Source organism: Halomonas sp. HG01, assembly GCF_000968715.2.
Classification (GTDB): Bacteria; Pseudomonadota; Gammaproteobacteria; order Pseudomonadales; family Halomonadaceae; genus Halomonas; species Halomonas halophila.
Map to the genome: position 1 here is coordinate 1,011,306 of NZ_CP022134.1, position 54,884 is coordinate 1,066,189.

At 70.4% G+C, this 54,884-nt stretch carries 55 protein-coding genes, 1 tRNA gene and 2 riboswitches (2 of these 58 cut by a window edge); of the genes, 37 read left to right on the forward strand and 19 right to left on the reverse strand.

Features of this window, described 5'->3' with window-relative positions; all coding sequences use genetic code 11:
* The 4 genes from UN84_RS04670 to UN84_RS04685 all read left to right on the forward strand — a co-directional run.
* Window positions 1-166: the end of an amino acid ABC transporter permease gene (locus tag UN84_RS04670; RefSeq protein ID WP_016853886.1), read on the forward strand. 509 nt of this gene lie to the left of the window's left edge; 166 of the gene's 675 nt are visible here — the last part of the coding sequence; the start codon falls outside the window, past its left edge; the stop codon is at window positions 164-166.
* Window positions 163-909, forward strand: a complete 747-nt coding sequence (locus UN84_RS04675; protein WP_046079881.1) for an amino acid ABC transporter ATP-binding protein — start codon at window positions 163-165, stop codon at window positions 907-909. The genes UN84_RS04670 and UN84_RS04675 overlap by 4 nt, the downstream gene beginning before the upstream one ends.
* Window positions 910-976: 67 nt before the next feature.
* On the forward strand, window positions 977-1,309 hold the full coding sequence (locus tag UN84_RS04680; protein WP_046079880.1) for a YqcC family protein: 333 nt from the start codon (window positions 977-979) through the stop codon (window positions 1,307-1,309).
* 7 nt (window positions 1,310-1,316) lie between these two features.
* Window positions 1,317-1,817 (forward strand): gamma-glutamylcyclotransferase family protein, encoded by a 501-nt coding sequence (locus tag UN84_RS04685; RefSeq protein ID WP_046079879.1) that lies wholly within the window; start codon window positions 1,317-1,319, stop codon window positions 1,815-1,817.
* Between the two features lie 81 nt (window positions 1,818-1,898).
* Here the strand turns inward: UN84_RS04685 and UN84_RS04690 are convergent, their stop codons facing one another.
* Together UN84_RS04690 and UN84_RS04695 are read right to left on the reverse strand one after the other, a co-directional pair.
* On the reverse strand, window positions 1,899-2,513 hold the full coding sequence (locus tag UN84_RS04690; RefSeq protein WP_046079878.1) for an OmpW/AlkL family protein: 615 nt from the start codon (window positions 2,511-2,513) through the stop codon (window positions 1,899-1,901).
* Between the two features lie 164 nt (window positions 2,514-2,677).
* Window positions 2,678-3,286 carry an OmpW/AlkL family protein gene (locus UN84_RS04695; protein ID WP_052719383.1) on the reverse strand — a complete coding sequence of 203 codons (609 nt, stop codon included), beginning with the start codon at window positions 3,284-3,286 and terminating at the stop codon, window positions 2,678-2,680.
* 273 nt (window positions 3,287-3,559) lie between these two features.
* On the opposite strand from UN84_RS04695, the gene UN84_RS04700 reads away from it, so the two are divergent.
* Window positions 3,560-3,865, forward strand: a complete 306-nt coding sequence (locus UN84_RS04700) for a hypothetical protein (protein ID WP_152662875.1) — start codon at window positions 3,560-3,562, stop codon at window positions 3,863-3,865.
* Between the two features lie 94 nt (window positions 3,866-3,959).
* Here UN84_RS04700 and putP read toward each other — a convergent pair whose 3' ends face one another.
* The 6 genes from putP to UN84_RS04730 all read right to left on the reverse strand — a co-directional run bounded on the left by putP (window position 3,960) and on the right by UN84_RS04730 (window position 10,917).
* Window positions 3,960-5,441, reverse strand: coding sequence for a sodium/proline symporter PutP (putP, locus tag UN84_RS04705; RefSeq protein ID WP_046079876.1), 1,482 nt, complete (start codon window positions 5,439-5,441; stop codon window positions 3,960-3,962).
* Window positions 5,442-5,484: 43 nt separating this feature from the next.
* Window positions 5,485-8,676, reverse strand: a complete 3,192-nt coding sequence (gene putA / locus UN84_RS04710) for a bifunctional proline dehydrogenase/L-glutamate gamma-semialdehyde dehydrogenase PutA (RefSeq protein WP_046079875.1) — start codon at window positions 8,674-8,676, stop codon at window positions 5,485-5,487.
* 189 nt (window positions 8,677-8,865) lie between these two features.
* On the reverse strand, window positions 8,866-9,666 hold the full coding sequence (locus UN84_RS04715) for a helix-turn-helix domain-containing protein (RefSeq protein ID WP_035595414.1): 801 nt from the start codon (window positions 9,664-9,666) through the stop codon (window positions 8,866-8,868).
* Between the two features lie 62 nt (window positions 9,667-9,728).
* Complete coding sequence (locus UN84_RS04720; RefSeq protein WP_046079874.1) at window positions 9,729-10,100, reverse strand: hypothetical protein; 372 nt, start codon at window positions 10,098-10,100, stop codon at window positions 9,729-9,731.
* 53 nt (window positions 10,101-10,153) lie between these two features.
* Window positions 10,154-10,227 (reverse strand) — tRNA-Gly (locus UN84_RS04725).
* Between the two features lie 282 nt (window positions 10,228-10,509).
* Complete coding sequence (locus UN84_RS04730; RefSeq protein WP_035595521.1) at window positions 10,510-10,917, reverse strand: CBS domain-containing protein; 408 nt, start codon at window positions 10,915-10,917, stop codon at window positions 10,510-10,512.
* 251 nt (window positions 10,918-11,168) lie between these two features.
* On the opposite strand from UN84_RS04730, the gene UN84_RS04735 reads away from it, so the two are divergent.
* From UN84_RS04735 to UN84_RS04770, 8 genes are all read left to right on the forward strand, one after another.
* The gene (locus UN84_RS04735; protein ID WP_046079873.1) at window positions 11,169-11,723 is read left to right on the forward strand and encodes a YqaE/Pmp3 family membrane protein; all 555 of its coding nucleotides are present in this window, start codon (window positions 11,169-11,171) and stop codon (window positions 11,721-11,723) included.
* Window positions 11,724-11,791: 68 nt separating this feature from the next.
* Window positions 11,792-12,661, forward strand: a complete 870-nt coding sequence (locus UN84_RS04740; protein ID WP_046079872.1) for a carboxylate/amino acid/amine transporter — start codon at window positions 11,792-11,794, stop codon at window positions 12,659-12,661.
* Window positions 12,662-12,726: 65 nt separating this feature from the next.
* On the forward strand, window positions 12,727-13,638 hold the full coding sequence (locus UN84_RS04745; protein WP_046079871.1) for an NAD(+) kinase: 912 nt from the start codon (window positions 12,727-12,729) through the stop codon (window positions 13,636-13,638).
* 16 nt (window positions 13,639-13,654) lie between these two features.
* Window positions 13,655-14,641, forward strand: coding sequence for a metallophosphoesterase (locus UN84_RS04750; RefSeq protein WP_046080478.1), 987 nt, complete (start codon window positions 13,655-13,657; stop codon window positions 14,639-14,641).
* Between the two features lie 174 nt (window positions 14,642-14,815).
* Window positions 14,816-15,676: a rhomboid family intramembrane serine protease gene (locus tag UN84_RS04755; RefSeq protein ID WP_046079870.1), complete on the forward strand. Its 861-nt coding sequence runs from the start codon at window positions 14,816-14,818 to the stop codon at window positions 15,674-15,676.
* A 63-nt stretch (window positions 15,677-15,739) separates the two neighbouring features.
* Complete coding sequence (locus tag UN84_RS04760) at window positions 15,740-16,024, forward strand: YeaC family protein (protein ID WP_046079869.1); 285 nt, start codon at window positions 15,740-15,742, stop codon at window positions 16,022-16,024.
* Window positions 16,025-16,055: 31 nt separating this feature from the next.
* A complete protein-coding gene (locus UN84_RS04765) occupies window positions 16,056-16,847 on the forward strand; it encodes a DUF2797 domain-containing protein (protein ID WP_046080477.1) in 792 nt (263 codons plus the stop codon).
* A gap of 50 nt (window positions 16,848-16,897) precedes the next feature.
* Window positions 16,898-17,917 (forward strand): zinc-dependent alcohol dehydrogenase family protein, encoded by a 1,020-nt coding sequence (locus UN84_RS04770; RefSeq protein WP_173834958.1) that lies wholly within the window; start codon window positions 16,898-16,900, stop codon window positions 17,915-17,917.
* Between the two features lie 58 nt (window positions 17,918-17,975).
* On the opposite strand, the gene UN84_RS04775 is transcribed toward UN84_RS04770, so the two are convergent.
* Both UN84_RS04775 and UN84_RS04780 read right to left on the reverse strand, forming a co-directional pair.
* A complete protein-coding gene (locus tag UN84_RS04775) occupies window positions 17,976-19,466 on the reverse strand; it encodes a CoA-acylating methylmalonate-semialdehyde dehydrogenase (RefSeq protein WP_046079868.1) in 1,491 nt (496 codons plus the stop codon).
* A 48-nt stretch (window positions 19,467-19,514) separates the two neighbouring features.
* Window positions 19,515-20,858: an aspartate aminotransferase family protein gene (locus UN84_RS04780; protein WP_046079867.1), complete on the reverse strand. Its 1,344-nt coding sequence runs from the start codon at window positions 20,856-20,858 to the stop codon at window positions 19,515-19,517.
* A 201-nt stretch (window positions 20,859-21,059) separates the two neighbouring features.
* Between UN84_RS04780 and UN84_RS04785 the strand changes: the two genes are divergently transcribed.
* Window positions 21,060-22,016 (forward strand): LysR family transcriptional regulator, encoded by a 957-nt coding sequence (locus UN84_RS04785; RefSeq protein WP_046079866.1) that lies wholly within the window; start codon window positions 21,060-21,062, stop codon window positions 22,014-22,016.
* Here UN84_RS04785 and UN84_RS04790 read toward each other — a convergent pair.
* The 3 genes from UN84_RS04790 to UN84_RS04800 form a co-directional block, all read right to left on the reverse strand.
* Window positions 22,013-23,083: a PA0069 family radical SAM protein gene (locus tag UN84_RS04790; protein WP_046079865.1), complete on the reverse strand. Its 1,071-nt coding sequence runs from the start codon at window positions 23,081-23,083 to the stop codon at window positions 22,013-22,015. The two genes, UN84_RS04785 and UN84_RS04790, sit on opposite strands and share 4 nt — an antisense overlap.
* A gap of 67 nt (window positions 23,084-23,150) precedes the next feature.
* Window positions 23,151-23,582, reverse strand: coding sequence for a hypothetical protein (locus UN84_RS04795; RefSeq protein ID WP_052719382.1), 432 nt, complete (start codon window positions 23,580-23,582; stop codon window positions 23,151-23,153).
* 9 nt (window positions 23,583-23,591) lie between these two features.
* Window positions 23,592-24,917, reverse strand: coding sequence for a sulfite oxidase (locus UN84_RS04800; protein ID WP_046079864.1), 1,326 nt, complete (start codon window positions 24,915-24,917; stop codon window positions 23,592-23,594).
* Window positions 24,918-25,132: 215 nt separating this feature from the next.
* On the opposite strand from UN84_RS04800, the gene cobT reads away from it, so the two are divergent.
* From cobT to UN84_RS04855, 11 genes are all read left to right on the forward strand, one after another.
* A complete protein-coding gene (gene cobT, locus UN84_RS04805; RefSeq protein ID WP_046080474.1) occupies window positions 25,133-26,185 on the forward strand; it encodes a nicotinate-nucleotide--dimethylbenzimidazole phosphoribosyltransferase in 1,053 nt (350 codons plus the stop codon).
* Window positions 26,182-27,162, forward strand: coding sequence for an adenosylcobinamide-phosphate synthase CbiB (gene cbiB, locus UN84_RS04810; RefSeq protein ID WP_046079863.1), 981 nt, complete (start codon window positions 26,182-26,184; stop codon window positions 27,160-27,162). Before cobT ends, cbiB begins: the two co-directional genes overlap by 4 nt.
* Window positions 27,159-28,289: a threonine-phosphate decarboxylase CobD gene (cobD, locus tag UN84_RS04815; protein ID WP_046079862.1), complete on the forward strand. Its 1,131-nt coding sequence runs from the start codon at window positions 27,159-27,161 to the stop codon at window positions 28,287-28,289. Before cbiB ends, cobD begins: the two co-directional genes overlap by 4 nt.
* Window positions 28,286-28,828 carry a bifunctional adenosylcobinamide kinase/adenosylcobinamide-phosphate guanylyltransferase gene (locus tag UN84_RS04820; RefSeq protein ID WP_035592557.1) on the forward strand — a complete coding sequence of 181 codons (543 nt, stop codon included), beginning with the start codon at window positions 28,286-28,288 and terminating at the stop codon, window positions 28,826-28,828. Before cobD ends, UN84_RS04820 begins: the two co-directional genes overlap by 4 nt.
* Window positions 28,825-29,583 (forward strand): adenosylcobinamide-GDP ribazoletransferase, encoded by a 759-nt coding sequence (gene cobS, locus UN84_RS04825; protein WP_046079861.1) that lies wholly within the window; start codon window positions 28,825-28,827, stop codon window positions 29,581-29,583. Before UN84_RS04820 ends, cobS begins: the two co-directional genes overlap by 4 nt.
* A complete protein-coding gene (locus UN84_RS04830; RefSeq protein WP_046079860.1) occupies window positions 29,535-30,173 on the forward strand; it encodes a histidine phosphatase family protein in 639 nt (212 codons plus the stop codon). Before cobS ends, UN84_RS04830 begins: the two co-directional genes overlap by 49 nt.
* Window positions 30,125-30,547 carry a bifunctional adenosylcobinamide kinase/adenosylcobinamide-phosphate guanylyltransferase gene (locus UN84_RS04835; protein WP_046079859.1) on the forward strand — a complete coding sequence of 141 codons (423 nt, stop codon included), beginning with the start codon at window positions 30,125-30,127 and terminating at the stop codon, window positions 30,545-30,547. The genes UN84_RS04830 and UN84_RS04835 overlap by 49 nt, the downstream gene beginning before the upstream one ends.
* A 248-nt stretch (window positions 30,548-30,795) precedes the next feature.
* Window positions 30,796-30,962, forward strand: a riboswitch (cobalamin riboswitch).
* 89 nt (window positions 30,963-31,051) lie between these two features.
* Window positions 31,052-32,890, forward strand: a complete 1,839-nt coding sequence (locus UN84_RS04840) for a TonB-dependent receptor domain-containing protein (RefSeq protein WP_107181206.1) — start codon at window positions 31,052-31,054, stop codon at window positions 32,888-32,890.
* A 41-nt stretch (window positions 32,891-32,931) separates the two neighbouring features.
* Window positions 32,932-33,801 (forward strand): cobalamin-binding protein, encoded by an 870-nt coding sequence (locus UN84_RS04845; RefSeq protein ID WP_046080472.1) that lies wholly within the window; start codon window positions 32,932-32,934, stop codon window positions 33,799-33,801.
* Window positions 33,788-34,786 carry a FecCD family ABC transporter permease gene (locus tag UN84_RS04850; protein ID WP_173834959.1) on the forward strand — a complete coding sequence of 333 codons (999 nt, stop codon included), beginning with the start codon at window positions 33,788-33,790 and terminating at the stop codon, window positions 34,784-34,786. Before UN84_RS04845 ends, UN84_RS04850 begins: the two co-directional genes overlap by 14 nt.
* A 23-nt stretch (window positions 34,787-34,809) precedes the next feature.
* Entirely contained in the window at window positions 34,810-35,580 is a 771-nt protein-coding gene (locus UN84_RS04855; protein ID WP_046079856.1) for an ABC transporter ATP-binding protein, read from the forward strand.
* Between the two features lies 1 nt (window position 35,581).
* Here UN84_RS04855 and UN84_RS04860 read toward each other — a convergent pair whose 3' ends face one another.
* Genes UN84_RS04860 through UN84_RS04880 form a run of 5 tightly spaced genes read right to left on the reverse strand, consistent with a single transcriptional unit; the run spans window position 35,582 to window position 39,029 of the window.
* On the reverse strand, window positions 35,582-35,758 hold the full coding sequence (locus tag UN84_RS04860; RefSeq protein WP_082090930.1) for a DUF1289 domain-containing protein: 177 nt from the start codon (window positions 35,756-35,758) through the stop codon (window positions 35,582-35,584).
* Window positions 35,758-36,120, reverse strand: coding sequence for a hypothetical protein (locus UN84_RS04865; protein ID WP_046079855.1), 363 nt, complete (start codon window positions 36,118-36,120; stop codon window positions 35,758-35,760). The genes UN84_RS04860 and UN84_RS04865 overlap by 1 nt, the downstream gene beginning before the upstream one ends.
* Window positions 36,121-36,166: 46 nt before the next feature.
* On the reverse strand, window positions 36,167-36,931 hold the full coding sequence (locus UN84_RS04870) for an ABC transporter ATP-binding protein (protein WP_046079854.1): 765 nt from the start codon (window positions 36,929-36,931) through the stop codon (window positions 36,167-36,169).
* Window positions 36,928-37,983, reverse strand: a complete 1,056-nt coding sequence (locus UN84_RS04875; protein WP_046079853.1) for a FecCD family ABC transporter permease — start codon at window positions 37,981-37,983, stop codon at window positions 36,928-36,930. Before UN84_RS04875 ends, UN84_RS04870 begins: the two co-directional genes overlap by 4 nt.
* A 29-nt stretch (window positions 37,984-38,012) precedes the next feature.
* Window positions 38,013-39,029 carry an ABC transporter substrate-binding protein gene (locus UN84_RS04880; protein WP_046079852.1) on the reverse strand — a complete coding sequence of 339 codons (1,017 nt, stop codon included), beginning with the start codon at window positions 39,027-39,029 and terminating at the stop codon, window positions 38,013-38,015.
* 256 nt (window positions 39,030-39,285) lie between these two features.
* Window positions 39,286-39,510, forward strand: a riboswitch (cobalamin riboswitch).
* Window positions 39,511-39,633: 123 nt separating this feature from the next.
* Between UN84_RS04880 and UN84_RS04885 the strand changes: the two genes are divergently transcribed.
* From UN84_RS04885 to cobJ, 8 genes are read left to right on the forward strand one after another with little or no spacing between them, the layout of a single operon-like run.
* Complete coding sequence (locus UN84_RS04885; protein ID WP_173834960.1) at window positions 39,634-41,463, forward strand: AAA family ATPase; 1,830 nt, start codon at window positions 39,634-39,636, stop codon at window positions 41,461-41,463.
* The gene (locus tag UN84_RS04890; protein WP_237022361.1) at window positions 41,448-42,842 is read left to right on the forward strand and encodes a cobyrinate a,c-diamide synthase; all 1,395 of its coding nucleotides are present in this window, start codon (window positions 41,448-41,450) and stop codon (window positions 42,840-42,842) included. Before UN84_RS04885 ends, UN84_RS04890 begins: the two co-directional genes overlap by 16 nt.
* Complete coding sequence (cobW, locus tag UN84_RS04895; protein WP_046079849.1) at window positions 42,839-43,939, forward strand: cobalamin biosynthesis protein CobW; 1,101 nt, start codon at window positions 42,839-42,841, stop codon at window positions 43,937-43,939. Before UN84_RS04890 ends, cobW begins: the two co-directional genes overlap by 4 nt.
* The gene (gene cobN / locus UN84_RS04900; protein WP_173834961.1) at window positions 43,939-47,877 is read left to right on the forward strand and encodes a cobaltochelatase subunit CobN; all 3,939 of its coding nucleotides are present in this window, start codon (window positions 43,939-43,941) and stop codon (window positions 47,875-47,877) included. The genes cobW and cobN overlap by 1 nt, the downstream gene beginning before the upstream one ends.
* Window positions 47,874-49,100, forward strand: coding sequence for a cobalamin biosynthesis protein CobG (locus UN84_RS04905; RefSeq protein WP_336885259.1), 1,227 nt, complete (start codon window positions 47,874-47,876; stop codon window positions 49,098-49,100). Before cobN ends, UN84_RS04905 begins: the two co-directional genes overlap by 4 nt.
* Window positions 49,084-49,713, forward strand: a complete 630-nt coding sequence (locus tag UN84_RS04910; protein WP_046079848.1) for a precorrin-8X methylmutase — start codon at window positions 49,084-49,086, stop codon at window positions 49,711-49,713. Before UN84_RS04905 ends, UN84_RS04910 begins: the two co-directional genes overlap by 17 nt.
* Window positions 49,710-50,462 (forward strand): precorrin-2 C(20)-methyltransferase, encoded by a 753-nt coding sequence (locus UN84_RS04915; RefSeq protein WP_173834962.1) that lies wholly within the window; start codon window positions 49,710-49,712, stop codon window positions 50,460-50,462. The genes UN84_RS04910 and UN84_RS04915 overlap by 4 nt, the downstream gene beginning before the upstream one ends.
* Window positions 50,459-51,241, forward strand: coding sequence for a precorrin-3B C(17)-methyltransferase (gene cobJ / locus UN84_RS04920; RefSeq protein WP_046079846.1), 783 nt, complete (start codon window positions 50,459-50,461; stop codon window positions 51,239-51,241). The genes UN84_RS04915 and cobJ overlap by 4 nt, the downstream gene beginning before the upstream one ends.
* On the opposite strand, the gene UN84_RS04925 is transcribed toward cobJ, so the two are convergent.
* Entirely contained in the window at window positions 51,199-51,963 is a 765-nt protein-coding gene (locus UN84_RS04925) for a cobalt-precorrin-6A reductase (protein ID WP_173834963.1), read from the reverse strand. The genes cobJ and UN84_RS04925 overlap by 43 nt on opposite strands.
* On the opposite strand from UN84_RS04925, the gene cbiE reads away from it, so the two are divergent.
* The 4 genes in view from cbiE to cobF are tightly spaced (at most 8 nt apart) and all read left to right on the forward strand, a layout consistent with a single transcriptional unit that may run on beyond the window.
* Window positions 51,962-53,185, forward strand: coding sequence for a precorrin-6y C5,15-methyltransferase (decarboxylating) subunit CbiE (cbiE, locus tag UN84_RS04930; RefSeq protein WP_082090929.1), 1,224 nt, complete (start codon window positions 51,962-51,964; stop codon window positions 53,183-53,185). The two genes, UN84_RS04925 and cbiE, sit on opposite strands and share 2 nt — an antisense overlap.
* An 8-nt stretch (window positions 53,186-53,193) precedes the next feature.
* Complete coding sequence (locus UN84_RS04935) at window positions 53,194-53,598, forward strand: cobalamin biosynthesis protein (RefSeq protein ID WP_046079845.1); 405 nt, start codon at window positions 53,194-53,196, stop codon at window positions 53,596-53,598.
* Complete coding sequence (gene cobM / locus UN84_RS04940) at window positions 53,595-54,416, forward strand: precorrin-4 C(11)-methyltransferase (RefSeq protein ID WP_146907196.1); 822 nt, start codon at window positions 53,595-53,597, stop codon at window positions 54,414-54,416. Before UN84_RS04935 ends, cobM begins: the two co-directional genes overlap by 4 nt.
* Window positions 54,413-54,884: the 5' portion of a precorrin-6A synthase (deacetylating) gene (cobF, locus tag UN84_RS04945; RefSeq protein ID WP_046079843.1), read on the forward strand. It continues 314 nt past the right edge of the window; 472 of the gene's 786 nt are visible here — the first part of the coding sequence; it begins with the start codon at window positions 54,413-54,415; its stop codon lies off the right edge, out of view. Before cobM ends, cobF begins: the two co-directional genes overlap by 4 nt.

The following is a 54,884-nucleotide window of genomic DNA, read 5'->3' on the forward strand; positions in this document are numbered from 1 at the left end:
CGGCGTCACCGAGCTGATGGGGGCCACTCAGAAGGAGGCGGCGGGCAGCTTCCTCTATTTCGAGGCCTTCATCACCGTGGCGGTGATCTACTGGGCCATCGTCGAGCTGCTGGCCTGGTGCCAGCGGCGCCTGGAACGCCGACTCAACGAGGCCTATCGCCGATGATCAAGGTCAACCAACTCGTCAAGCGCTTCGGCAACAGCATAGTGCTGGACGGCATCGATCTGGAGATCGAGCGGGGCGAGATCATCGTGGTGATCGGCCCGTCGGGCACCGGCAAGTCGACCCTGCTGCGCTGCCTCAACTTCCTGGAGCGGCCCGACGCCGGCCGGCTGACCCTGGGCGACCTGGAGGTCGACGTGACCCGGGCCAGCCGCGCCGACATCCTGGCCGCGCGTCGGCACACCGCCTTCGTGTTCCAGAACTACGCGCTGTTCGCCAACAAGACGGCGCTGGAGAACATCGCCGAGGGCCTGATCGTGGTCAATCGCTGGCCCAAGGCGAAGGCCCATGCCCGGGCTCGGGAGATCCTCGAGCGCATCGGCCTGGCCGACAAGGCGGACGCCTATCCGGCCTCGCTGTCCGGCGGCCAGCAGCAGCGGGTCGGCATCGGCCGCGCCATGGCCGCCCAGGCCGAGGTGATCCTGTTCGACGAGCCGACCTCGTCGCTGGACCCGGAGTGGGTCGACGAGGTGCTGGCGCTGATGAAGCAGCTGGCCGCCGAGCGTCAGACCATGCTGGTGGTGACCCACGAGATGGCCTTCGCCCGGGACGTCGCCGATCGGGTGGTGTTCATGGAGGGCGGGCGCATCGTCGAGCAGGGCCCGCCCTCGCGGCTGTTCCAGGCGCCCGAGGACCCGCGAACCCGGGACTTCCTGCGCAAGGTGCTGCCCGCCGCGCAGGCGTGACGGGGGGTGGCCCGCATCGTGCAGGCGCGGGATAATGGTCCCCTAGTCAGATCAGAGGTATTTCCCCATGACCGTTCATCAGGAACTCGAGCAGGCATTGCGCGAACTCGAGTCCACCATGAAGGCGTCCGACCTGTGGCGCATGGAGCAGCCCGCGCCGGAGGCCTTCAACAGCTCCCAGCCGTTCTGCATCGACACCATGTCGCTGCCCCAGTGGCTGCGTTTCGTGTTCATCGCCCGGCTCGAGGCGCTGGTCGAGGCGCGCGCACCGATGCCGGCGAGCTGCGACGTGGCCCCCGCCGTGGACGCCTACCTGATCCAGGAAGGGGCGAAGGCCAGCCAGCGGGTGCTGATGGGCAAGGTGGTGGAGCGGATCGACCAGCTGGTCACCGAGAACTGAGTCGCCCATGCCCTATTATTTCGCCTACGGCAGCAACATGAACGCCGCCCGGATCGAGGCGCGGATCGGCACGACCCGGCGTGCCCTGCCCGGGGTGCTGCGCGACCATGCCCTGCGTTTCGACAAGGCCTCGCGAGTGGCCGGCATCAGCCACGCCAACGTGGTGCCCGCCGACGGTGAGCGGGTCGAGGGAGCGCTGTTCGAGCTGCTCGCCCCGGAGCAGATCGAGTGCATGGACCCCTTCGAGGGCTACCCCCACGACTACGATCGGCTGCGCCTGCCCATCCACACGGGGCAAGGCCCCATCGAGGCCTGGGTCTATGTGGCCGCGCCGGGTACCACCGGCGAGGCGCTGCGGCCGGCGCGGGAGTATCTCGACCACCTCCTGGCCGGGAAGCCCTTCCTGAGTGCCTACTATCACGCCCGCCTGGCCGATGTGGAAGCCATCCACGGCCTCGACGACGAGACGCTCAAGGCGCTGGGGCTGTCGCGCCATACCGCCCGCTAGCGGCGCCGACACTCGTCACGCTGCTCGCACGCCAAAAGGCCCGCCGTTCGGCGGGCCTTTTGCATGGCATGTCGACGCGGCTCAGAAGCGGAAGCTGATGCCGCCCATCACCACCAGCGGGTCGATCTCGACGTTGCCGATGTCGGTGCCGCCGAGCTCGGCATCGGTGTCGATGTCGAGATACCAGGCGGCGGCGTTGAGGGCCCAGTGTTCGTCGATCAGGAGGTCGACGCCGAGCTGGGCGGCCGCGCCCCAGGAGTCTTCCAGCTCCAGATCGCCGCCGTCGATGTGCTCGTCGGAGAAATGCGTGTAGTTGACGCCGACGCCGGCATAGGGCTGCACGCGCGCCTGGGTGCCACCCAGCGGATAGTACTGCAGGGTCAGCGTCGGCGGCAGGTGCTTGGTGGAGGCGAGGTTGGCGCCGTTGAGCTGAATGTCGTGCTCGAAGGGCTCGGCGGCCAGCAGCTCCATGCCCAGTTTGTCGGTGAAGCGATAGCCCAGGGTGAAGGCGAAGCCGTTGTCGTCCTGAACGTCGACCTCATAGGTGCCGCTGGCGAGATCGCCGTTATCGCTCTTGGGCGCGACCTTGGCCACGCCGACGCGGGTGTAGATATCGCCGGCGCCGTAGGCGAGCACCTGGCTGCTGGCGGCGAGGCCGGTGGCGACGATCAGGGTGGAAATCAGGGTGCGGCGCATGAGGCTGGCTCCTCGGTGAAGGTAAGCGAGGGCTCCAGTCTACGGGGTGCGCCGCGGCGCCGATTTGACTCAAGGCAAAATGGTTCGCGGCTTGAATTGATGCACGTCAAAACAGGACGCCGGGCACGGGGCCCGGCGTCTTGGTGGTCATGGCGTGGCGCGGATCAGAAGCGGTAGGTGAAGCCGCCGCCGACGGTGACCGGGTCGACGTCGATGTCGCCGGCATCCTGGCCGTTGATCTCGATGTCGGGGCTGACATCGGCGTAGTTGGCGAAGGCGCCGACCAGCAGGTGGTCGGTCAGGGCGAAGTCCACGCCAAGCTGGGCGGCGGCGCCGTAGGAGTCATCGACATCCAGGCCGGCAACCGTCACGTCGTTGAAGTCGGTGTAGTTGAGGCCCGCACCAGCGTAGGGCTGGATGCGCGATCCGGTGCCGCCCAGCGGGTAGTAGTTGAGCATCAGGTTGATCGGGCGGCGGTCCACGGAGCCGACGTTGGTGCCGCCGATGGCCACATCGTGCTCGATGTCCTGAGTGCCGTTGAGCTCGACGCCGAACTTGTCGTGGAACTGATAGCCCAGGCCGTAGGAGAAGCCGCGCTCGTCGGAGACGTCGATATCGTCGCCGTTGAGGGAGCCGATGTCGTCGTTGACTTCGGACTTGGCGATGCCGCCGCGCACGTAGATGTCGCCGGCCTGGTAGGCCATGGCGGACTGGGCGCCGACGAGGCCGGCGGCGGCAATGGCGGTGGCGGTGATCAGACGGGTCATCTTCATGGGGAAACCTCCCTGGTTCGTCCTGGATGCCGACGCCGACCGATTCGGCGTCATCGCATGGAATGTGGTCAGTATAAAAACACTGTTTCTAAATGTCTTGTAGGATTTTTCTATCAAACCCCTGGCGGTTTTCTCCTGCTTTAACGAAAGCGCCTGCCGACAGGGACTTATGATGTACAGGAGGCGTATAGCTTTCACATTTCCTGCACGGATTCGCCGATCTCGAGGTTTTCGGCTTCACTGGATCGGTGAGACAGGCGACGGCGAGAGGGAATGGCCATGCGCTTCGAGACGCGGTTTCCCGCCAGGCTGGGGGCGGGCGACAGGCCGCTGGTCGCGCTGCTGACGGCGGCGGGGCTGTCGGTATGGTTGCTGTATCAACCCGCGCTGGTGCAGGGGCTCGACTGGCCCTGGCGGGCAGTGCTGGTGCTGCTGGGCATCTGGGCGCTGGGTGGCGCCTTTGCGCGGCCGGTGGCCATGTCGGTCGGTGGGCTGTGGCGATTCTCCGGCACGACCTGGAGCCGGGCGGCCCTGCCGCTGTTCGCCCTGGCGCTGTTGGGCAGGGGGCTGATGGGGTGATCTCGCCGCCCCGGGGACGTGACGACGGGATGACGAAACGAAAGAAGCCGCCCGCAGGCGGCTTCTTGCTTGCTCTCTCGTCCGGATGCCGCGATCAGGCGGCTTCCTCGAGGCTGTCGAACTCGGCGGTGATGTCGTCGGTCGGCGCCTCAGTCACCAGGCTCACCACCACGATGGCGATGTAGGCGAAGATCACGCCGGGCACGATCTCGTAGAGATCGAAGATGCCGCCGGAGATCTGGGCCCAGGCTACCACGGTGACGCCGCCGACGACGATGCCGGCCAGCGCGCCCCAGGTGTTCATGCGGCGCCAGAACAGCGACATGATCAGCGCTGGGCCGAAGGCCGCACCGAAGCCTGCCCAGGCGTAGGACACCAGTCCCAGCACCGTGGAGTCGGGGTTCAGCGCCAGCAGGTAGGCGATGACGGCGATACCGATGACCGCGAAGCGGCCCACCCACACCAGTTCGCCCTGGGTGGCATCCTTGCGGAAGATGGCCTTGTAGAAGTCATCGGTCAGCGCCGAGGACGACACCAGCAGCTGGGAGTCGGCGGTGGACATCACCGCGGCCAGGATGGCGGCCAGCAGCACGCCGGCGATCACCGGGTGGAAGATGGCGTTGACCATGACCATGAAGATGGTCTCGCCGTCGCCCAGGTCACGCGCCATGTAGACGGTCCCGAGCAGGCCCACGGCCATGGCACCGAGCAGGCCCAGGGCGCTCCAGCTCACCGCGATGCGGCGTGCGGTGGGGATGTCCTTCTCGCTGCGGATGGCGGCGAAGCGGGCCAGGATGTGCGGCTGGCCGAAATAGCCGAGGCCCCAGGCCAGCGAGCTGACGATGCCCATCACCGACAGCGCCTCGCCGGTGGACGCGTCGGTGAACCACTTCAGCATGTCCGGGTTGGCCGCCAGGATTTCCTGGGCGCTGCCGCCCAGGCCCCCCATCTCGGTCAGCGCCACGACCGGCACGATCAGCAGCGCCGCGGCCATCATCAGGCCCTGGATCAGGTCGGTCCAGGACACCGCCAGGAAGCCCCCGAAGAAGGTGTAGGAGATGATCGCCAGGGTGCCGATGGTCAACGCCAGGGTGTAGTCGAAGCCGAACACCGTGTCGAACAGCTTGGCCCCTGCCACCAGGCCGGAGCTGGTGTAGAACATGAAGAACAGCAGGATGAACACCGCCGAGATCACCCGCAGCAGCTGGCTGTTATCCCGGAAGCGCTTGGCCAGGAAGTCCGGGATCGTCAGGGCGTCATCGGCCCGGAAGCTGTAGACGCGCAGCCGACGTGCCACCAGCAGCCAGTTGAGCCAGGTGCCGGCCAGCAGGCCGACGGCGATCCAGCCCGCGGACAGGCCGCTGGCGTAGGCCGCGCCGGGCAGGCCCAGCAGCAGCCAGCCGGACATGTCCGAGGCCCCGGCGGAGATCGCCGAGGTCCAGGGGCCCAGCGAGCGCCCGCCGAGGATGTAATCGGAGAGGTTGCTGGTGCGCTTGTAGGCGATGATCCCGATGCCGAGCATCACGATCAGGTACAGCGCGAATGTAAAGCCTATGGTGGCGTTGTTTTCGACCATGAGGGACTTCCTTCAGTTTGTTGTCGTTACCGACGAGCGGGGATCACTCGTCTCCCAGCGCAAGCAGTGACGCATTGCCGCCGAGTGCGGCGGTATTGATCGTCACCGTCTTTTCCGTGGCGAACCGCAGAAGATAGTGGGGCCCACCCGCCTTGGGGCCCGTTCCGGAGAAGCCCTGGCCGCCGAACGGCTGGACCCCGACGACGGCCCCGATGATATTGCGGTTGACGTATACGTTGCCAACGCGAATTTTCTGCGCGATCTCCTCGGCGAAGGATTCGTTGCGGCTGTGCACGCCGAACGTCAGGCCATAGCCGCGCCCGTTGATCGATTCGATCACCCGGTCGAGGTCCTGGGCCTTGTAGCGCACGATGTGCAGTACCGGGCCGAACTGCTCGCGCTCCAGGGCGTCGATGCCGTCGATCTGGAAGGCGCTGGGGGCAATGAAGGTGCCCTCGGCGGTATGCGCCGGGTCGAGCCGGGTCTCGGCCAGCAGCCGACCCTCGCCCTTGAGCCGGTCGATGTGCGCCTGCAGGCCCCGGCGGGCGTCCTCGTCGATCACCGGGCCCACGTCGGTGCCCAGGTCGCGCGGGTCGCCCACGTGAAGCTCGGCCATGGCGCCTTCGAGGATTTGGATCACGCGGTCGGCCACGTCGTCCTGGAGGTAGAGCACGCGCAGCGCCGAGCAGCGCTGGCCGGCGCTCTGGAAGGCCGAATGGATGACGTCGGCCACGACCTGCTCGGGCAGGGCGGTGGAATCGACGATCATGGCGTTCATGCCGCCGGTTTCGGCCACCAGGGTCGGCAGCGCGGCGTTCTCGCGGTTGGCCAGGGCGCGGTTGATGACCTGGGCGGTGTCGGTGCCGCCGGTGAACACCACGCCGGTGACGCGCGGGTCGCTGGTCAGCACGCTGCCGACGGTGGGACCGTCGCCGGGCAGCAGCTGCACCACGTCGCGGGGCATGCCGGCCTCGCGCAGCAGCTCGACGACGCGATGGGCGACGATCGAGGTCTGCTCGGCGGGCTTGGCCAGCACGGTGTTGCCGGCCACGGCGGTGGCGACCATCTGGCCGCAGAAGATCGCCACCGGGAAGTTCCAGGGGCTGATCGCCGCGAACACGCCCTTGCCGCCCATCATCAGCTCGTTGGACTCGCCGGTCGGCCCCGGCAGGCGGGTCGGTTCGGCGAACAGCTCCTCGGCGCGCACGGCGTAGTAGCGGCAGAAGTCCACCGCCTCGCGGATCTCGTCGACGCCGTCGGTGAGCAGCTTGCCGCCCTCGCGGGAACACAGCGCCATCAGCTCCGCCATGTTCGCCTCCATCAGGTCGGCGAAGCGACGCAGGATGTCGGCGCGCTCGCCCACCGGCGTCGCCTCCCAGCGCGGGAAGGCCGCCCAGGCGGCGTCCAGGGCCTGCTCGGCCTGTGTCTTGGTGGTCCACAGCACCGTGCCGACGCGCTGGCGGCGGTCGTAGGGCGCGGTCACCTCGTGGGTCTGCGCCGGGTCGCTGGCCACGTCGAAGGCCAGCAGCGGGCGCGCCTCGTACACGGTGTCCATGTGCGTCGCCATGGCATCCATCAGCGGCTGGTACTGGCTGCGGATGTTGAGGTTTGCCCCCTTCGAGTTGGGGCGACCGGGCCCGTAGAGATCGCGGGGCAGCGGAATCTGCGGGTTGGCCAGGCTATCGTACTGGCGCAGGGTCTCCGCCGGGTGCACGCACAGCGATTCCACCGGCACCTTGGGATCGACCAGCTGGTGGACGAACGACGAGTTGGCGCCGTTCTCGAGCAGCCGGCGCACCAGGTAGGGCAGCAGGTCCTTGTGGGCGCCCGTGGGGGCGTAGATGCGGCAGTAGGTGCCCTGGGGCGCGCGCTTGAGGGCCGCATCGTAGAGCGCCTCGCCCATGCCGTGCAGACGCTGGAACTCGAAGGCGCGGTCGGCGGCGTTGGCCTGCTCGAGGATGCTGGTGATGGTATGAGCGTTGTGGGTGGCGAACTGCGGGAAGATCCGGCCGCGGGTGGCGTCGGAAAGCAGGAAGCGCGAGCACACCAGATAGGCCACGTCGGTGGCGGACTTGCGGGTGTAGACCGGGTAGCCGTTCACGCCCAGCTGCTGGGATTCCTTGATCTCGCTGTCCCAGTAGGCGCCCTTGACCAGGCGCAACGGGATCTCGTCGCCCTGGTGCTCGGCCATGCGATTGAGGTAGTGCAGCACCGGCAGGGCGCGCTTGGAGTAGGCCTGGACCACCAGCCCGAACTTGCCCCAGCCACGGCAGGTCTCGCTTTCGTAGACGGCGCGGAACACCTCCAGCGACAGCTCCAGGCGGTCGACCTCCTCGGCGTCGATGGTCACGGCCACGTCGCGCTCGCGGGCCATCTGGGCCAGTTCGCGCACGCTGCCGACCAGCTCGCGCAGCACCTGCTCGCGGCGGCCGAACTCGTAGCGCGGATGCAGCGCCGAGAGCTTGATCGAGATCGACGGCGTGGGCGTCTTGGCGGACAGCGTACGGCTGGTCTTGCCGACCCGCTCGATGGCGCGGGCGTAGTCGTCGAAGTAGCGCTTGGCGTCACGGCGGGTGCGGGCGGCCTCGCCGAGCATGTCGTAGGAGTAGGTGTAACCCTTGTCGAACAGCGGCTTGGAGCGCTTGAGCGCCTCGTCGATATCGCGGCCGAGGACGAACTGCTTGCCCATGACCTTCATGGCCTCGACCATGGCGCGCCGGATCACCGGCTCGCTCATGCGGTTGACCATCTTGTTGATGAAGCCGGACGGACGGCCTTCCTGGGGCTTGTCCAGGGTCACCACGCGGCCGGTCATCAGCAGGCCCCAGGTGGAGGCGTTGACCATCCAGGATTCGCTCTTGCCCAGGTGCGCCTTCCAGTCGGCGGGGCCGAGCTTGTCCTCGATCAGGGCGTCGGCGGTGGCCTTGTCGGGGATGCGCAGCATGGCCTCGGCCAGGCACATCAGCATCAGGCCCTCGTGGGTATCCAGGCTGTACTGCTGGAGCAGCTCGTCGATGGTATCGACGGCGGTATCCATCTCGCGGATCTCGCGTACCAGCTCGGCGGTCTTCTCGGCGGTGCGGGCGAAGTCCTGGTGGCCCGCGCCGAGGGCCTGGATCAGCTCCTCGACGAAGTCGTTCTCGTCGACCACGTAGTGTTCGCTGATGCGGGCGAAGAGGGTGTCGAGATCCTGACGCCAGGTGGCGTCTTCCAGCATGTTGTTGGCGTTGAGCATGTCGTTCCCCGATGGAAGCCGATCGTCACAGGGTCGTGTGTCCGCCGCCGCGTCAGGGGGAGCGCCGACGGATGCACGGTATCCTGCAAGCGTAGGGCGCCAGAGAGGGCTCTGCTTGTCGATTCCGTTGGGGGATTTGACGAATTCGCGGATGTTGCCGTCGGGTGACAGCTTTTTTACGACCTTGGTCTAAGGCATCGGTGCGTTGCTGGCGAGTCGCCTGGCGCCCGGGCGTCGCAGCTGGCTGGGGGGGTGGCCGTAGTCGCGGCGAAAGGCGCGGGAGAGGGCGCTCTGGTTGGTGAATCCGGTGAGCGCGGCGATCTCGGAGAGCGGCAGATGGCTCTCGTGGATCAGGCGTCGGGCCGTCTCCAGGCGCCGACGCATCACGTAGCGCCACGGCGAGAGGCCGGTCTGGGCGCGGAAGCGTGCCGTGAAGTGGGCTTCGCTGAGGCAGGCCTGGGCCGCCAGGTCGGCGACCCGGAGCTGGCCGCTCAGGTGCTGGTCGATGTAGCGGTCCAGGGCCGAGAGATCCAGGGGGCGCCCCGTCGACGAGGCGTCGCCGGACAGCCGGGCATGCAGCGAGCCGAGCAGGGTGGCAGCCAGGCGGTCCTGCTGCAGGTCGCTCAGGGCGCCTTGACTGGCCAGCAGGCGCAGCTCCTGGAGCACGAACTCGAGATAGCGGGCCAGCGATGCATCCAGGTCGAAGAAGCGCGGGGCGTCGAACAGCCGGGCCAGTTCATGGTGATGGCCGGTCAGCGACAGCGCGTCCTGCGGCAAGTCGAGGACCAGCTGATGGTTGTCGCCGGTACCGGCGTAGTAATGCATGTGATTGGCCGGGACGATGCAGCCCGAGAGCGCCGAGATCGAGCCGCCGAGGCCCTCGATCTCGAACTCCGCCTGACCATTGAGCCCGATCACGATCTGGTGGAAGTCGTGGGCATGATGGTGGATGGCGGTATCGAGAGGAAACTGGCGGATCGCGCTGGTCATCGTCGCCCTCCGGCGCGGCGGTCACGGGATGAGGCCCAGTGTACCGAATTCGTCGCCAGGCCTCATTCCCGCTCTTCGCCGTGGCGCAGGGCCGTGCGCGCGGCGAGGTGATCGCGCAGGGCGCTGAGGTCGGCGTGTCCTTCGTCGTCCAGCAGCGGCTTGCCGCGGGCCACCCGGCCATGGCGGCCGTGCTCGTCCATCAGCCGCTGGGCGCGGCGCCGCACGCCCTCCAGATAATCGTCGTGGCGAATCGGATAGCCGACCACCGCGTTCCATTCGGTCTCGCTGACCCGGCTTTCGAGGGCCTGATCGAACAGCTCGAGCAGGTGTTCGGGCTCGGTGCGATAGCGGGGCGTGCGCGCGGTCATCAGAATGGCGATCATGCCGCCGATGATCAGCAGGCAGACGGCCAGAACGGTCAGGAAGAGGGCCATGGCGGGACCTGGCGGTTCGGCTCGCGGGCGCGAGTCAGGATGTGAGAGGCCTGTGGAGCGGGTGAAGGGAATCGAACCCTCGTCTTAAGCTTGGGAAGCTTCTGCTCTACCATTGAGCTACACCCGCGAGGCGATTTCCATACTATCGCCAATGGCTTAACGCTGACAACCCCGGTCGTCAGCGGGCACCGGATAGGGAGCGTGGAATTTTTTCGTCGCCGTCTGAACTTTTCCTGCCAAGACTGTCAGAACAGGTGCAGACAACAGTAGCGATGGCAGTCGCTAGCACTGTTGATCTAGCTTGCGATTCGATCCTTGACCGCCTCATCACCGATGAGGCGGTTTTTTTATGTCCGCAAACGACGACACCCGGCGGCGCCGGGTGTCGGAAGCGAGGAGCGGTGAAGGGTCAGGAGTGGCGCATGCGCAGGATGGCGCTGAGCACGTCGCGCCGGGTCACGATGCCGACCAGGCGCCCCTGTTCGGTGACCGGGTAGATCTTGGGCTTGGCGCCCAGCATCTCCTGGGCCAGGTCGGTGATGCTCTTGGACGGGGCCACGGACAGCACCTCGTTGCGCATCAGTTCGCTGACCAGCGGCGGCTCGTCGTCGAGGTAGGCGCTCTCCAGCAGCTTGCCGAGCACGTCCTGCTCGGAGATGAAGCCGATCAGCTGGTCGCGCTCGTCGACCACCGGCGCCCCGGGCAGCCGGTGCAGGGCCAAGCCCTGGGCCAGGGTGGTGGCCGACGTCTTGCCGGTGACCCGATAGCAGTCGCGCGACATGATCTCGCGTACGATGGTGGGAGCCTTGCTGGGCATGGCGGTTCTCCTCGTCCCGGTGGAACCTCGTGCCTGGTGGCCCGGCCCGGGCGCACGTCCCTTGTGATGGTTGCGTGCTGCGCCCGTCGGTCGGCCGGAGACCGCGGCGTGTCTCGCGTTCATCATAGTCGACTCACGGCGCGCCGCCTGCCGACCGCCACCAACGGTTGCTGCCCCGCCGGGAACTGGCCCCTTGAGACACCGTTCCAATGAGGCACAATGCCGCCACCGACGAGTGATGGAGTTTCACCATGGATGCCCGTGAATACCTGGCCCGCAAGGGGCTGGACGGAGAGCGTGACCGCGAGCGCCCCAATACCCTGGAAGAGAAGGCCTGGGAACGCGCCCGTGAATCCGGAGACCATCGTCCCCGGGCGGGCACCCCTCACGACTGGGAGGACTGGGAGCGCTATCACGACGAACTCGCCGAGGGCGCCGACGAGCTGACGCAGAAGATCGATCACGAGGCCCATCGTCAGGCCCTGGAGCATGAGTCGGCGCCCGCGCGGCCGGCGGCCGCCGAGGTCGGACAGTGGACGCCGGAGGCGCCATCCACGGCCTCGAGCGAGCCCGCCCGGCCGGACGCGGAACCGGCCACGCCGCCGGCCGTCGAGTCAGCCCCGGCCGGCCGCGCCGAGCCCTTCGCCGCCCTGGTGACGCTGGCGGTGCTGCTGCCGCCGCTGGCGATGGGGCTGGCCGGCGGCGGCTCGCGCCGCGTGTGGATCGCCCTGGGGCTGACGCTGCTGGGCTGGCTACCCGGGGTGGCCTACGTGCTGCATGCCCTGCGGCAACGCCGCCGGGGCTGAGCCGCTTGGCAGGCGGGATGCCGCCGGTATAATCCTCGACGCCTTGCTTTTCCAAACGGAGTGGAACCTTGGGCTATCTCGTCGGCATCACCGTCCTCTGGGCGTTCTCGTTCTCGCTGATCGGCGTCTACCTGGCCGGTCAGGTAGACAGCTACTTCTCGGTGATGACCCGCATCGTGCTGGCGGCCCTGCTGTTCCTGCCGCTGCTGCGGCCGCGCCTGCTGCGCGGTGGCCAGCGCCTGGCGCTGATGGGGCTCGGCGCCGTGCAGCTCGGCGTGATGTACATCTTCTTCTACCAGTCCTTCCTGCTGCTCTCGGTGCCCGAGGTGCTGCTGTTCACGGTGCTCACGCCGCTCTACATCACCCTGCTCGACGACCTGATGTTCAAGCGCTTCTCGCCGTTCCACCTGCTGACCGCCGGGCTGGCGGTGCTGGGGGCGGCGGTGATCCGCTATCGCGGCCTGGATGGTGACTACTGGCTCGGTTTCCTGGTGGTCCAGGGCGCCAACTTCTGCTTCGCCCTGGGCCAGGTCGGCTATCGTCGTCTCTCGGCCGGGTTGCCCGCCGATCTGCCCCGCCTGTCCGTGTTCGGCTGGTTCTACCTCGGCGCCGTGGCCGTGGCCGTGCCGGCCTTCCTGTGGTGGGGCGATGCCTCGGCGTTGCCCGCCACGCCGCTGCAGTGGGGCGTGCTGGCCTGGCTCGGGCTGGTGGCCTCGGGCGTGGGCTACTTCCTGTGGAACCTCGGCGCGACCAAGGTCGATGCGGGCGCGCTGGCGGTCATGAACAACGCCCTGGTGCCGGCGGGCCTGCTGGTCAACCTGTTGATCTGGAACCGTGACGCCGACCTGCCTCGCCTGGCGCTGGGCGGGGCCATCATCCTGGCCTCGCTGCTGGTCAACGACTGGTGGCAGCGCCGCCGCGCGCCGCGTGCCGCCTGAGCGGCGGTTTGCCCGGCCGGGAGCCAATCGCCATAATGAGCCGTCGCGAAGCGAAGGACCCGCTCATGCCCGCTGCCAACAACAATGTCGTCAAGCATCAGGCCTTCAGGAATATCGGCCTGATCGGCCGCCTGGGTAGCGCCAAGGTGGTCGAGACCCTCAAGCGGCTCAGCCGTTTCCTCGACGATGCCGGCTACCACGTCATCCTCGAGGATCGCACCGCCACGGTGCTGCTCGGCCACGGCCATCCCGAGGCCAGCCGCCGCCGGCTGGGCGAGCTGTGCGATCTGGTGATCGTGGTCGGCGGCGACGGCAGCCTGCTCGGCGCCGCCCGCACCCTGTGTCACAGCGGCACCCTGGTGCTGGGCGTCAACCGCGGCCGGCTGGGCTTTCTCACCGATATATCGCCCGACGAGCTCGAGGAGCGCGTCGGCGAGGTGCTGGCCGGCCAGTACGAGCTCGAGGAACGCTTCCTGCTCGATGCCGAGCTCTACCGCGATGGCGAGCGGGTCGGCGACGGCGATGCCCTGAACGAGGTGGTGCTGCATCCCGGCAAGGCGGTGCGCATGATCGAGTTCGAGCTGTTCATCGACGACCAGTTCGTGCACAGCCAGCGCAGCGATGGCCTTATCGTCGCCACGCCGACCGGTTCCACGGCCTATGCGCTGTCCGGCGGCGGGCCGATCATGCATCCGCGGCTAGACGTCATCACCTTGGTGCCGATGTTCCCGCATACACTGTCGAGTCGTCCGATCGCCATCGACGCCGCCAGCGAGATCCGCATTCACATCGGCGAGACCAATCAGACCTATCCGCACATCAGCTGCGATGGCCAGACGCGTGCGGTGGCCAAACCCGACGACGTGCTGGTGATCCGTCGCAAGCCGGAGCGCGTGCAGCTCGTCCACCCCGTGGGGCACAATTTCTACGAGGTCCTGCGCAGCAAGCTGGGCTGGAGCAACCGCCTGGGAGACTGAGGTGAGCAGAGCGCCCCTGGAAGGCTACGACCTGATCGGCGACGTGCACGGCTGCGGCGCGACGCTGGCGGCCCTGCTCGAACGCCTCGGCTATCATCAGCGTGGCGGCGTCTATCGTCATCCGCGCCGCAAGGTGATCTTCCTCGGCGACCTGATCGACCGCGGCCCGCGTATCCGCCTCGCCGTGACCATCGCCCGGCGCATGGTGGAGGAGGGCGAGGCGCTGATCGTGATGGGCAATCACGAGATCAACGCCCTGGCCTATCACCATCGTGCCCCCGCCGAGCTGGGCCGCGAATGGCTGCGCGAGCACACCCCGCGTCATAACCGCATCGTCCGCGAGACCCTCGAGCAGTACCGCGATCATCCCCAGGAGTGGGACGAGACGCTGGCCTGGTTCCTCGACATCCCGCTGTTCCTGGAGCTCGACGGCCTGCGAGTGGTGCATGCCTGCTGGGATCAGCCGCGGATCGACGAGCTTTGCGTCTCGCGCCCGGACGGCCGCATCGACCTCGATTTCCTGACCGCCGCCGTGCGTCACGGCACCCGCGAGTTCGAGATTCTCGACCGGCTGACCCGCGGCAGCCACATCACGCTGCCCGAGGGCGTGCAGATCCAGTCCGGCGACGGTTTCACCCGACGCAGCTTCCGCGCCCACTTCTGGGCGCATCGGCCCCGGACCTGGGGCGACGTGGTGTTCCAGCCCGACAATCTGCCGGGCGACCTGGAGCTGCGACCGCTCAGTGCGGCCGAGGCGAAACGGCTGACGTACTACGGCCCCGACGAGCCGCCGCTGTTCATCGGCCACTACTGGTGCGAGGGCATTCCGGCCCTGCCGGCCCCCAACATTGCCTGCCTGGACTACAGCGCGGTGAAGTTCGGCCGATTGGTGGCCTATCGCTGGAACGGCGAGGCGCGCCTCGATGCCGACCGCTTCGTGTGGGTCCGCGTGCCCCGGGAAGAGCAGGCCCGGCCGCAGCCCTGGGAAATCGATTTCGACTGATACAAAACGTTACCTAACTACCGCTCAATGTTGCGAACTTGCCGCTTGCGGGGCCGTCAGAGTAAGTGTTCCCTTGAACGATCCCTTGCTCTTGTCCGGCGGCCCCTTCCGCCGGACTTTTTCTTTGCGTGTCCGGCCGGCGCGGTTCGCCCCCGATTCCCCCGAGGAGACGCCATGCATCGGGTGATGCTGCTGCCCCGTGACACCGATACCCGCGAGCTGCGAAAGGCCCTCTGGGCCGAGCGCATCGGTCACTTCTTCACCGACGAGGAGGAGGGCCAGGTGCTGTGGCTGGTCGATCCTCAGCAGCGCGATGCCATGCAGCGTCTGGTGATGCGCTGGCAGCGGGGGGAGCCGCTGAGGCCCGAGGGCGGCAGGGCGCGTCGCCTGCATGGCGCCGCTGGCAGGGTGGCCTGGTTGGCGCCGTTCCGCCAGGCGCCGGTGACCGCGGCTGCCATGGCGCTGTGCCTGGCGGTGTTCGCGGTGATGAGCGTGCTCGGCGACCTGGTGACCGCCGCCCTGACCATCGTGCCGGTGGGCGTGGCGGGGGGCCAGCTGGTCTTCGGCGACCTGGGCGAAACGTTGGCCTCCGGGCAGGTATGGCGCCTGCTGTCGCCGGCCTTCCTGCATTTCGGCTGGATGCATCTGGTCTTTAACATGCTGTGGCTCTGGTACTTCGGCCGCCAGGTCGAAGCCTTCCATGGCCGCGGGCGCATGCTGACACTGCTGCTGGCCGCGGGCATCGGCGGCAATCTGGCCCAGTATGCCACCGGCACGGTGCTGTTCGGCGGCATGTCGGGCGTCGACTTCGCACTGCTCGGTTACGTCTGGCTGATGTCGCGCCGGCGCCCCGGCGACGGCTTCTTCGTGCCCCAGATGCTGGTGGTGTTCATGCTCGGCTGGATGGTCTTCACCATGACCGACGTGGCCGAACTGTTCGGCTTCGGCAACGTGGCCAACGAGGCGCACCTGGGCGGGCTGGTCGTGGGTTTGGTGATCGGCTGGTATCATTCCCGCCACGTCCAGCGACACTGACCACCGGCTCCGCATGCCGGCGACCCGTCGCGTCCCGACCCGTTTCTTCCGAGAGAGTCCGCCATGAGCGATATGACCTTCGAGCGCATGATCCAGCAGATGACGCCGGCCATCTACGAGAGCCTCAAGCAGTCGGTGGCCCTGCGCAAGTGGCCCGACGGCCGCTTCCTGACGGCCGAGCAGACCGAGCTTTGCCTCGAGGCGGTGATGCGTTACGAGGCCGAGAACAACGTGCCCGCCGAGGAGCGCGTCGGCTATCTGGAGCGTCGTACCTGCGGCGCCGACAGCAGCGGTGCCGGCGTGTCTCCTCAGCAGGCCGGTCTCGGCCGGGACGTCGGCCGTGACTGATGCCGTCGCCCTGACGGGCTGTCTGATCAAGATGTCGGTCGAGCCGGGCGCTCCGGCGCGCTACACCCTGCGCGCCGGCGACGAGCGCCTCGACCTCAATGCCCGGCTGGGTCAGCCGCTGCGGCTGACCTGGACCGGCGCCATCGCCTGCACCCACTGCGGGCGGGCGACGAAGAAGAGCTTCGGCCAGGGCCATTGCTATCCCTGCTTCAAGAAGCTCGCTCGCTGCGACAGCTGCATCATGAAGCCCGAGCAGTGCCACTACTTCCAGGGCACCTGCCGCGAACCGGCGTGGGGCGAGACCCACTGCTTCCGGCCCCACGTGGTCTACCTGGCCAACGCCTCCGGGCTCAAGGTCGGTATCACCCGTGATACCCAGGTGCCGACCCGCTGGCTCGACCAGGGCGCCGTCCAGGCGCTGCCGATCCTCGAGGTCGATACCCGTCAGCAGTCCGGTTTCGTCGAGGTGCTGTTCAAGGACGAGGTCTCGGATCGCACCAACTGGCGCGCCATGCTCAAGGGCGAGGCCACGGAGCTGGATCTGCCCGGCGAGCGCGACCGCCTGCTCGAACGCCTCGCGCCGGGGCTGCTCGAGCTGCGCGAGCGCTTCGGCCATGACGCCATCCGCGAGGTCGATGCCGCGCCCTGGGCCTTCGAGTACCCGGTGCTCGAGCATCCCACCAAGGTGGTCTCCCACAATTTCGACAAGCAGCCCGAGGTGGCCGGCACCCTGCTCGGCATCAAGGGCCAGTACCTGATCCTCGACAGCGGCGTGATCAACCTGCGCAAGTTCACCGGCTACGAGATCCGGGTCGAAGCTTGAGTCCGTAAGCTCGACTATGCTCGGGACGTGAACCGCACGAGGAGCGTCCCATGAGCGAGATGCGTGCCATGCGCCTGCACGCCGCGAACCAGCCGCTGCGCCTCGAACGCGTGCCGATTCCCGAGCCTGGCCCCGGCGAGGTGCGGGTCCGGGTGCTGGCCTGCGGGGTGTGCCGCACCGACCTGCACGTGGTCGATGGTGAGCTCGTTGAGCCCCGCCTGCCGCTGGTGCCCGGCCACGAGATCGTCGGCGAGGTGGATGCGCTGGGGGAGGGCGTCGCTGGGCCCGAGACAGGGCCCGAGACAGGGCTTGAAAGAGGCCAGCGGGTCGGCGTGCCCTGGCTGGGGAAGATCTGCGGCGAGTGCGAACCCTGCCGGGCCGGGCGCGAGAACCTCTGCGAGCGCGCCGAATTCACCGGCTACACCCGCGACGGCGGCTACGCCGAGTACTGCGTGGCCGACGCCCGCTACTGCTTCGCGCTCGACGTCGACGATGCCCAGGCCGCCGCGCCGCTGCTGTGCGCGGGGCTGATCGGCTATCGCACCTGGCGGCTGGCCGGCGGCGACGTACCTCGGCGGCTGGGCCTCTACGGCTTCGGCGCCGCGGCGCACATCCTCGCCCAGCTGGCGCGCTCCCGCGGCCAGACCCTCTACGCCTTCACCCGCCCCGGCGACACCGAGGCCCAGGCCTTCGCCCGGCGCCTCGGTGCCGCTTGGGCGGGCGGCAGCGACCAGGCCCCGCCCGAGCCGCTGGACGCCGCCCTGCTGTTCGCCCCGGTGGGCGAGCTGGTGCCGATCGCGCTCTCCCACGTGCGTCCCGGCGGCACGGTGGTCTCCGGCGGCATCCACATGAGCGACATCCCGTCGTTTCCCTACCGGCTGCTGTGGGAGGAGCGCAGCCTCAGGTCGGTGGCCAATCTCACCCGTCGCGACGGCGACGAGTTCCTCGCGCTGGCGCCGCAGGTGCCGATCCGCACCGAGACCGTCGCCTATCCGCTGGAAGACGCCAACCGCGCCCTCGACGATCTGCGCGCCGGGCGCCTGTCCGGCGCCGCCGTGCTGGTGCCCTGAGGCACAAAAGCCGAACCGGGCGGCCCGGTTCGGCGTCTTGCGGGATGGCTCAGGCCGTTCAGGAGGGGAAGGAGAACTGCGCCCCCTCGCGAACGCCGGTCGACGGCCAGCGCTGGGTGACGGTCTTGCGCCTGGTGTAGAAGCGCACGGCGTCCGGGCCGTAGGCGCTGAGATCGCCGAACAGCGAGCGCTTCCAGCCGCCGAAACTGTGGTAGGACACCGGCACCGGCAGCGGCACGTTGATGCCGACCATGCCGACCTGGATGCGGTCGCTGAAGTAGCGGGCCGCCTCGCCGTCGCGGGTGTAGATGCAGGTGCCGTTGCCGTATTCGTGCTCGTCGATCAGCCGCATGGCCTCTTCCATGGAGCCGGCGCGGACCACCAGCAGCACCGGGCCGAAGATCTCCTCGAGGTAGCAGGTCATGTCGGGGGTCACGCGGTCGATCAGGGTGCCGCCGACGAAGAAGCCGTTCTCGTGCCCCGGTACCTGCACGCCGCGGCCGTCGACGACGATCTCGGCACCCTGCTGCTGGGCGCTCTCGATGTAGCCGCAGACCTTCTCCTGGTGGGCCCGGGTGATCACTGGGCCGAAGTCGTTGTCGGCGTCATGGAAGGGGCCGACCTTCAGGGTCTTCATCTGCGCCTGCATCTTGTCGATCAGCGCGTCGGCGGCCTCGTCGCCGACGGCCACGGCCACCGACAGCGCCATGCAGCGTTCGCCGGAGGAGCCGAAGGCGGCGCCGTTCAGCGAGCTGACCACGTTGTCCATGTCGGCGTCAGGCATCACGATGGCGTGGTTCTTGGCCCCGCCCAGCGCCTGGCAGCGCTTGCCGTTGGCGCTGGCGCGGGCGTAGATGGCCTCGGCGATCGGGGTGGAGCCGACGAAGCTGACGGCCTGGACGCGGCTGTCGTCGAGCAGGGTGTCGACGGCTTCCTTGTCGCCGTTGACCACGTTGAGCACCCCGGGCGGCAATCCGGCTTCCAGGGCCAGCTCGGCGATGTAGAGGGTCGAGCTAGGGTCACGCTCGGAGGGTTTGAGGACGAAGGTGTTGCCGCAGGCGATGGCCGCCGGATACATCCACAGCGGCACCATGGCCGGGAAGTTGAACGGCGTGATGCCGGCGACCACGCCCAGGGGCTGGAACTCGCTCCAGGAGTCGATGCTGGGGCCGGTGTTCTTGCTGTACTCGCCCTTGAGCAGCTCCGGGGCGCCGCAGGCGTACTCGATGTTCTCGATGCCGCGCTGCAGTTCGCCCCGGGCGTCGTGGACGATCTTGCCGTGTTCCTGGCCGATCAGACGGCAGATTTCGTCGGCGTTCTGCTCGAGCAGCGCCTTGAAGCGATACATGATGCGCGCGCGCTTCGCGGGCGGAGTGTCGCGCCAGGCCGGGAAGGCGTCCTGGGCGGCGGCAATGGCCTGTTCGACGGTGGCCTTGCCGGCCAGGGCGACCTGGCCGCCGACCTCGCCGGTGGAAGGGTCGTAGACGTCCTGGGTGCGCGTCGCGTCGTCGACGCGCGCGCCGTTGATCAGATGGCCAACCGTGCTCATGGAGATTCCTCTCAAAATGTCTTGTGGTGAAAAGTCGTGGTGGCGATGTCAGTCGAGTTCGTTGATGGCGTCGCCAAGGACATTGATCAGCCGGTCGATCTCTTCCCGCTCGACGGAGAACGGCAGGCCGAGCTGGATGGTGTCGCCGCCGTAGCGGACATAGACGCCCTTCTCCCAGCACTTCATGGCGATCTGGTAGGGGCGCAGGGCCGGCTCGCCAGGCGACGGTGCGATCTGCAGGGCGCCGGCCAGCCCGTAGTTGCGGATATCGCTGATGTAGCGCGTCCCCTGCAGGCCGTGCAGGTTGGCTTCGAAGACCGGTGCCATCTCGCGCACGCGATCGATCAGACGATCCTGCTCGAGCACGTCCAGGGCCGCGAGTGCCGCGGCACAGGCCACCGGGTGGCCGGAATAGGTGTAGCCGTGGGGCAGTTCGAGCATGTAGTCGGGGCCGCCCTGTTCCATGAAGGTGCGGTAGATCTCGCGCTGCACGATCACCCCGCCCATCGGCACCGCGCCGTTGGTCAGCTGCTTGGCGACGTTCATGATGTCCGGCACCACGCCGAAGGCCTCGGCGCCCGTCATCGCGCCCATGCGGCCGAAGCCCGTGATCACCTCGTCGAAGATCAGCAGGATGTCGTGGGCGTCGCAGATCTCGCGCAGCCGCTGGAGATAGCCTACCGGTGGTGGAATCACCCCGGCGGAGCCGGCCATGGGCTCGACGATCACCGCGGCGATGTTGGAGGCATCGTGCAGCGCGATCAGTTCCAGCAGATCGTCGGCCCGCTCGGCGCCGCGCTCGGGCATGCCACGGGTGAAGGCGTTCTCCGGCAGCAGGGTGTGGGGCAGGTGGTCGGCATCCACGCCCTGGCCGAACAGGCTGCGGTTGGCGCCGATGCCGCCCAGGCTGAAGCCGCCGAAGTTGACCCCATGATAGCCCTTGGCGCGGCCGATCAGCTTGGTCTTGGTCGGCTGGCCCTTCTTGCGCCAGTAGGCGCGGGCGATCTTCAGCGAGGTGTCGGCACTCTCGGAACCGGAACCGGTGAAGAACACGTGGTCGAGCCCGTCGGGCGTCAGCTCTCGCAGGCGATGCGCCAGCTCGAAGGCCTTGGGATGGCCGTATTGAAAGGCCGGGGCATAGTCGAGCTCGGCGAGCTGGCGCGATACCGTCTCGGTGATCTCCGGGCGGCAGTGGCCGGCGCCGCAGGTCCAGAGGCCGGAGAGGCCATCGAAGATCTGACGCCCCTCGGCATCGGTGAAGTAGTGGCCCTTGGCGCCGGTGATGATGCGCGGATCGCGCTTGAACTGGCGATTGCCGGTGTAGGGCATCCAGTAGGCATCCAGCTGTTCCGGGCTCAGGCCCGCACCGCGTGACGGGTCTCGATCCGACATGGGCTCCCTCTCTTGTTGATCTGTGACGGGCTGGTCTGTTCTGGGTGTGGCTGTTCGGATGGAACGCTCTGATGTCGACGTTAGGCCGTGCTATCGATCAGTTAAACCCATGACGTATTACCTTCATGAAAGCATCTGGTTAACTTTGTGGTCGGGCGGCGCTATGCTCGATGTCTCCGCCATGAACACGGGAATACCGCCATGTCGCAGCACAAGCCGGCCTTCACGGGGCAGCCCAGCGATGCCGATCTTCGCCTGCTGCGGATCTATCGCAAGGTCGTCGAATGCGGCGGCTTCTCCGCCGCCGAGGTGGAGCTGAACATCAGCCGCGCGGCGATCAGCATGGCGATGAACGATCTCGAGACGCGGCTCGGGCTGCGCCTGTGCCAGCGGGGGCGAAGCGGCTTCGCCCTGACCGACGAGGGCAGCGAGGTCTATGAGGCCACCCTGCAGCTGCAGGCTGCGGTGGAAGGATTTCGCACCCGGGTCAATGGCCTGCATGCCCGGCTCAAGGGCGAGCTCAACATCGGCATCACCGACAACCTGGTGACCATGCCCGAGATGCATATCACCCACGCGCTCAGCGCCCTCAAGGCGCGCGGCGACGAGGTGCGCATCAACATCCGCATGATCCCGCCCAGCGACATCGAGCTGGCAGTGCTGGACGGTCGCCTGCATACCGGCGTGGTGCCGGCCTTGAAGACCCTGCCGGGGCTCGAGTATCGCTCGCTCTACGAGGAGGCCTCACGGCTCTACTGCGCCGAGGGCCATCCGCTGTTCGATGTCGCCGACGTGATGGAGCACCAGCTGGTGGAGTGCGATGCGGTGCTGCCCGCCTATGCCCAGGCGCCGGAGATCAAGGCGCTCCATGAATCCCTGCGCGCCTCGGCTTCGGCCACCGACCGGGAGGGTATCGCCTTCCTGATCCTTTCCGGCCGCTATGTCGGCTATCTGCCGACCCACTATGCCGAGCGCTGGGTGCGTGACGGCCGGATGCGAGCCCTGAATCCGGCGAGCCGGCAGTACCTGACCCGCTACAGCGCCATCACCCGCAAGGGCTCGCCGCCCAATCTGGTGCTGGAGAGCTACCTTGAAGAGCTGAATAGACAGATCGAAGGCGAGGGGCGGCCTAGTCAAAAAGCCGAGGGGCGGGCCTAGTCGAACAGGTCGCCCTGGCGGCGCGGCGGTCGGAAGGCATCGGTATCCAGCGCCGGCAGGCCGGGGAAATCGAGCCGCCGGTAAGCTTGGCGAAAGCGCTGATCGAGCAGGTCGGCGAATACCCCCTGGCCGCGCATGCGATGGCCGAAGCGGGCGTCGTAGTCCTGGCCGCCGCGGCACTGGCGGATCAGGCTCATCACCTTGGCGGCCCGATCGGGATAGTGCTGGGCCAGCCAGTCCTCGAACAGCGGTGCCACCTCCCTGGGCAGGCGCAGCAGCATCCAGCGAGCATCCATCGCGCCGGCGTTCCTCGCGGCGTCCAGCAGTCGCTCCAGTTCGTGATCGGTCAGCCCCGGAATCACCGGCGAGACCAGCACGCCCGTCGGCACCCCGGCGTCGGTAAGCCGCTCGATCATCTTCAGGCGCGTCGCCGGGGCGGCGGTGCGGGGCTCCAGGGTGCGCTTCAGGTCGGCGTCCAGGCTGGTCAGGCTGACCAGCACCCGTACCAACCGCCGCTTGGCCAGTTCGGCGAGCAGGTCGCGATCGCGCAGCACCAGCGCGCCCTTGGTCACCAGGGTGACGGGATGGCGGCAGTCGAGCAGGAAGGCCAGCAGCCGACGGGTGGTGCCGCGTTCGGCCTCGAGGGGCTGGTAGGCATCGGTGTTGCCGGCCAGGTTGATCGGGCGGCATTCGTAGCCGGGGCGGGCCAACTCCTCCTCCAGGCGTTCGACCAGGCCCTGGCGGGCGATCAGCCGGGTCTCGAAGTCGAGCCCCGGGGAGAGGTCCCAGTAGGCGTGGCTGGGGCGCGCATAGCAGTAGATACAGCCGTGCTCGCAGCCGCGGTAGGGGTTCAGCGAGCGGTCGAAGGGCAGGTCCGGCGAGCGGTTCCAGGCCAGCGCGCTGCGGGCCTGCTCCTCGGTGACTCGGGTGGCCAGCCGCTCGGGCACGGCCTCCTGCCACCAGCCGTCGTCGACCGCTTCCACCCGCGTGGGGGCGAAGCGGTTGTCGGGATCGAAGGTGGCGCCGCGGCCCTTGCGGGCCACGGCGTTCGAGGGTGACGTCGCCATGCGGGCTTCCTTTTTCTGTCTATACATACAGTATAGCGGCGATGGCGACGTCGTTCAGCCCGCTGTCCTAGCCGGAAGCCGATCCGCTCTCCGCCGGGCGTGAGTAGGGATTGTCCGGCATCAGCTGGCGTGGCAGCGGCGCGCGTCGGGCGTCTTCCTTGGGGCCGTACTGCTCGGCCAGATAGTCGAGGATGGTGGCCTCCATCTCGGGCTGGAATGGCCACAGTCCCTGGGTGTCCTGCATCCAGCGGATCAGGTGCTCCCAGTGGTTGCGCGAGCCACTGTTCTGGGTGATCAGCCTGGCGGAGTGGCACACCGTGCAGTTGGCCTTGACCACCTGCCAGCCCTCGGCCTGGACCAGGCCGCTGTCCGGATCGGTGGCCGGTGCGTCGTCCTGGGCCCAAGCCCCTTGAAAAGAGCCTCCCTGAAAGAAGACCCCGATGGACAGCAGCAGCGCCGCGGCCAGCGCCGGATGCCGACGGGAGTTCGTGCGTGTCATGGCATCCCCCTAGGCCACCTGAACGGCGATGCGGTGGCAGGCGTTGTTGAGATAGCCCTTGGGATTCCAGCCCGGCACGACCATGGGCTGCGCGCGTCCCTGGCTGTCGGTGGCCTTGGCCCAGACCTCGTAGTAGCCGGGCTCGGGGAAGTCCAGGGCGCTGGTCCAGCGCTGCCAGGCCAGGCGGTTGGGCGCGGCGCTGAGCTCGGCCGGCTGCCAGGTGGCGCCGAAGTCGATCGAGACGTGGACCGCCTCGACCGCCAGGTCGCCGGCCCAGGCGTGGCCGCGCACCGTCAGCGGCTCGCCCAGCGCGTGGGTGATGCCGGACTTCGGAAAGGTCACCAGCGACTTCACCGGCATCGACTGGATGGTCTCGAAGTCCTCCAGCGGCACGTCGGTGCCGGGCGCGACCGGGTGCTTGGGCACGCTGTAGGAGGGCGCCCCCATCTTGGTGCCGTCGTGCTTGCGGTTGCGGATCACGATGCGCTCGAGCCACTTGCCCGACACCGAGCCGGGCCAGCCGCCGCATACCAGGCGCAGCGGATGCCCGTTCAGGTAGGGGATGTCGGCATCGTTCATCGCCCAGGCGATCAGCGACTCGTCCTCCAGCGCCTTCTCCATCGGCACCCCGCGGGAGATGGGATCGCGATTCGGATCGCCGCTGGCATGGGCGTCGGCGCCGTAGTAGCCGACATAGACGGCGTCGTCGGCAATGCCGCAGGCCTCCAGCACGTCGCGCAGCCGCACGCCGGTGAAGCGTGGGCAGGCCACCGCGCCGGTTGTCCACTGGTTGCCGCTGGCCGCGGGCACATATTCGCTGCGGCCGTTGCCACCGCATTCCACCTGCAGCTGGTAGGTGTGATGCGCGAAGCGCTCCTTGAGCTCGGTGATGGAGAAGGTCATGGGCGTCACGCAGGATTCCCCGGCGACCTCCAGCCGCCAGGCGGCGACGTCGATGGCATCCATCGCCGGCGGAATGCCATTGTTGCGCACGAACATGCGCTCGGCGGGGGTGATGTCGTCGTCGAGCAGGTGGGCCGGCGTCTCGGCGTTGATCGGCCGATCGTTGAGCACCGTCAGGCCCTCCTTGCCCTGCAGCGTGAAGGGCTCGTCGCTCTGGGCCAGGGCGGCGGGAATCAGCCCGCCGGGCATGCGATCGGCGAAGGGGATCTTGGCGCCCACCGCGGCGGCCATCGCCAGCAGGCTGGAGCGCTTGAGAAAACCGCGTCGGGTGACGGGGTCGACGTCGCGATCCCAGAGCAGCCGGTCGGCCCGTTGCGGGTCTTCGGCGTAGAGCTCATGCAGGCCGCGGGTGCGGGGAAGCTTCCTGGTCATGGCGCTGACTCCTGAAGCGCCCGGCGGGCGGCGCAGGCGTCGTCGGCCGGGCTGATGTCGTGAGCTGTTGTTATGAAGGCGCGTGATGAGGGCGTGTCGGGCACGCTCGCTGTCACGGTCTGGCCTTGATCAGCTTAGGCCCGCGGAGTCAGGTCTGCCTCTGGTAGAATGCCCGCCTCGCCAAGGACGCCCGGAGACGCCCAGTGACCGATGCCATGCCGCCCATTCCCGCGCCCGATACCGCCTGTGCCGGGCGCGTGGCCCGCTATCTCGACACCCTGACCAAGCCACCGGGCAGCCTCGGCCGCCTGGAGTCCCTGGCGGTGAGCCTGGCTGCGATCACCGGCGAGGATTTCCCGCGGGTCGGCCCGCCCGCGGTGGTGGTGTTCGCCGCCGACCACGGCGTGGCGGCGGAGGGCGTCTCGGCCTTTCCCCAGGCGGTGACGGCCCAGATGGTGGCCAACTTCGTCGCCGGCGGCGCGGCCATCAACGCCTTCGCCCGCCGCATCGATGCCCGGCTGGAGGTGGTCGACGTGGGCGTGGCCAATGCGCTGCCCGCCGAGGGCGTCGTCCATGAACGCATCCGCCCCGGCACCGGCAACCTGGCCCGCGAGGACGCCATGAGCCGCGACGAGGCGCTGGCCGCCATCGCTGTCGGTCGTCGCGCCGCCGAGCGGGCCGCGGCGGCGGGCTGCCGCTGTTTGATCGCCGGCGAGATGGGCATCGCCAACACCACCGCCAGCAGCGCCATGCTGGCGGCGCTGACCGGCGTGCCCGTCGCCGAGCTGGTCGGCCCGGGCACCGGCGTGGCCGGCGAGGCGCTGGCCCACAAGCGCGCGGTGATCGAGGCGGCGCTTTCCGCCCACGCGGCCGATCCCGCGGACCCGCTGGACGTGCTGGCGAAGCTCGGCGGGCTCGAGATCGCCGCCATGGTCGGGGCCTGCCTGGAAGCGGCGGCACGGCGCCTGCCGGTGCTGGTCGACGGCTTCATCGCCACCGTGGCCGCGCTGACCGCCTGCCGGCTCGACCCGGCGCTGCGTCCCTACCTGATCTTCGGCCATCGCTCCCATGAGCCCGGCCACGCCCATGCCCTGGCGGCGCTCGACGCCGACCCGCTGCTGGCCATGGAGCTTCGCCTGGGCGAGGGCAGCGGCGCGGCCCTGGCCTTCCCGCTGCTCGAGGCGGCCACGGCGATGCTCGCCGAGATGGCCACCTTCGACGCCGCCGGCGTCGACGACCGCAGCGAGCACGAGGAGCCTCGAGCATGACGCTGGACCCGCTGTCCTGGGAACTGCTGGCGCTGGTCGGTGTTGCGCTGGCCATCGACCTCGCGCTGGGTGACCCGGCCTGGCTGCCGCATCCGGTGGTCGGCATCGGTCGGGCGATCGCCAGGCTCGAGCGCGCCTGGAACCACGGCCGCGCCGAGGCACGCCGTCGGCGCGGCGTATGGTTGGCGGTGGCGGTGCCCGCCGGCACCTGGGCGCTGGCCTGGGGCCTGCTGACGATGCTGGCCTGGCTGTCGCCGGCGCTGTCGCTCGCCGCCGAGCTCGTCATGCTGGCCACGGCCTTTGCCACCCGCGGTCTCGCCCAGGCGGCCCGGGCGGTGGCCGAGCCGCTCAGGCAGGGCGATCTGCCGGCGGCCCGCCGCGCGCTGGGCGGTATCGTCGGCCGCGATACCGACACGCTGGATGAGGCGGGGCTTTCCCGCGGCGCGGTGGAGACCGTGGCCGAGAACACCGTGGACGGCATCACCGCCCCGCTGTGCTGGGCGCTGATCGGCGGGGCGCCGCTGGCGCTGGCCTACAAGGCGGTCAACACGCTGGACTCCATGGTCGGCTATCGTAGCCCGCGCTATGAAGACTTCGGCCGCGCCTCGGCGCGCCTGGACGACGCCGTCAACTGGGTGCCGGCGCGGCTCACGGCTCTGGCCATGTGGCTGGCCGCTCGGCTCGTCGTCGGCGGCCGCACGCAGGGGGCCATGGCCGCCACCCGCCGCGAGGCGCCGCGGCACCCGAGCCCCAACGCCGGCTGGCCCGAGGCCATGGTGGCGCACCTGCTGGGCGTGCAGCTCGGCGGGCTCAACCACTACGACGGTCGCCCCTCGCATCGCGCCGTCCTCGGCCGCGCGCTGGAGCCGCTGAGCGTGTCCCATATCGAGCGCGCCATCCATCATATGCACGGCGGCTGGCTGGGCGTGCTGGCGATGCTGGCGCCGCTGGTGCTGCTGCGGGAGTGGCTGGCATGACGGCACACGCAGGACCGGATGCGAACAGCACACCGGGCTGGCCCGCCCACGGCGGGCGCATCGCGCCGCTGCTGGCGCGCCATGGCCTGCCGGCCGACCACCCGGTGATCGATTTCAGCGCCAACCTCAACCCTCTTGGACCGCCGCCCTGGCTCGGCGACTGGCTGAGCGATTGGATGAGTGAGCCGCTGGGCGGTGCCGCGTCGCTGGCCCGCTATCCGGACCCGGACGACGATCGGGCGCGCCGGGCCATCGCCGCCAACGACGGCGTGGCGCCGGCGCGGGTGCTGGTCACCAACGGCGGCATCGAGGCGATCCATCTCGCCGCCGCGCGGCATGCCGGCGGCCGGGCGCTGGTGATCGAGCCGACCTTCTGCGAGTACGCCCTGGCCTGCGCTCGGCACGGCCTCGAGGTCGAGCGGCTGGGCCTGTCGATGCCCGAGTTCCGGCTCGACCTCGACGCCGCCGAGGCCGCCCTGGCCGGCGTCGAGATCGCCTTCCTGTGCCGGCCCAACAACCCCAGCGGCACCCTGGTGCCCCGCGCCGACGTCGAGCGGCTGCTGGCGAGGGCCGACCAGACCGGTACCACCCTGGTGGTGGACGAGGCCTTCGTCGACTTCACCGAGCATGAAGAACGGCTGACGCCGCTGCTCGAGCGTTCACCGAACCTGCTGCTGCTGCGCTCGCTGACCAAGCTGTTCGACGTGCCGGGGCTTCGGCTCGGCTACCTGCTCGGCGCCCCCGAGGCCGTCGCGCGGCTGGCCGATTTGCAGATGCCGTGGAGCGTCAACGCCCTGGCCCTGGGGCTGGCGGCGCCGCTGCTCGCCGACGAGGACTATCTGGCCCGCACCCGGGCCTGGCTCGCCGCCGAGCGCGATCTTCCCGAGCGTGCGCGCGCGCTGGGCTACACGGTGCCGGAGACCCACGCCAACTTCCTGCTGCTGCGCGGCGGAGAGGACGCCGAGGACGCGGGGGCGCTGTTCGCCTTCCTTCTCGAGCGCGGCCTCCTGGCCCGCCATACCCACGGCTTCCCCGGTCTCGACGGCGCCTGGCTGCGCCTGGCGCTGCGCGGCGGCGACGACAATGCCCGGCTGCTCGAGGCCCTGGCGGCATGGCGGCGCCCATGATCGCCTTCGTCTCCGGCGGGGCGCGCTCCGGCAAGAGCGGCGTGGCCGAGGCGCTGGTCGACGAGTGGCAGTCGGCCCGCGGCGGCGCGCGCTTCTATCTCGCCACTGCCACCGCTCGGGCCGGCGACGACGAGATGGCCGCCCGTATCGCTCGCCACCGTCGCGAGCGCGGCGACGGCTGGCTGACCCTGGAGCCGCCGCTGGCCTTCGCCGAGGCGCTCGCCGCGATGCCCCCGGGCAGCACGGTGCTGCTCGACTGCCTGACCCTGTGGGCCAGCCGGGTGATGTTCGAGGCCGGGCTCTCGCAGGCCGAGGGCCGGGCGATGCTGGCGGCCGGGCTCGACGAGGCCCGCCGCCGCGACCTCGCCCTGGTGGTGGTCTCCAACGACCTCAACGAGGAACTGCCGCCCCGCGACGCCCTGGTGTGGCGCTATCTGGCCTTCCTGCAGGCCCTGCATCGCGATCTGGCCGCGGCCTCGAATCGCGTGATCGAGGTGGTGGCGGGCCGCGCCATCGACTGGAAAGGAGGCGATTCATGAAGGACGCGGGCTTCGGCGTGCTGCTGGCCATCCAGTTCCTGACCCGGCTGCCGGTGACGCTTGCCTGCCCCTGGACGCCGGCCACCCGGCGCTGGGCGGCGCGGGCCTATCCGCTGGTGGGTGCGCTGGTGGGGGTGATCGTGGCCGCCGCCGGCACGCTGCTCGAGGGCCTGCTGCCTCTGCCGCTGCTGACGCTTTTGCTGCTCAGCCTGTGGGTGGCGCTGACCGGCGGGCTGCACCTCGACGGACTGATGGACCTGGCCGACGCGCTCGGCAGCAACGCTCCGCTCGAGAAGCGCTGGGCGATCATGAAGGACCCGCAGGTCGGCAGTTTCGGCATGCTGGCGCTGGTCTTCCAGCTGGCCTGGAAGGCGGCACTGCTGTGGGCGCTGCTGGCGGCCGGGGCGAGCCCCTGGTGGCTGGTGCCGGTGGTGGCGCTGGGCCGGCTGGCCGCGGTCGGCCTGCTGGTGAGCCAGCCCGCCGCCCGCGCCGAGGGCCTGGCCCACGCCTGGCAGCAGAGTCTCGGTCGGCGCGACCTGGTGCTGGCCGCGCTGCCGGCGCTGGCGTGTCTGGTTTTCGTGCCCGGGCTGGCTTGGCTGCTGGTCGGCCTGGCGGGCTTCGTCATCATCTACGGCCGGGCGGTGCGCCGGGCCTTCGGCGGCATCAATGGCGACATCGTCGGCGCCGCCATCGAGGGAGGAGAACTATGGCTGCTGCTGATCGCCTGGAGCTGGTGGTCGTTCGTCATGGCCTGACGAGCTGGAACCGTGAGCGCCGCTACCAGGGCCATCGCGACATTCCGCTGCTGCTGCCGGACGCCGAGGCGGACCTGGATCGGCTGCGCGAGGCGCTGGCCGACGTCGCCTTCGACGCCGTGCACTGCAGCGACCTGACCCGCTGCCGCCAGACCCTGGCCCACGTGCTGGAAGGTCGGGAAAGCGGCGCACCGCGCCTCGATGCCCGGCTACGCGAGCTGGCCTTCGGCGACTACGAGGGGCGGACCTGGGCCGAGCTCAAGGACGATCCCGACTATCGCGCCTGGGTCGACAGCCAGGGTCGGCTGGCCACGCCCGGCGGCGAGTCCGCCGACGACCTCTGGGCGCGGCTCTCGGCCTGGCTCGAGGAGGTGCTGGCCGAGGCGCGGAAGGCGGGCCATCGCCGCGTGCTGGCGGTCAGCCACGGCGGCGCCATCCGCGAGCTGCGCCGGCGTCTGGAAGACGCGGACTTCTGGGACGGCGTGGTCGGCCAGGCCCAGGGGCGGCGTTTCACGTTCACACTCGAGGAGGACGGCTGGTCATGCAGCTCTTCATCGGCGGTGCCTGCGCCGGCAAGCGCGATCTCGTAGCGGCGCGCTTCCCCGACGCCGGCTGGGCTCGGATCGACGAGCTGGGGCTCGACGGCCGCGAGCATGACCTGCGCCCGGGCGCGGTGCGGGTGCTGACCGGCTGGACGCGCTGGCTGGAAAACGCGCTGGCCACGGAGCCCGACGATGACCGGCTGCGCGCGCGGCTGGTCGCGTCGCTCGACGCGCTGAAAGACGCCGAGCGGGAGGCGAGGGGAGAGATCGTGCTGATCCTGCCCGAGATGGGCCGCGGCATCGTGCCCATGGACGCGGCGGACCGACGCCTGCGCGATCTGGCCGGCTGGCTGGCACAGGATGCCGCCGCCCGCGCCGAATCGGTCTGGTATGTGCGCCATGGGTTGGCGCGGAGATTGTGAGGGCCTTGCTCCGGCCCCAGAGACATCACTCGGGGCTTTCCCGGCGACAGGTCTCTGAGGGGCGCTGTGAACCCATCCCGGGGCGCTACTTTTGCCATCCATGGCAAAAACCCCCTCTACGACCTGTCCCCGGCGCCCCTCACCTCGTGCCAACGTCTCCATGCCGCGTTGACGCCCCGGTAGGCGATTGCTAGCTTACGCCGCACTCTCGGGTGACCCGCCAGTCTGTCCTGTCGGCAGGCGCAACAGGCCCCGACAAGAAGGGCGAGGGTAAACGGGAAGTCGGTGATCCAGTCCGACGCTGCCCCCGCAACGGTGATCGAGTCACGCACCGCCACATGCCACTGTGCCACGCACGGGAAGGCGGCGGTGTGGAGGCGCACAGGCGCCTCGCTCGTCAGCCCGGAGACCGGCCCGAGAGCCAGCGCCGCAATGGGCGAGACAGCCCGCGGCTGGATAAAAACCGATACGCCGTGCGGGTGAGCACGGTGAGCAAGGACTCCCATGAACAAGCCCTATCCCTCCCGCGGCCTGGCGTTTGCCCTGGCCGCGCTGCCGCTGGCCGTCCAGGCCCAGGGCGAGGCCGCCGATGACGCCGCCGCCGAGACCCTCAACCCGCTGGTGGTGACCGCCGCTCTGGCGCCGCGCACCGCCGACGAGAGCCTGGCCTCGGTCACCGTGATCGACGAGGACCAGCTGCGCCGTCAGGACCCGACGGACATTACCGATGCGCTGCGCGCCCAGCCCGGCGTCGACGTGACCTCCAGCGGCGGCTTCGGCAAGACCACCAGCGTCTACCTGCGTGGCACCGGCAGCGAGTCCACGCCGCTGATGATCGACGGTATCCGGCTGCGCTCCGCCACCGCTGGCGGCCCGGCCTGGCAGTTTCTCGAGCCGCGCATGTTCGAGCGCGTCGAGATCGTGCGTGGCCCCCGCGGCAGCCTCTACGGCGCCGACGCCGTGGGCGGCGTGGTCCAGCTGTTCACCCCCGAGGGCGAGGGCGAGCCGGCCCCGCGCATCACGCTCGGCGGCGGCAGCTTCGATACCCGCCGTGCCAGTGCCTCGCTGTCCGGCAGCGAGGGGGGCACCCGCTACTATGTGGCCGCCAGCCGACTGGAGAGCGACGGCTACGAGATCGTCGACGGCGAGGGCGACAAGGGCTACGACAACACCACCGGTCTGATGCGCCTCTCGCACACCTTCGCCGGCGGCGCCGAGCTGGGCGTGCTGGCGCTGCGGGCGCGCGGCAATACCGAGTTCGATGCCTTCGGCACTCCCGCCGATACCGATTACGTGCAGCAGGTGGCCGGCGTCTACGGTGAGCTGCCGATCACCGAGACCTGGTCCAGCCGCCTGACGCTGAGCGAGGCGAGGGACAAGCAGGCAACGCCGCTGTATGGCAGTGTCTTCGATACCCAGGCGCAGACGGCACGCTGGGAAAATACCCTGGACCTGGGGCCGCACCAGCTGGTCGTCGGCGGAGAATACCGTGAGGAAGAGGTCAACGACAGCGAGACCGGAAGCGGGGCTTTTTCGGTGGAGAGTCGCGACAACACGGCCGTCTTTACCCAGGCGCTGATGGATTTCTCGCCGCTGACCGTCCAGGCCTCGCTGCGCCACGACGACAACGAGGCCTACGGCGAGGAGACGACCGGCAGCCTGGCGCTGGGTGTCGCCCTCGACGATATCCATACCCTGCGGGCCAGCTATGGCACCGCCTTCCGCGCGCCGACGTTCAACGACCTCTACTATCCGTTCGATGGCTTCTTCGTAGGCAATCCGGATCTCGACCCGGAAACCTCGGAGACCTATGAGCTGGGCATCCGGGGCCAGCTCGGCCGCGGATTCTGGGACCTGGCGGTCTACCAGAGCGACATCGACGACCTGATCACCAATGTCGACAGCGACGGCGATGGCTTCGTCGATACCACGGACAACGTCGACCGGGCCCGGATTCGCGGCGTGGAAGTCGCCACCGGCGCCGACGTTGAGGACTGGACGCTGCGCGCCGCCCTGACCTACGTCGACCCCGAGAACCGCGAGACCGGCAAGCGTCTGCAGCATCGTGCCTCGCGCAGCCTGCGCTTCGACGCCGACCGCGCGCTGGGCGACTGGACGCTGGGCGGCTCGGTGATCGCCCAGGACCATCGCTATGCGGATGAGGCCAACGAACAGCGCCTCGGCGGCTTCGCCACCCTCGACCTGCGCGCCGGCTGGAATTTCGCCCCGGGCTGGTCGACGCGCCTGACGCTGGAGAACCTGCTCGACAAGCAGTACCAGACGGTCGGTGGCTACAACAGCCCGGGCCGCGCGGCCTTTGTCAGCGTGAGCTTCGGCGGCTGATGCCGATCCGGCGACACCCGGCGCGGTGGGCCGTCGTGGCCATGCTGTGGCTGACGGCGGGGCTGTCTTTCGCGCAGGCCCAGGCCGATGAGTCGATCTGCGTCACCGACGACGCCGAGCGCGAGATGTGCCTGGACGCACCGGCGACGCGCATCGTGGCGCTCTCGCCCGGCGTCACTGAGCTATTGTTCTCTGCCGGCGCCGGCGAGCAGGTGGTGGGGGCGGTGAGCTTCAGCGACTATCCCGCCGCGGCCGAGGATCTGCCCCGGGTCGGCAGCTACGACCGCCTCGACCTCGAAGCGCTGCTGGCCCTCGACCCCGACCTGATCGTGGCCTGGTCGAGCGGCAATCCCCGGGAGCAGGTCGAGCGCCTGGCCGCGCTCGGTCTGCCGGTCTATTTCTCCGACGCCGGCGACTTCGCCGCCATCGCCTCGAGCCTCGAGCGCCTGGGCGCGCTGGCCGGCAGCGAGGCGCAAGGCCGGGCCGCGGCCGACAGGCTGCGCGGCGAGGTGGCCGAGCTGCGCAGCCGATACGCCGGCGCCGCCCCGGTGTCGGTCTTCTACCAGGTCTGGGACGAGCCGCTGATGACGGTCAACGGCGAGCACTGGATCAGCCGGGCGCTGTCGCTGTGCGGCGGTGAGACCCTGTTCGCCGACGAGTCGCCGCTGGTGCCGCGCATCGGCCGCGAAGCCGTGCTGGCCCGCGATCCCGAGGCGATCATCACCGGCGGCATGGGCAAGGCCGACTTCCGCTGGCTCGAGGCCTGGCGCGACTTTCCCGAGCTGACCGCGGTGCGCCGCGACAACCTGTTCTTCGTCGACCCCGACCTGGTGCAGCGCGCCACGCCGCGGCTGGTCGAGGGCACCCGGGCGCTGTGCGCGGATCTGGAGGCCGCCCGTGAGCGGCGCTAGGGCGTCGGAGCGGCTGAGTAGCGCCCGCGGCCCGCTGGTCGGGCTGGCGCTGGCGGCGCTGCTGTCTCAGGGGCTGGCGCTGTCCCTCGGCAGCGTGGCGATCGGCCCGGGCGAGCTCGTCCAGGTGCTGACCGGCGGCGGCGAGGCGCTGCATCGCACCCTGGTGCTGGAGCTGCGCCTGCCCCGGGCGCTTGCGGCCTTCGGCACCGGCGCGCTGCTGGCCATGGCCGGCGCGCTGATGCAGATCCTGCTGCGCAACCCGCTGGCCGATCCCTACGTGCTGGGGCTCTCCGGCGGCGCCTCGGTGGCGGCGCTCGCCGCCATGCTGGCCGGACTCGGCGCCGCCCTGGTGGGCGGCGCGGCCTTCGCCGGAGCGCTGGCCTCGACGCTGATCGTGTTCGGCCTGGCCCACGGCGGCGGCAGCTGGACGCCGACTCGGCTGCTGCTCACCGGGGTGGTGATGGCCTCGGGCTGGGGCGCGCTGATCAGCTTCCTGCTGGCGGTCAGCCCGGTGGAGCGCCTGCCCGGCATGCTCTACTGGCTGATGGGCGATCTGGCCTACGCCGGCAGCCCCTGGCCGGTGCTGGTGACGGCCGCGGCCGCGCTGGCCGTGGTGCTGCCGCTGGGGCGTACCCTCAACGTGCTGGCCCGGGGCGGGCTGCAGGCCGCCGCGCTGGGCGTGGCGGTGCGGCCGCTGGAGTGGGCCCTCTACCTGCTGGCGAGCCTGGTCACCGCGGTGGCGGTGACCACCGCCGGCAGCGTCGGCTTCGTCGGCCTGATGGTGCCGCACATGCTGCGTCTGCGGCTCGGCAACGACCAGCGGCGCATCCTGCCGGCGAGTCTGCTGGCCGGCGGCACCCTGCTGACCCTGGCCGATACCCTGGCGCGTACCCTGATCGCCCCGCAGCAGCTGCCGGTGGGCGTGATTACCGCGCTGATCGGGGTGCCGACCTTCCTCTTCCTGCTGCAGCGGAGCCGGCGATGACGGGCCCGGCGGCGAAGGGGCGGATGGCGAAGGGGCTGGAAGCGACAGGCCTGGTGATCGACGTGCCGGGGCGGCCGGATGGCCGGGCGCTCGATCTCGCCATCGAGCCTGGCCAGCGCTGGGGCGTGCTCGGGCCCAACGGCGCCGGCAAGACCACGCTGCTGCATACCCTGGCCGGGCTCCGGCCGCCGCGGGCGGGGGAAGTTCGCCTCGACGGGCGCGGGCTGTCGCACTGGCGGCGCCGCGCGCTGGCCCGACGGCTGGGGGTGGTGTTCCAGGAGCGCCACGACGACTTTCCGGCCACGGTGCGCGAGACCGCCCTGATCGGCCGCCATCCGTTCCTCTCGCCCTGGCGCCAGGAGGGCCCCGAGGATCACGCCCGCGCGGTGGCGGCGCTGGAGCGCCTCGAGCTCTCGCACCTGGCCGAGCGCGAGCTGGCGACGCTCTCCGGCGGCGAGCGCCAGCGGGTCAGCCTGGCCACGGTGCTGACCCAGGCGCCGGACGTCTGGCTCGCCGACGAGCCCACCAATCACCTCGACCTGCATCACCAGGTGGCGGCCATGGCGCTGCTCGCCGAGCAGGCCGATCGCGGCCACGGCGTGATGATGTGCCTGCATGACCTCAACCTGGCGGCGCGCTGGTGCAGTCATCTGCTGCTGCTCTATCCCGACGGCGAGGCCTGCTGGGGGGAGGCGGAGGCCATGCTGACGGTCGAGGCCCTCGAAAGCCTCTATCACCAGAAACTGATGTGTGTCGAAGTCGACGGGGCGCCGGTTTTCGTGCCGACCCGCTGACTCAGTCCTTTTTCAGCTTCTTCAGCCGCTGCGTCGCGAGCTGGTTGGTCTTCATGCGCTCCGGGCGCTTCATCGACTGCCAGCGGGTGATCTCATCGGTGGTGCGGCCGCAGCCCACGCACAGCCCGCCCTTCAGCTGGCAGATCGAGACGCAGGGGCTCTCGATGCGCTTGGCCATCAGTGCCGCTCCAGCACGGCCAGCCGCCGCTCCCAGTCGCCACCGTGCACGCGGCGGCACTCTTCCTCGCTGTCGGCGTCCAGATGGGCGTCGATGTCGCGGATATCCACGTCCACCTCGAACAGGGCGGCCTCGGTGAGCTCGCGCATGCGGCGGCGGCCGTCGCCCTTGAGGGCCCGTGCCAGGTCGTCCTGGGTCTCGAACACCCAGACCACCTGCAGGCTGTCGGGGAAGCGGCGGTAGTCCACCAGATGGGTCAGCCAGCTGAAGCCCGGCAGCAGCGGCTTGGCGGTCTCGCAGGCGTCGGTCAGGGCCTGGGTCAGGCGGCGTTCCATCTGCCGGCTGGCTTTCTTGTCGAGCATGTCGAGCCCTCTCGTGTCATGTCGTGTGGTGGGGCAGGGTAGCGATCTACAGGGCGCGGCGGAAGCGCAGCACCGGTCGATCCTGTTCGGGATCGTCGAGGAAGTCGGCGTGCACGCCGAAGGTGTGGCGCAGTCGCTCGAGGGTCAGAACCTCCCGGGGCGGGCCGATGTCGATGAGGCGGCCGCCTTCCATCACGCCGATGCGGTCGCAGTCCATGGCCTGATCGAGGTCGTGCAGGGCGACGACCACGGTGATCGGCAGCCGTCGTACCAGGCGCAGGATCGACAGCTGGTGGCGGATGTCCAGGTGGTTGGTCGGCTCGTCGAGCAGCAGGGCGCGGGGCCGCTGGGCCAGGGCGCGGGCGATGTGCACGCGCTGGCGCTCGCCGCCGGAGAGGGTATGCCACAGGCGTTCGGCCATTGCCTCGAGGCCGACCTCGGCCAGTGCCCGGTCGACGATGGCATCGTCCTCTTCGCGCCAGGGACTCAGCGGCGACAGGAAGGGCGTGCGGCCCAGTGCCACGGCCTCGCGCACCTGGAGGCGGTCGAGGGTGTCCGCCTGCTGCTCGACGAAGGCGATGGCGCGGGCGATCTCGTGAGGTTTCATGGCGTGCATCGGCCGGCCGTCCGCCAGTGCGCGGCCGGTCTTCGGCCGCCGCAGCCCGGCCAGCACGCGCAGCAGGGTGGTCTTGCCCGAGCCGTTGGGGCCGACCAGGCCGAAGGTCTCGCCCGGTTCCACCGTCAGACTGACGTCGTCCAGCAGCCGGCGGCCGTGGACTCGCCAGTCGACGCGTTCGGCGCAGAGTCTCATCGCGTCCTCGCCCCACGGATCAGGATCAGGGCGAAGGCCGGGGCGCCTATCAGCGCCGTGACCACGCCGATCGGCAGCACCTGGCCGGCCACCAGGGTGCGCGAGAGCACGTCGGCGCCGATCAGGAAGACGGCCCCGGCCAGCGCCGAGGCGGGCAGCAGCCGGGTGTGGCGGCTGCCGACCAGGAAGCGCATGGCATGGGGAATCACCAGTCCGACGAAGCCGATGGCGCCGACCATGGACACCATGGCGGCGGTGACCAGCGCCATGGCGGCGATCAGCACGCCGCGCACCCGGCGCACGGGGATGCCCAGCGACGCGGCGTTGTCGGCGCCGAAGGTGAAGGCGTCCAGGGCGCGCCGGTACCACAGGCAGATCGCCAGGCCCGCCAGGGCGGCGGGAAGCCCCAGGGCGACGTCGCTCCAGCGCACGCCGGAGAGGTTGCCCATCAGCCAGAACATGATGCCGCGGGCCTGCTCGGCGCTCGCCGACTTGGCGATGATCAGCGCGGTGAGGGCGTTGAACAGCTGCGAGCCGGCGATGCCGGCGAGGATGATGGCGCCGGCGGCCTGGGTCGCGCGACCGCCGCCGGTGCCGCTGCCGGCGGCATGGGCCAGCAGCACCACCAGACCGAAGGCCAGGCCTGCGCCGGCGAAGGCGCCGAGCGACAGCGTCAGGGTGCCGGCGCCGACGCCGAGGATGGCCACCGACACCGCGCCGGTGGAGGCGCCGGCGGAGATGCCCATCAGGAAGGGGTCGGCCAGGGGATTGCGCAGCAGCGCCTGCAGCACCACGCCGGCGAGCGCCAGGCCGGCACCGCAGCAGGCGGCGAGGATCGCCCGACTCAGACGGTATTCCCAGACGATGCCGGCATCGATGCGATCCACCGCGAAGGCCGTGCCACCGAGATGGTTGGCCAGCACCTTGAGGATGGTGTCGAACGGAATCGCGGTTTCGCCGATGGCGGTGCCTGCCATCACCGCGGCGAACAGCAGCAGCGGTGCCAGCCAGCCCCAGTGCCAGGCGGAGTGCGAGACGCTTATCCTGGCCATGGGCGGGCGCGATAGTCGAACGGCGTCATTCATCGTGCGAAGGACATCCCGGACAGGGCATCCACCAGCGTCTCGAGGCCGAAGATGGTGCGCATCGTCGCGCTCATGGCGTGGGCATCCATCTCGATGATGTGGCCGTTTTGCACCGCCGACATCTGGCTCGCCACGGGATCGTGGCGCAGGAAGTCGCGCTTGGTCTCGACGCTGTCCGCCGCATAGCGGCGGCGATCCATGGTCGCGATCACGATGAGGTCCGGGTCGGAGCGGGCGATCGTTTCCCAGCCCACGGTCGGCCATTCCTCGTTCGATTGGATGACGTTCTGGATGCCGAGCTTGTCCATCATGTAGCCGGGAGCGCCGAGCCTTCCCGCGACGTAGGGATCCGATGATCCGTCGGGAGACGAAAACCAGAATACCGCCGAAATATCGTCCGGAAGCGACAGCGATTCGGCGCGGGAAATGGCGTTTTCCTCGCGGTCTTTCAGCTCGTCGATCAGCTCGTCACCGGCATCATTGGCGTCGAAAATGGTGGCCAGCTCGTGGATGCCCTTGTACACCGAATCGGTGGAGAAGGCGGCGGTACGGGTGCCGTCGCCGCCGGTGGCATTGTTCTTGGTATCGCAGTCGGCGGGCATGATGTAGGTGTTGATGCCGAGATCCTGGAACTGGTCGCGGGTCGCCACGCTGCCGGTGGGGCCGATGTGCCACTCGTACTGGGCCGTGACAATGTCCGGCCGCCTGTTCACGACCGCCTCGAAGCTCGGGTCATTGTCGGCGATGCGCTCGATATCGGTGTTGGCTTCGCGGAATTCCGGCAGCACTGGCGTGAACCAGACCGATGTGCCGACGACGCGATCGGCGAGCCCCAGAGCGTAGAGAATTTCGGTCGCCGACTGACCGACGGTGACGGTTCGTTCCGGCGCGGCATCGACGTGAATGTCGCGGCCGCAATTCATCATCGTCAGCGGATAATGTGTCGCCTCCGCTCCGGCGGATGACGCCGTAATGAGTGAGAGCACTGCCAGTAGTCTACGAGCGAGAGTCATGCGTCGGTGTCCAGGTGGGGGAGGGGAAGTGGCCGACCGGCGACGGGAGATTGCCACGAGTTTCGAGGCGTTTTCCACTCCCATCGACGCCTGCGTCGACGCCGACTTTGAGGAGAGGCCGGCGACCTGCGCGCGAGGCTTTTCCGCGAAAATAAAAAGTTATGTTATATCATAACAAATCTATCCGGCAAGGGGCTTGCTTGCCGTCGCAGGTCGAGTGCGTGGTCGATTGCGCGGGACATGGCCGGTCCATTACGATACTCCTCCGAAGACAGGTGCCCCTGAGGTTCAGGGGATAATCGGGAAGTCTGGTGAGGCCACGGCCGATCCCAGCGCTGCCCCCGCAACGGTAATGAAGCGCGATCCGCGACGACCACTGGCGACATGCCGGGAAGGTGCGGATCACGGCACGACGCCCACGGCCATGCCCCGGCGAGTGCCCCTTCTGAGCCCGGAGACCGGCCTGTCACGTCGAGTCATTCCATGCCGGTGCGGTGGGCACCGAGAGGATCACCATGCCCGTGTTTGTCGATTCCCCCTCCCGGCGGAGCCTCCGCCGCGATGCGCGTCCCGCGTCCGTCTGCCGTTTCCCGGCCGTGACGCCATGAGCGCCGTTGCCGAATTTCCCTTCGTCGCCGTCGTCGGCCAGCCGGCGCTCAAGACCGCGCTGCTGCTCAGCGTTGTCGATCCGCGCCTCGGCGGCGTGCTGATCAGCGGTCCCAAGGGCAGTGCCAAGTCGACCCTGGCCCGGGCGCTGGCGGAGATTCTGCCGCGCGATGCCGAGGGCCGGCGACCGTCGCTGGTGACCCTGCCGCTGGGCGCCAGCGAGGAGCGCCTGACCGGTAGCCTGGATCTGCAGCGGGTGCTCGCCGACGGCGAGGCGCGCTTCCAGGAGGGCCTGCTGGCCCGCGCCCACGGCGGCCTGCTGTACGTCGACGAGGTCAACCTGCTGCCGGATGCGCTGGTCGACCTGCTGCTCGACGTGGCCGCCAGCGGCGTCAACCGCGTCGAACGCGACGGCCTGAGCCACGCCCACGCCGCGCGCTTCAGCCTGATCGGCACCATGAATCCCGACGAGGGCGAGCTGCGCCCGCAGCTGCTCGACCGCTTCGGCCTGTGTGTCGAGCAGTCGGCGAGCCCCGGCGTGGCCGAGCGCGTGGCGATCCTGCGCCAGCGCGAGGCCTTCGACCGCGACCCGCGTGCCTTCGTCGACGCCCACGAGGCCGAGCAGGCGGCGCTGACCCGGCGCCTGGCCGAGGCCCGCGAGCGCCTTCCCGACATCGTCGCCGACGATGACATCTACGAGCGCATCGCCGAGCGCAGTGAGGCCGCCGGGGTCGAGGGGCTGCGCGCCGACGTCACCTGGCACCGCGCCGCCCGGGCCCATGCGGCCTGGCGCGGTGCGGCGCGCGTCGAGCGTGAGGACCTGGATGTCGTCGAGCCCTGGGTGCTGGCCCATCGCCGCACCGCTGCCCCCGACGACAACGGCAGCGGCTCCGACTCCGACTCCGGCGCCGGCGGGAACGGGGCTGGCGAGGGCGGGTCCGGCATGAACGGGGCTGGCGAGCCTGACACGGGCCGCGGCAGGGCGAGCGGCGACGATTCACGCAAGCCGGCCCCCGACGGCGCCCAGGCCCCCGGGGCCGATTCACAGCCCCAGGGCCAGTGGGGCGCCATGCCGCCGGTGGCCCAGCCGAGCGTGGCCACGCCGATGCCGTCGCTGCCCGAGTCTGCGGCCGCTCCCACGTCCCCCGGCCTGACCTCGTCCGATGCGTCGAGCCGCCGCCCCGGTCGCCAGGTCGGCCGCCGCCGGGATCGCCGCCAGGCTGATCACGCCGATCCCGCGCCGCGCCCGGACTGGTTCGCGACCCTGGTCGAGCATCGCGGCCGTCGATCCTGGCGTCGCCTTTGCTATCGCCGCCCGCGCTCCGGCCAGCCGATGCTGCACCTGGTGCTGCTGGACACCTCCGCCTCCACCCTCGGCCGTCAACTGCTGGGCCGGGCCAAGGGCGTGGTCGACCGCCTGGCGCGCCAGGCCTACGCCGCCCGGGAACAGATCGCGGTGCTGGGCTTCGGCAACGAGGGCGTCGCCACCCTGCAGCCCAAGCGTCGCGCGCCGAAGGACCTGCTCGAGCGGCTCGATGCCGTGCCCGGCGGGGGCGGTACGCCGCTGCGCGAGGCCGTGGGCCACGCCGCGCAGCTGGTGCGCCGCTGGCGCCGCCAGGACGCGGGCCTGCAGGTGCGCACCTACCTGATCACCGACGGCCGCACCCGCCAGCCGCTGAGCGGCCTGCCGCCGCTCGGCGACTGCGTGGTCGTCGACACCGAATCCGCCGCCGTGAAGCGCGGCCGCGGCCGCGACATCGCCCGGGCGCTGGGCGCCGATTACCGGCCGCTGGCCGGCCGGGAGGCCGGGGGATGGGCATCGACATGAACGTCAAGGAAGCGAGCGCGATGCACGAGCACGACGCCGTGAGCTGCCCGGCGGTGTTCGTCGCCGCGCCGGCCTCGGGACAGGGCAAGACCACCGTGACCGCGGCGCTGGCGCGGATGCTGCGCCGCCAGGGCAGGGTGGTGCGGGTGTTCAAGACCGGACCGGACTACCTGGACCCGCGGGTGCTGGCCCAGGCCTCCGGCCAGCCGGTGGACCAGCTCGACCTGTGGATGGCCGGTGAGGCCTACTGCCGCCAGCGGCTGTTCGAGGCCGCCCGGGAGGCCGACCTGATCCTGGTCGAAGGCGCCATGGGCCTGTTCGACGGCGAGCCCTCCAGCGCCGATCTGGCCGCGCTGTTCGGCCTGCCGATGGTGATCGTGATGGACGTCAAGGGCATGGCCCAGACCGCCGCGGCGCTGGTGGCCGGGCTGGCCGGCTTCCGCGACGACGTGCGCATCGCCGGGCTGATCGCCAACGCCTGCGGCTCGGCGCGCCATCGCGAGCTGATCGAGGGCGCGCTGCCGGCGACCGTGCCGCTGCTGGCGGCGGTGCCCCGTGACCCGGACCTGGCGCTGCCCGAGCGCCACCTGGGGCTGGTCCAGGCCGAGGAGATCCGCGACGACCTGGAGGCGCGCTTCGACGCCGGCGCCGAGGCGCTCGCCGCCGAGGGCCTGGCCGAGGCCCTGCTGGCGCTGCCGCCGGTGGCCTTCACTCCCGCGCCCACCGAGGCCTCCGCACCGCCGGCCTGGCTCGCCGGCCGCACCATCGCCGTGGCGCGCGACGCCGCCTTCAGCTTCGTCTACCAGGCCAACCTGGACCTGCTTGAGCGCATGGGCGCGACGCTGAGATTCTTCTCGCCGCTGGCCGATACGAGTCTGCCGGCCTGCGACGCCCTGTGGCTGCCTGGCGGCTATCCGGAGCTGCACGCCGAAGGCCTCGCCGCCAACGCCGCGCTGAGCGACGACCTCCGGCGGGCCTTCGAGGACGATCTGCCGATCCTCGCCGAGTGCGGCGGGCTGCTCTACTGCCTGGAGACCCTGACCGATCAGGACGGCGAGACCCACGCCATGCTTGGCCTGCTGCCCGGCGCCGGCGCCATGCGCGGGCGTCGCGGCTGCCAGGGCATGCAGACCGCCGAGCTGCCCGAAGGGCCGGTGCGCGGCCACGCCCATCACCGCTCCCAGGCCAGCGGCACGCCCGAGCCCATCGCCCACGGTCGCCGCCAGCGCCATCCCGCGCCGGGCGAGGCGATCTACCGCGCGCGAGGCCTGACCGCGTCCTACCTGCACCTGTTCTTCCCCGACAACCCCGCCGCCGTGGCCCGCCTGTTTGGCGCGGCCGCGGTCGCTGACGATTCGACAAAGGAATGCCACGCATGAAACTCGACAAGATTCCCGCCACGGTGGTGACCGGCTTCCTCGGCAGCGGCAAGACCACGCTGCTGGCCGGTATCCTGCGCCGCATCACCGGCAAGCGCATCGCCGTGATCGTCAACGAGTTCGGCGAGCAGGACATCGACTCCAGCCTGCTGCGCGGCTGCGCCATCGGCTGTGATGAGGACGGCGCCCAGGCGCTCGACGAGGACGGCAGCATCTTCGAGCTGGCCAACGGCTGCATCTGCTGCACGGTGGAAGAAGAGTTCCTGCCGGTGATGAAGAAGCTGGTGGCCCGCCGCGACGACATCGACCACATCCTGATCGAGACCAGCGGCCTGGCGTTGCCCAAGCCGCTGGTGCAGGCCTTCAACTGGCCGGAGGTGCGTCAGCACTGCACCGTCGACGCCATCATCACCGTGGTCGACGGCCCGGCGGTGGCCGCCGGCCGCTATGCCAGCGACGTCGAGCGGGTCGAGGCCCAGCGCCGCGCCGACGACAGCCTGGATCACGATCCCAGCCTGCGCGAGCTGCTGGACGACCAGCTCAGCGCCGCCGACCTGGTGCTGGTCAGCAAGAGCGACCTGCTCGCCGAGGACGAGCGGGCGCGGGTCGAGGCGCTGGTGGCCGACAAGGTCCCCGGGTCCGTGAAGACGCTGTTTATCGATCCGAGCCTGGCCGACGATCCGGCCCGTCTGGAGGCGCTGATGGGCATCGGCGCGGCGAGCGAGGAGGGCATCGACCGCATCGACAACCACCACGACCGCCACCACGCCGAGGGCGCTCACCACGATCACGCCCACGACCACTTCGACGGCCTGGTGATCCGCCTGGGCGAGGTCGACGCCGAGGCGCTGGAGGCGCGCCTGACCGCGCTGCTGAAAGAACACGAGATCTATCGCGCCAAGGGCTTCGCGGCGATTCCCGGCAAGCCCATGCGCCGGGTCATCCAGGCCGTGGGCGAGCGGCTGGACGGCTACTACGATCGGCTGTGGGCCCGGGACGAGCCGCGTCACACCGAGCTGGTCATCATCGGCCGCCACCTGGATCGCGAGGTGCTGGAGGCGGCGCTGGCCGGTGCCGAGAGCGCGACGCCCGCCTGATGCACCTGTTCGCCGCCAAGCCCGGAGGCTTCGTCGACGACGAGGGCATCGTCGACCTGCAGCAGACGCCCGCCGAGGTCGTGATCCTGTCGGCCGCCGACAGCAGCCTGTCGGCGCTGGCCCAGGCGGTCGAGCGACTGGGCGACGCCTATCCCTCGGTGCGCCTCGCCAACTGGATGAACCTGGTCAAGCCCGCCGCCTATGACCTCTACGAGGATCGGGTGCTGGAGCACGCGCGGCTGGTGATCGTCTCGCTGCTCGGCGGCAGCGCCTACTGGCAGTACGGCTTCGATCGCCTGCGGGCCTGGGCGGCGGCGGATGCCAATCGGCAACTGATCCTGGTCCCGGGCTGCGACGCCCCGGACGACGCCCTGCTGGAGGCCTCCAGCGTGCCGGTCGAATCGGCCCGTCGAGTGTGGCGCTACCTGCGCGAGGGCGGCGCCGACAACGCCGAGCAGCTGCTGCGCTTCGTCGGCGCGGAATGTCTGGACGCGCCGCTGGAATGGCGCGAGCCGCGGGCGATTCCCCCCGCGCTGATCTATCTGTCTCCTTCCAAAGCGCCCGACACGGCGCTCTCTCAGGCGCCCGAATCCGCGCCGAGGGCCGGACAGGAGGCGACCCTGGCGGACTGGGAGGCGCAGCGCGACTCTGTGCGTCCCGTCTGCCTGCTGCTGTTCTATCGCAGCCATCTGCAGGGGGCCAACACCGCGGTGCTGGACGGCCTGATCGCGGCGCTCGAGGCCGAGGGCCTGGCGCCGCTGGCGGTGGCGGTGGCCTCGCTGAAGGAAGACGCCTGCGTCGCCTTCGTCGATCACCTGATCGAGCGCACCGGCGCCGGCCTGGTGGTCAACACCACCGGTTTCTCGGTCAACCGCGAGCCCGATGAGGGCACGCTCGACGCCGGCACGTTCGGCGAAGACGGCGAGGACGCGGCGGGCCTGTTCGCCGGCCGCCCGGTGGTGCTGCAGGCGATACTGGCCAGCAGCCCCGAGGACGACTGGCGCGACAAGGCCGCCGGCCTGCACAGCCGCGACGTGGCCATGCAGGTGGTGCTGCCGGAGATGGACGGCCGCGTCATCACCCGCGCGGTGGGCTTCAAGGCCGAGGCCCACTACAGCGAGCGCTGCCAGCTCTCGGTGACCCGCCATGCGCCGCATCCCGAGCGCGCCGCCTTCGTCGCCGAACTGGCCCGGCGCTACGCGCGGCTGCGCCACACCGCCAACGCCGACAAGCGCCTGGCGCTGGTGCTGGCCAACTATCCGACCCGGGACGGCCGCATTGGCAACGGCGTCGGCCTCGACACCCCGGCCTCGACGGTCAACCTGCTGCGCGCGCTGGAAGGTGCCGGCTATCCGCTGGCGGACCTGCCCGAGGACGGCAATGAGCTGGTCCGGCGCCTCCAGGCCAGCGTGACCAACGATCCGCAGTCGCTTGCCTGGCGCGGCAGCTGGCAGAGTCTCGGCGTCGACGACTACCTGACCTGGTTCCGCACCCTGCCGGCCTCCTTGCAGGAGGCGGTCTGGCGGCGCTGGGGCGCCCCCGAGGACGACCCCAAGCACCGCCAGGGCCGGCTGCTGATCGCCGGCATTCGCCTCGGCGAGACCTTCGTCGGCATCCAGCCGGCGCGTGACATCGACGCCGGTCCGGATGCCGATCCGGTCAGGAGCTATCACGACACCGAGCTGGTGCCGCCCCACAGCTACCTGGCCTTCTACCTCTGGCTGCGCGAGCACTACCGGGTGGACGCGGTGATCCACGTCGGCAAGCACGGCAACCTGGAGTGGCTGCCCGGCAAGAGCACGGCGCTCTCGGCCGAGTGCTGGCCGGACGTGGCCCTGGGGCCGCTGCCGCACTTCTATCCCTTCATCGTCAACGATCCGGGCGAGGGTGCCCAGGCCAAGCGCCGCAGCCAGGCGGTGATCATCGACCACCTGATGCCGCCGCTGGCCCGGGCCGAGCTCTACGGCGAGCTGGCCGAGCTCGAGTCGCTGACCGACGAGTACTACCAGGCGCTGGGCATGGACCCTCGCCGCGAGGCGCTGCTGCGAGAACGCATCCTCGAGCACCTGAAGCGCACCGGCATCGACGTCGAGCTGAAGCAGTCGGCGAGCGAGGCGGATGAGGCCTGCCAGGGCGCCGACGAGCGCCTGCTGAACGAGCTCGACACCTTCCTGTGCGATATCAAGGAGGCCCAGATCCGCCACGGCCTGCATGTGCTCGGCACCCTGCCGCCGGCGGACAAGCGGGCCGCGACCCTGGTCGCCATCCTGCGCCTGCCGCGAGGCGAGGGCCTCGAGCGCCAGGGCCTGCTGCACGCCCTGGCCGACGACCTGGGACTGCGCGAGGCGGATGGTCAAGACAAATGCTTCGATCCGCTGACGGCCGGCGCCGAGCCCTGGCAAGGGCCGCGGCCGGCGGCCTTGAGTGAGCTGGCCGAGCTGGATGATGCACCCTGGCGCAGCGCCGCCGACACCCGCGAGCGCCTCGAGACGCTGGCCGAGCGGCTGGTCGAAGGCTACGTACTGGCGCCGGGGGATCTCGAGGGACTGGCCCGCGACTGGCCGGCCACCGCGGCGCTATGCCGCCATGCCCGCGACGGCCTCTGGGCCGCCATGCGCCACGGTGCCGAGCGCGAGATCGGCGCGCTGCTCGACGGGCTCGACGGCCTCGCCGTGCCGCCGGGGCCGAGCGGGGCGCCCAGCCGCGGCCGGCTCGACGTGCTGCCCACCGGACGCAACTTCTTCAGCGTCGACAACCGCGCCGTGCCGTCGCCCGCCGCCTGGTCGCTGGGCGAGGCCTCGGCCCAGGCGTTCGTCGAGCGCTACCTGCAGGACCATGGCGATTATCCGCGCCGGCTGGGCCTGTCGATCTGGGGCACCGCCACCATGCGCACCGGCGGCGACGACATCGCCCAGGCCCTGGCGCTGATGGGCGTGCGGCCGATCTGGTCGCTGGGCTCGCAGCGGGTGATCGACGTGGAGGTGATCCCCAGCATGCTGCTGGGCCGGCCGCGGGTGGACGTCACCCTGCGGGTGTCCGGCTTCTTCCGCGACGCCTTCCCCCACGTCATCCGGCTGTTCGACGCCGCGGTGAGGGCGGTGGCCGATTACCACGAGCCGGGCGACGGCAACACCATCCGCGCCGCGGTCGAGGCGCGCCGCGGTGAGCTCGAGGCCGCCGGGCTCTCGCCCGAGGCGGCCGAGCAGGAGGCGGGCTTCCGCGTGTTCGGCAGCAGGCCCGGCGAGTACGGCACCGGCCTGGATCGGCTGGTCGACACTCGCACCTGGGACGACGCCGACGAGCTGGCCGAGGCCTATCTCGCGGCCGGCGCCTACGCCTATGGCCAGTTCCCCGAATCCGGCGCCGCCGCGCGCCGCGCCTTCACGCATCGGCTCGAGGGGCTGCAGGCGGTGCTGCACAACCAGGACAACCGCGAGCACGACATCCTCGACTCCAGCACCTATTACGCCTTCCAGGGCGGCATGGCCAACGCCGGCCGCGCCTTGGGCGGCGAGGCGCCGGCCGTCTACCACGCCGACCATGCCAACCCGGCGCGGCCGCGCATCCGCACCCTGCAGGAGGAGATCACCCGGGTGGTGCGCTCCCGGGTGCTCAATCCCAAGTGGATCGAGGCCATGCGCGAGCACGGCTACAAGGGCGCCTTCGAGATGGCCGCCACCGTGGACTATCTGTTCGCCTATGACGCCACCACCGACCTGGTGCCCGACCACCAGTACGCCCAGGTGAGCGATGCCCTGGTGTTCGACGACGCCAACCAGCGCTTCCTGCGCGAGCACAACGCCGCGGCGCTGGAGGAGATGGCCGAGCGGCTGCTCGAGGCCGCCCAGCGCGGCCTGTGGCAGGACGCCGGCGAGCGCGCCGACGCCCTGCAGGACCTGCTGCTCGAGTTCGACGAGCGACGGGAGGGCATGTCTTGAAAGAACAGGGCGTGAAGGAGAAGCGCTCGAGCGCCTCGCCACAGGTTCGCGGCTGGTGCCCCGGCGCCTGGCGTCCCATGGCCACCGGCGATGGCCTGCTGGTGCGGGTGCGCCCACCGCTGGGCCGGCTTACCCCGGCACAGATGAACGCGCTGTGCGAGGCCGCCGAGACCTGGGGCAGCGGCCTGATCGAGCTGACTCGTCGCGCCAACCTGCAGCTGCGCGGCGTGACCGAGGCCGGCTGGCCCGAGCTGATGGCGTTTCTGGTCGAGCACGGCCTGGCGGCCCCGGACGCCGAGGGCGAGCGCCGCCCGGCGCTGCTGCTGGCCCCGGACTGGCGCGACGGCGATGCCACCGTCGAGGCGGCGCGCCTGTTGGAACACCGACTGGGCGACTGGCCGGCGCTGCCGGACAAGTGGGGCCTGGCGCTGGACGCCGGTCCGGTGCCGGTGCTGGGTGACGTGCCCGCCGACCTGCGCCTGGAGCGCTCGGTCGAGGGCGGCCTGGTGGTGCGGGCCGACGGGCGCGATCTCGCCACGCCGGTCGCCAACGTCGAGGCCGCGGTCGCGCTGATGACGCGGCTGGCGCACTGGTTCGTCGACAGCGGCGGCCTCGCGGCCGGGCGGATGCGTCGCGTCACGGCGCCGCTGCCGGGCTGGGCCGCGGCGACGGCCGCGCGGGCCGAGTCGTCCGACGACACGCCGATCCTGCCGCCGGGAATACATCCGCATGGTCGGGTGGTGGGGCTGCCCTTCGGCCGGGCACCGGCCTCGGCGCTGCGCGCTGTCCTCCACGACGACATCACCGGCGTTCGCGTGACGCCCTGGCGGCGCCTGCTGCTGGAAGGCGAGCACGCGAGCACGCGCGACGCCGCGCCGGACGACGGGCTGATCCATGACGCCTGCGACCCGCGCCTGGCCATGGACGCCTGCCCCGGCGCGCCGTTCTGTGCCCAGGCCAGCGTGGCGACCCAAGGCCTGGCTCAGGCGCTGGCCAAGCGGCGCAGCGAGGGCCCGGGCGAATCAGCCGCGGGCCGGCTGCATATTTCCGGCTGCGCCAAGGGCTGCGCCCGCAGCGGCCCGGCCGAGGTCTGCCTGACGGGGCGCGACGGCCGCTATGACCTGATCCTGGGCGGACGCGCCGACGACACGCCGGTCGCGACCGGCCTCGGCGAATCCGACGCCATCGAATATTGGGAGACACGTGATGCCTTACGTCTATGAAACCGACGGACCGGCGATCTATCGGGAGTCCTTCGCCATCATACGGCGCGAGGCCGAGCTTTCACGCTTCTCGCCCGAGGAGGAGCCCGTCGCCGTGCGCATGATTCACGCCGCCGGCCTGGTGGCGCTGGCGCCCCATGTCCACTTCCGCGACGACGCGGTGGCCCGCGCCCGGACGGCGCTGGAGGCCGGGGCGCCGATCCTGTGCGACGCGCGCATGGTCGCCGAAGGCATCACCCGCAAGCGCCTGCCGGCGGACAACGCCGTGATCTGCACCCTGCACGACGAGCGGGTGCCGGGGCTGGCGCGCGAGATGGGCAACACCCGCTCGGCGGCGGCGCTGGAGCTGTGGCGGCCCCGGCTCGAGGGCGCGGTGGTGGCGATCGGCAACGCACCAACCGCGCTGTTTCACCTGCTCAACATGCTCGAGGACCCGGACTGCCCGCGCCCGGCGGCGATCGTCGGCTGCCCGGTGGGCTTCGTCGGCGCGGCGGAGTCCAAGCAGGCGCTGTGGGAGAGCGGGGCTGCGCCCTGCGCCATCGTCGAGGGCCGGCTCGGCGGCAGCGCGGTGACGGTGGCCGCCATCAATGCCATGGCGGATCGCAGCGAATGACGATGCCCGAGTCTCTCTCCCGCGCTGTCCCCGGCACGATTCACGGCGTCGGCCTCGGCCCCGGCAGCCAGGACCTGATGAGCGTGCGCGCCGACCGGCTGATCCGCGGCGCCAGCCACGTCGCCTACTTCCGCAAGAAGGGCCGCACCGGCCACGCCCGCACCATCGTCGAGGGCATGCTGGCGCCCGGCGCCGTGGAGCTGCCGATGGAGTATCCGGTCACCACCGAGATCCCCTTCGACGATCCACGCTACAACGCCTGGCTGGCGGCCTTCTACGAGCGCCAGGTGGCAAAGCTCGCCGAGATCGTCGGGGCGGGCCACGACGTGGCGGTGCTGTGCGAGGGCGATCCCTTCTTCTATGGCTCCTTTATGCACCTTTATACCCGTTTGCAGGGCAGGGTGGCCGTGGAAGTGGTGCCCGGCATCACCGGCATGTCCGCCGCCTGGACGGCCACGGGCCGGCCCATCACCTGGGGCGACGACGTGCTGACCGTGCTGACCGCGACCCAGCCCGAGGACCGGCTGGCCGAGCGCATCGCGCGCACCGACGCCCTGGTGGTGATGAAGATCGGCCGCCACCTCGACAAGCTGCGTCGCGCGCTGGCAAGCGCCGGCCGTGAAGATGACGCCTGGCTGATCGAGTACGCCTCCATGGGCCGGCAGCGGGTGGTGCCGCTGGCCGAGGTCGGCGAGCAGGTGCCCTATTTCTCGATCCTGGTGATCCACGGCAACGGGAGGCGGCCATGAGCGATCAGGGATGGCTGAAGATCATTGGCCTGGGTCCCGGGAGCGAGGCGCTGATCACCCCGGAAGCGTCGAGCGTACTGATGGATGCCACCGACGTGGTGGGCTACGTGCCCTACGTCGAGAGGGTCGCGCCGCGCCCGGGGCTGACCCGCCACGGCTCTGACAACCGCGAGGAGATCCGCCGCGCCGAGCAGGCGCTCGAGATGGCCGCCGCGGGCCGTCGGGTGGCGGTCGTGTCCTCGGGCGATCCCGGCGTGTTCGCCATGGGCGCGGCCGTATTCGAGGCGCTGGAGGCGGGCGAGCCGGCCTGGCGGGCGCTGGACATCCAGGTGCTGCCGGGGGTCTCGGCGATGCTGGCCGCCAGCGCGCGCCTCGGCGCGCCGCTGGGCCACGACTTCTGCTGCATCAACCTCTCCGACAACCTCAAGCCCTGGGCGCTGATCGAGAAGCGTCTGCGGCTGGCCGCCGAGGCCGACTTCGCCATGGCCTTCTACAACCCGCGTTCCCGCTCGCGGCCGGAGGGCTTCGCCCGCGCCCTGGACGTGCTGCGCGAGGCCTGCGGCCTTGATCGCCCGATCATGTTCGCTCGCGCGGTCTCCACGCCGGAGGAGCGCCTGCGGGTCGTCACCCTCGGCGAGGCGACCCCCGAGATGGCCGACATGCGCACCCTGGTGATGGTGGGCTCGAGCCTGACGCGGCGCATGCCGGCCGCCAGCGACGAGGCGGGCGAGTGGGTCTATACGCCGCGGTCGGTGCTGTCATCCGAGGTGGATCGATGACCCAGCCAGTCCAGCACCGCATCGGGGCTATGGGCCTCGCGGCGGGGCGGCAGCGCCGGGCGGTCGATCATCAGCACCGGAATCCCCAGTGCGCGGGCGGCCTCGAGCTTGGCCGCGGCCCCCGCGCCGCCGGCGTTCTTGCACACCAGGCGCTCGACGCCGTGCTCGCGCATCAGCGCCAGGTCGCCCTCCCGGGTGAAGGGGCCGCGGTCGACGGTCAGGGTATGGCGCGGCAGCGGCGGCGCCTCCTCGGGCAGGTCGACCAGCCGCAGCACGTAGTGGTGCTCGGGCCGGGCGGCGAAGGCCGCCAGATGCATGCGCCCGATCGCCAGCAGCACCCGCTCGGGCGGGCCGTCGAGCGTCGCCACCGCTGCCTCGATGCTCGCGACGCGCTGCCAGCGGTCACTTTCCTGCGGCTTCCACCGCGGCCGGGTCAGGGCGATCAGCGCGGTGTCCATCTGCTCGGCCGCGGCGACGGCATGGCGGCTCATCTGCTCGGCGAAGGGATGGGTGGCATCGACCAGATGGGTGATGCGCTCCGCCGCGAGGAAGGCGGCCAGCCCGTCCGTGCCGCCGAAGCCGCCCACCCGGGTCGGCAGCGGCTGGGGCTTCGGCGCGGCGACGCGGCCGGCGTAGCTGAACAGCGCGGGGATCTCGCGCTCGGCGAGCGCGCGGGCCAGGGCGCTGGCCTCGGTGGTGCCTCCCAGGATCAGGACCTTCATGATGACTGACGCGGACGACGCTCCCTGGCTGACGGTGGTGGGCTGGGGCGAGAGTGGCACGGCCGGGCTCACGCCGGCAAGCCGCGAGGCGCTGGAGGCCGCCGAGGTGGTGTTCGGCGCCCGTCGCCACCTGCGCCTGCTGCCTCCGCTCGCCGCCGAGGTGCGCGAGTGGCCGGTGCCCTTCGCCGACGGCATCCCCGAACTGCTGGCCGAGCGCGGCCGGCGCACGGTGATGCTGGCCTCCGGCGATCCCTTCTGGTTCGGCGCCGGTGGCACCCTGGCGCGGCATCTCGCACCGGGCGAATGGCGCTCGCTGCCGTCGCCCTCGACCTTCAGCCTGGCGGCCTCACGGCTCGGCTGGTCGCTGGAGGGCCTGACCTGTCTCGGCCTGCACGCCCGGCCGCTGACGCGCCTGCGCCCGCACCTGCATCGCGGCCGCCGGCTGCTGGTGCTGCTGCGCGACGGCGAGGCGGTGACGGCGCTGGCCGACTGGCTCGGACGCGTCGGCTTCGGCGCCAGCCAGCTTCACGTGCTGGAGGCCCTGGGTGGCGATCAAGAACGCGTGCGCTGCCTGCGTGCCGACGCCGAGCTGCCGGACGACATCGCCCATCCGGTGGCGGTGGGGCTCGAGGTTGCCGGCGACGGGCCGGCGCTGCCGCTGACGCCGGGGCGGCCGGATGGCTGGTTTTCTCACGACGGCCAGATCACCAAGCCGGCGGTGCGCGCCGCCACGCTCGCCGCCCTGGCCCCGATGCCGGGCGAGCGGCTGTGGGACATCGGTACCGGCTCCGGCTCGGTGGCCATCGAGTGGCTGCTGGCCCATCCGGACAACCGCGCCCTGGGCCTCGAGCGCGCCCCTGAGCGCGCCGAGCGCGCCCGCCGCAACGCCCGGGAACTCGGCGTCGACTGGCTCGAGGTAATCGAGGGCGACGCCGCGGCGCTGCTGGCGGATGAGCTTGCCGACGCGCCGCCGCCGGATGCCGTCTTCATCGGCGGCGGGCTCTCCGAGGCGCTGCTCGACGCGCTGTGGCCGTGCCTGCCGGCGGGCACGCGGCTGGTGGCCAACGCGGTGACGCTCGAGTCCGAGGCGCTGCTGGCCCAGCGGCAGCGCGAGTGGGGCGGCGAGCTGGTACGCCTGGAGCTGTCGTCGGCGACCGCCCTCGGCACTCGCCGCGGCTGGAAGGCCGCCTATCCCATCGTGCAGTGGCGGATAGTGAAATGAATCGCGATATGAGCGGTGAGATTAGGGTGGCGGGTTTCGGCATGCGCGGCTCGGCCACGCTCGGCTCTCTCGCCGAGGCGCTGGAGCGGCTAGAGGCGCAATACGGCCCGGCCGATCGGCTGGCCGTGGCCGAGAGCATGCGCGTGCGAGTGCAGGCCCTGGGCGAGGCGCGGGGCCTCGAGACGCTCGCCGTGCCCGACGAGGCGCTGGCCTCGGCCGAGACGCTGACGCATTCTCCACGCAGCCGGCGGGCCCGCGGCACCGGCAGCGTCGCCGAGGCCGTGGCGGTACTGGCGGCCGGGCCGGGCGCGACGCTGCTCGGCCCGCGGCTGATTTCCAAGGACCGATGCGCCACCGCCGCCATGGCCGTCGCCGCTGCGGCGCAAGACATCCCGGCAGGAGACACGACATGACCGTTCACTTCATCGGTGCCGGTCCCGGCGCGCCGGACCTGCTGACCCTGCGCGGGCGCGACCTGATCGCCGCCAGTCCGGTGTGCCTCTACGCCGGCTCGCTGGTGCCCGAGGCGATCCTCGATCACTGCCCGGCGGATGCCCGGATCATCAATACCGCGCCGCTGTCCCTCGACGAGATCGTCGACGAGATCGCCACGGCCCACGCCGCGGGCCAGGACGTGGCCCGGCTGCACTCCGGCGACCTGTCGGTGTGGTCGGCCATGGGTGAGCAGCTGCGCCGGCTGCGTGCGCTGGGCATTCCCTACGCCATCACGCCCGGGGTGCCGGCCTTCGCCGCGGCCGCCGCCACCCTCGGCCAGGAGCTGACCCTGCCGGGCGTGGCGCAGTCGGTGGTGCTGACCCGCACGCCGGGCCGCGCCAGTGCCATGCCGGACGGTGAGACCCTGGCCAACTTCGCGCGCACCGGGGCGACGCTGGCGATCCATCTGTCGATTCACAATCTGGAGCAGGTGGTGGCGGAGCTCGCGCCCCGCTACGGCGACGACTGCCCGGTGGCCATCGTCTGGCGCGCCAGCTGGCCCGACCAGAAGGTGATCCGCGGGCGGCTCGACACCATCGCCGCGCGCCTCGATCCGGCCATGAACCGCACCGCCCTGATCCTGGTCGGCCCGGCGCTGGCAAGCGAAACCTTCGACGACAGCTGCCTCTACGCCATCGGCTACGACCGCCGCTTCCGGCCGCAGTCGGCGGACTCGCCCTTCGCCGAGGGTGGCGCCTGGATGGGCGAGAGCGAGCAACGAGAGGGCGGCGCATGATTCATCTGTCGCTGATCGGCATCGGCACCGGCAATCCCGATCACATCACCCTGGCCGGCGTGCGCGCGCTGCGCGAGGCGGAGCTGATCCTGTTGCCGCGCAAGGGCGAGGCCCGCTCGGACCTGGTCGACCTGCGTCGGCTGCTGTGCCGCCAACTGCTCGACGAGGCCGCGCAATCGCGGGTGGTGGAGTTCGACCTGCCGCGTCGCGACGGCCGAGACGACTATCTGGGCGCGGTGGACGACTGGCACGCAGCCATCGCCGCGACCTGGCGCGAGCAGATGACGCATCACCTGCCCGAGGGCGGGCGGGTCGCGATGCTGATCTGGGGCGACCCCTCGCTCTACGACAGCAGCCTGCGCATCGCCGCGCGCCTCAAGGGCGCGGGGCCAGAGAAAGAGAGCGGCCTGGCGCTCGAGGTGAGCGTGGTGCCCGGCATCACCAGCCTGCAGGTGCTGACCGCCGAGC

Bases quoted from the DNA above. Each gene is read 5' to 3' on its own strand.
- UN84_RS04675 (WP_046079881.1), top strand. From the start codon at position 163: ATGATCAAGGTCAACCAACTCGTCAAGCGCTTCGGCAACAGCATAGTG.
- UN84_RS04680 (WP_046079880.1), top strand. From the start codon at position 977: ATGACCGTTCATCAGGAACTCGAGCAGGCATTGCGCGAACTCGAGTCC.
- UN84_RS04685 (WP_046079879.1), top strand. From the start codon at position 1,317: ATGCCCTATTATTTCGCCTACGGCAGCAACATGAACGCCGCCCGGATC.
- UN84_RS04690 (WP_046079878.1), bottom strand. From the start codon at position 2,513: ATGCGCCGCACCCTGATTTCCACCCTGATCGTCGCCACCGGCCTCGCC.
- UN84_RS04695 (WP_052719383.1), bottom strand. From the start codon at position 3,286: ATGAAGATGACCCGTCTGATCACCGCCACCGCCATTGCCGCCGCCGGC.
- UN84_RS04700 (WP_152662875.1), top strand. From the start codon at position 3,560: ATGGCCATGCGCTTCGAGACGCGGTTTCCCGCCAGGCTGGGGGCGGGC.
- putP (WP_046079876.1), bottom strand. From the start codon at position 5,441: ATGGTCGAAAACAACGCCACCATAGGCTTTACATTCGCGCTGTACCTG.
- putA (WP_046079875.1), bottom strand. From the start codon at position 8,676: ATGCTCAACGCCAACAACATGCTGGAAGACGCCACCTGGCGTCAGGAT.
- UN84_RS04715 (WP_035595414.1), bottom strand. From the start codon at position 9,666: ATGACCAGCGCGATCCGCCAGTTTCCTCTCGATACCGCCATCCACCAT.
- UN84_RS04720 (WP_046079874.1), bottom strand. From the start codon at position 10,100: ATGGCCCTCTTCCTGACCGTTCTGGCCGTCTGCCTGCTGATCATCGGC.
- UN84_RS04730 (WP_035595521.1), bottom strand. From the start codon at position 10,917: ATGCCCAGCAAGGCTCCCACCATCGTACGCGAGATCATGTCGCGCGAC.
- UN84_RS04735 (WP_046079873.1), top strand. From the start codon at position 11,169: ATGGATGCCCGTGAATACCTGGCCCGCAAGGGGCTGGACGGAGAGCGT.
- UN84_RS04745 (WP_046079871.1), top strand. From the start codon at position 12,727: ATGCCCGCTGCCAACAACAATGTCGTCAAGCATCAGGCCTTCAGGAAT.
- UN84_RS04755 (WP_046079870.1), top strand. From the start codon at position 14,816: ATGCATCGGGTGATGCTGCTGCCCCGTGACACCGATACCCGCGAGCTG.
- UN84_RS04760 (WP_046079869.1), top strand. From the start codon at position 15,740: ATGAGCGATATGACCTTCGAGCGCATGATCCAGCAGATGACGCCGGCC.
- UN84_RS04765 (WP_046080477.1), top strand. From the start codon at position 16,056: ATGTCGGTCGAGCCGGGCGCTCCGGCGCGCTACACCCTGCGCGCCGGC.
- UN84_RS04770 (WP_173834958.1), top strand. From the start codon at position 16,898: ATGAGCGAGATGCGTGCCATGCGCCTGCACGCCGCGAACCAGCCGCTG.
- UN84_RS04775 (WP_046079868.1), bottom strand. From the start codon at position 19,466: ATGAGCACGGTTGGCCATCTGATCAACGGCGCGCGCGTCGACGACGCG.
- UN84_RS04780 (WP_046079867.1), bottom strand. From the start codon at position 20,858: ATGTCGGATCGAGACCCGTCACGCGGTGCGGGCCTGAGCCCGGAACAG.
- UN84_RS04785 (WP_046079866.1), top strand. From the start codon at position 21,060: ATGTCGCAGCACAAGCCGGCCTTCACGGGGCAGCCCAGCGATGCCGAT.
- UN84_RS04790 (WP_046079865.1), bottom strand. From the start codon at position 23,083: ATGGCGACGTCACCCTCGAACGCCGTGGCCCGCAAGGGCCGCGGCGCC.
- UN84_RS04795 (WP_052719382.1), bottom strand. From the start codon at position 23,582: ATGACACGCACGAACTCCCGTCGGCATCCGGCGCTGGCCGCGGCGCTG.
- UN84_RS04800 (WP_046079864.1), bottom strand. From the start codon at position 24,917: ATGACCAGGAAGCTTCCCCGCACCCGCGGCCTGCATGAGCTCTACGCC.
- cobT (WP_046080474.1), top strand. From the start codon at position 25,133: ATGCCGCCCATTCCCGCGCCCGATACCGCCTGTGCCGGGCGCGTGGCC.
- cbiB (WP_046079863.1), top strand. From the start codon at position 26,182: ATGACGCTGGACCCGCTGTCCTGGGAACTGCTGGCGCTGGTCGGTGTT.
- cobD (WP_046079862.1), top strand. From the start codon at position 27,159: ATGACGGCACACGCAGGACCGGATGCGAACAGCACACCGGGCTGGCCC.
- UN84_RS04820 (WP_035592557.1), top strand. From the start codon at position 28,286: ATGATCGCCTTCGTCTCCGGCGGGGCGCGCTCCGGCAAGAGCGGCGTG.
- cobS (WP_046079861.1), top strand. From the start codon at position 28,825: ATGAAGGACGCGGGCTTCGGCGTGCTGCTGGCCATCCAGTTCCTGACC.
- UN84_RS04830 (WP_046079860.1), top strand. From the start codon at position 29,535: ATGGCTGCTGCTGATCGCCTGGAGCTGGTGGTCGTTCGTCATGGCCTG.
- UN84_RS04835 (WP_046079859.1), top strand. From the start codon at position 30,125: ATGCAGCTCTTCATCGGCGGTGCCTGCGCCGGCAAGCGCGATCTCGTA.
- UN84_RS04840 (WP_107181206.1), top strand. From the start codon at position 31,052: ATGAACAAGCCCTATCCCTCCCGCGGCCTGGCGTTTGCCCTGGCCGCG.
- UN84_RS04845 (WP_046080472.1), top strand. From the start codon at position 32,932: ATGCTGTGGCTGACGGCGGGGCTGTCTTTCGCGCAGGCCCAGGCCGAT.
- UN84_RS04855 (WP_046079856.1), top strand. From the start codon at position 34,810: ATGGCGAAGGGGCTGGAAGCGACAGGCCTGGTGATCGACGTGCCGGGG.
- UN84_RS04860 (WP_082090930.1), bottom strand. From the start codon at position 35,758: ATGGCCAAGCGCATCGAGAGCCCCTGCGTCTCGATCTGCCAGCTGAAG.
- UN84_RS04865 (WP_046079855.1), bottom strand. From the start codon at position 36,120: ATGCTCGACAAGAAAGCCAGCCGGCAGATGGAACGCCGCCTGACCCAG.
- UN84_RS04870 (WP_046079854.1), bottom strand. From the start codon at position 36,931: ATGAGACTCTGCGCCGAACGCGTCGACTGGCGAGTCCACGGCCGCCGG.
- UN84_RS04875 (WP_046079853.1), bottom strand. From the start codon at position 37,983: ATGGCCAGGATAAGCGTCTCGCACTCCGCCTGGCACTGGGGCTGGCTG.
- UN84_RS04880 (WP_046079852.1), bottom strand. From the start codon at position 39,029: ATGACTCTCGCTCGTAGACTACTGGCAGTGCTCTCACTCATTACGGCG.
- UN84_RS04885 (WP_173834960.1), top strand. From the start codon at position 39,634: ATGAGCGCCGTTGCCGAATTTCCCTTCGTCGCCGTCGTCGGCCAGCCG.
- UN84_RS04890 (WP_237022361.1), top strand. From the start codon at position 41,448: ATGGGCATCGACATGAACGTCAAGGAAGCGAGCGCGATGCACGAGCAC.
- cobW (WP_046079849.1), top strand. From the start codon at position 42,839: ATGAAACTCGACAAGATTCCCGCCACGGTGGTGACCGGCTTCCTCGGC.
- cobN (WP_173834961.1), top strand. From the start codon at position 43,939: ATGCACCTGTTCGCCGCCAAGCCCGGAGGCTTCGTCGACGACGAGGGC.
- UN84_RS04910 (WP_046079848.1), top strand. From the start codon at position 49,084: ATGCCTTACGTCTATGAAACCGACGGACCGGCGATCTATCGGGAGTCC.
- UN84_RS04915 (WP_173834962.1), top strand. From the start codon at position 49,710: ATGACGATGCCCGAGTCTCTCTCCCGCGCTGTCCCCGGCACGATTCAC.
- cobJ (WP_046079846.1), top strand. From the start codon at position 50,459: ATGAGCGATCAGGGATGGCTGAAGATCATTGGCCTGGGTCCCGGGAGC.
- cbiE (WP_082090929.1), top strand. From the start codon at position 51,962: ATGATGACTGACGCGGACGACGCTCCCTGGCTGACGGTGGTGGGCTGG.
- UN84_RS04925 (WP_173834963.1), bottom strand. From the start codon at position 51,963: ATGAAGGTCCTGATCCTGGGAGGCACCACCGAGGCCAGCGCCCTGGCC.
- UN84_RS04935 (WP_046079845.1), top strand. From the start codon at position 53,194: ATGAGCGGTGAGATTAGGGTGGCGGGTTTCGGCATGCGCGGCTCGGCC.
- cobM (WP_146907196.1), top strand. From the start codon at position 53,595: ATGACCGTTCACTTCATCGGTGCCGGTCCCGGCGCGCCGGACCTGCTG.